42 protein-coding genes (1 of these 42 cut by a window edge) are annotated in these 47056 nt (G+C 60.3%); 24 read left to right on the plus strand and 18 right to left on the minus strand.

What is annotated here, in order from left to right; translation table 11 throughout:
* The 3 genes in view from pyrR to BMZ63_RS13695 are tightly spaced (at most 24 nt apart) and all read left to right on the plus strand, a layout consistent with a single transcriptional unit that may run on beyond the window.
* Positions 1-421: the 3' portion of a bifunctional pyr operon transcriptional regulator/uracil phosphoribosyltransferase PyrR gene (pyrR, locus tag BMZ63_RS13685; RefSeq protein WP_091706346.1), read on the plus strand. 92 nt of this gene lie to the left of the window's left edge; 421 of the gene's 513 nt are visible here — the last part of the coding sequence; the start codon falls outside the window, past its left edge; its stop codon occupies positions 419-421.
* A 24-nt stretch (positions 422-445) separates the two neighbouring features.
* Positions 446-1468 (plus strand): aspartate carbamoyltransferase catalytic subunit, encoded by a 1023-nt coding sequence (locus BMZ63_RS13690; protein ID WP_091706348.1) that lies wholly within the window; start codon positions 446-448, stop codon positions 1466-1468.
* Positions 1465-2754, plus strand: a complete 1290-nt coding sequence (locus tag BMZ63_RS13695; protein ID WP_091706349.1) for a dihydroorotase — start codon at positions 1465-1467, stop codon at positions 2752-2754. Before BMZ63_RS13690 ends, BMZ63_RS13695 begins: the two co-directional genes overlap by 4 nt.
* Before the next feature lie 54 nt (positions 2755-2808).
* Here the strand turns inward: BMZ63_RS13695 and BMZ63_RS13700 are convergent, their stop codons facing one another.
* From BMZ63_RS13700 to rsmD, 8 genes are all read right to left on the minus strand, one after another.
* Positions 2809-3081, minus strand: coding sequence for an HU family DNA-binding protein (locus tag BMZ63_RS13700; protein WP_091706351.1), 273 nt, complete (start codon positions 3079-3081; stop codon positions 2809-2811).
* A 165-nt stretch (positions 3082-3246) separates the two neighbouring features.
* A complete protein-coding gene (locus tag BMZ63_RS13705; RefSeq protein ID WP_091706353.1) occupies positions 3247-4782 on the minus strand; it encodes a phosphoenolpyruvate carboxykinase in 1536 nt (511 codons plus the stop codon).
* 72 nt (positions 4783-4854) lie between these two features.
* Complete coding sequence (gene hslO / locus BMZ63_RS13710) at positions 4855-5712, minus strand: Hsp33 family molecular chaperone HslO (RefSeq protein WP_091706355.1); 858 nt, start codon at positions 5710-5712, stop codon at positions 4855-4857.
* Between the two features lie 13 nt (positions 5713-5725).
* Positions 5726-6130, minus strand: coding sequence for a ribosome-associated heat shock protein Hsp15 (gene hslR / locus BMZ63_RS13715; RefSeq protein WP_177187091.1), 405 nt, complete (start codon positions 6128-6130; stop codon positions 5726-5728).
* 6 nt (positions 6131-6136) lie between these two features.
* On the minus strand, positions 6137-6832 hold the full coding sequence (yrfG, locus tag BMZ63_RS13720) for a GMP/IMP nucleotidase (protein ID WP_091706359.1): 696 nt from the start codon (positions 6830-6832) through the stop codon (positions 6137-6139).
* Positions 6833-6922: 90 nt separating this feature from the next.
* Positions 6923-7255, minus strand: a complete 333-nt coding sequence (locus BMZ63_RS13725) for a hypothetical protein (RefSeq protein WP_091706361.1) — start codon at positions 7253-7255, stop codon at positions 6923-6925.
* Between the two features lie 98 nt (positions 7256-7353).
* On the minus strand, positions 7354-8166 hold the full coding sequence (mutM, locus tag BMZ63_RS13730; protein ID WP_091706363.1) for a bifunctional DNA-formamidopyrimidine glycosylase/DNA-(apurinic or apyrimidinic site) lyase: 813 nt from the start codon (positions 8164-8166) through the stop codon (positions 7354-7356).
* 27 nt (positions 8167-8193) lie between these two features.
* Positions 8194-8841, minus strand: a complete 648-nt coding sequence (gene rsmD, locus BMZ63_RS13735) for a 16S rRNA (guanine(966)-N(2))-methyltransferase RsmD (protein WP_091706365.1) — start codon at positions 8839-8841, stop codon at positions 8194-8196.
* A gap of 167 nt (positions 8842-9008) precedes the next feature.
* Between rsmD and ftsY the strand changes: the two genes are divergently transcribed.
* The 8 genes from ftsY to BMZ63_RS13775 all read left to right on the plus strand — a co-directional run bounded on the left by ftsY (position 9009) and on the right by BMZ63_RS13775 (position 17185).
* Positions 9009-10244 (plus strand): signal recognition particle-docking protein FtsY, encoded by a 1236-nt coding sequence (gene ftsY, locus BMZ63_RS13740; protein WP_091706367.1) that lies wholly within the window; start codon positions 9009-9011, stop codon positions 10242-10244.
* A gap of 22 nt (positions 10245-10266) precedes the next feature.
* Positions 10267-10938, plus strand: a complete 672-nt coding sequence (gene ftsE / locus BMZ63_RS13745) for a cell division ATP-binding protein FtsE (protein ID WP_091706368.1) — start codon at positions 10267-10269, stop codon at positions 10936-10938.
* Positions 10928-11932 carry a permease-like cell division protein FtsX gene (gene ftsX / locus BMZ63_RS13750; protein ID WP_091706369.1) on the plus strand — a complete coding sequence of 335 codons (1005 nt, stop codon included), beginning with the start codon at positions 10928-10930 and terminating at the stop codon, positions 11930-11932. Before ftsE ends, ftsX begins: the two co-directional genes overlap by 11 nt.
* A gap of 195 nt (positions 11933-12127) precedes the next feature.
* Positions 12128-12988 carry an RNA polymerase sigma factor RpoH gene (gene rpoH, locus BMZ63_RS13755; protein ID WP_091706370.1) on the plus strand — a complete coding sequence of 287 codons (861 nt, stop codon included), beginning with the start codon at positions 12128-12130 and terminating at the stop codon, positions 12986-12988.
* Between the two features lie 246 nt (positions 12989-13234).
* Positions 13235-14152: an NAD(P)-dependent oxidoreductase gene (locus BMZ63_RS13760; RefSeq protein ID WP_091706372.1), complete on the plus strand. Its 918-nt coding sequence runs from the start codon at positions 13235-13237 to the stop codon at positions 14150-14152.
* A gap of 3 nt (positions 14153-14155) precedes the next feature.
* Positions 14156-14944, plus strand: a complete 789-nt coding sequence (gene hyi / locus BMZ63_RS13765; RefSeq protein WP_091706373.1) for a hydroxypyruvate isomerase — start codon at positions 14156-14158, stop codon at positions 14942-14944.
* A gap of 125 nt (positions 14945-15069) precedes the next feature.
* A complete protein-coding gene (locus BMZ63_RS13770; protein WP_091706375.1) occupies positions 15070-15750 on the plus strand; it encodes a winged helix-turn-helix domain-containing protein in 681 nt (226 codons plus the stop codon).
* On the plus strand, positions 15737-17185 hold the full coding sequence (locus tag BMZ63_RS13775; protein ID WP_091706376.1) for a HAMP domain-containing sensor histidine kinase: 1449 nt from the start codon (positions 15737-15739) through the stop codon (positions 17183-17185). Before BMZ63_RS13770 ends, BMZ63_RS13775 begins: the two co-directional genes overlap by 14 nt.
* 20 nt (positions 17186-17205) lie before the next feature.
* Here BMZ63_RS13775 and BMZ63_RS13780 read toward each other — a convergent pair whose 3' ends face one another.
* On the minus strand, positions 17206-17442 hold the full coding sequence (locus BMZ63_RS13780; RefSeq protein WP_091706378.1) for a hypothetical protein: 237 nt from the start codon (positions 17440-17442) through the stop codon (positions 17206-17208).
* 164 nt (positions 17443-17606) lie between these two features.
* Here BMZ63_RS13780 and greB point away from each other — a divergent pair, with 164 nt between their 5' ends.
* Positions 17607-18083 (plus strand): transcription elongation factor GreB, encoded by a 477-nt coding sequence (gene greB, locus BMZ63_RS13785; protein WP_091706380.1) that lies wholly within the window; start codon positions 17607-17609, stop codon positions 18081-18083.
* A 100-nt stretch (positions 18084-18183) separates the two neighbouring features.
* Here greB and BMZ63_RS13790 read toward each other — a convergent pair whose 3' ends face one another.
* Positions 18184-18495 (minus strand): site-specific integrase, encoded by a 312-nt coding sequence (locus BMZ63_RS13790; RefSeq protein ID WP_091706381.1) that lies wholly within the window; start codon positions 18493-18495, stop codon positions 18184-18186.
* A 202-nt stretch (positions 18496-18697) separates the two neighbouring features.
* Here BMZ63_RS13790 and BMZ63_RS13795 point away from each other — a divergent pair, with 202 nt between their 5' ends.
* Positions 18698-18955, plus strand: coding sequence for an HP1242/YdcH family protein (locus BMZ63_RS13795; protein ID WP_091706383.1), 258 nt, complete (start codon positions 18698-18700; stop codon positions 18953-18955).
* 81 nt (positions 18956-19036) lie between these two features.
* Positions 19037-19918: a DNA ligase gene (locus BMZ63_RS13800; protein WP_091706385.1), complete on the plus strand. Its 882-nt coding sequence runs from the start codon at positions 19037-19039 to the stop codon at positions 19916-19918.
* A 19-nt stretch (positions 19919-19937) separates the two neighbouring features.
* Here the strand turns inward: BMZ63_RS13800 and cysK are convergent, their stop codons facing one another.
* Positions 19938-20909, minus strand: a complete 972-nt coding sequence (gene cysK, locus BMZ63_RS13805) for a cysteine synthase A (protein ID WP_091706387.1) — start codon at positions 20907-20909, stop codon at positions 19938-19940.
* A gap of 11 nt (positions 20910-20920) precedes the next feature.
* On the minus strand, positions 20921-23875 hold the full coding sequence (locus tag BMZ63_RS13810; protein ID WP_227663608.1) for a transporter substrate-binding domain-containing diguanylate cyclase: 2955 nt from the start codon (positions 23873-23875) through the stop codon (positions 20921-20923).
* Positions 23876-23977: 102 nt separating this feature from the next.
* On the opposite strand from BMZ63_RS13810, the gene BMZ63_RS13815 reads away from it, so the two are divergent.
* Positions 23978-24796 carry an ATP-binding protein gene (locus BMZ63_RS13815; RefSeq protein WP_091706388.1) on the plus strand — a complete coding sequence of 273 codons (819 nt, stop codon included), beginning with the start codon at positions 23978-23980 and terminating at the stop codon, positions 24794-24796.
* 24 nt (positions 24797-24820) lie between these two features.
* Here BMZ63_RS13815 and BMZ63_RS13820 read toward each other — a convergent pair whose 3' ends face one another.
* The gene (locus tag BMZ63_RS13820) at positions 24821-26128 is read right to left on the minus strand and encodes a DUF3422 family protein (RefSeq protein WP_091706390.1); all 1308 of its coding nucleotides are present in this window, start codon (positions 26126-26128) and stop codon (positions 24821-24823) included.
* A 117-nt stretch (positions 26129-26245) separates the two neighbouring features.
* Between BMZ63_RS13820 and BMZ63_RS13825 the strand changes: the two genes are divergently transcribed.
* Genes BMZ63_RS13825 through BMZ63_RS13835 form a run of 3 tightly spaced genes read left to right on the plus strand, consistent with a single transcriptional unit; the run spans position 26246 to position 28855 of the window.
* A complete protein-coding gene (locus tag BMZ63_RS13825) occupies positions 26246-26947 on the plus strand; it encodes a lysophospholipid acyltransferase family protein (RefSeq protein WP_091706392.1) in 702 nt (233 codons plus the stop codon).
* A gap of 41 nt (positions 26948-26988) precedes the next feature.
* Complete coding sequence (locus BMZ63_RS13830) at positions 26989-27390, plus strand: MAPEG family protein (RefSeq protein ID WP_091706394.1); 402 nt, start codon at positions 26989-26991, stop codon at positions 27388-27390.
* A gap of 1 nt (position 27391) precedes the next feature.
* Positions 27392-28855, plus strand: a complete 1464-nt coding sequence (locus BMZ63_RS13835) for a rhomboid family intramembrane serine protease (RefSeq protein WP_091706396.1) — start codon at positions 27392-27394, stop codon at positions 28853-28855.
* Here BMZ63_RS13835 and BMZ63_RS13840 read toward each other — a convergent pair.
* Complete coding sequence (locus BMZ63_RS13840) at positions 28840-30297, minus strand: tetratricopeptide repeat protein (protein WP_091706397.1); 1458 nt, start codon at positions 30295-30297, stop codon at positions 28840-28842. The two genes, BMZ63_RS13835 and BMZ63_RS13840, sit on opposite strands and share 16 nt — an antisense overlap.
* 253 nt (positions 30298-30550) lie before the next feature.
* On the opposite strand from BMZ63_RS13840, the gene BMZ63_RS13845 reads away from it, so the two are divergent.
* Both BMZ63_RS13845 and BMZ63_RS13850 read left to right on the plus strand, forming a co-directional pair.
* Positions 30551-31120: an SCO family protein gene (locus tag BMZ63_RS13845; protein WP_091706399.1), complete on the plus strand. Its 570-nt coding sequence runs from the start codon at positions 30551-30553 to the stop codon at positions 31118-31120.
* Between the two features lie 9 nt (positions 31121-31129).
* Positions 31130-32659, plus strand: coding sequence for a methyl-accepting chemotaxis protein (locus tag BMZ63_RS13850; RefSeq protein ID WP_227663610.1), 1530 nt, complete (start codon positions 31130-31132; stop codon positions 32657-32659).
* Here BMZ63_RS13850 and BMZ63_RS13855 read toward each other — a convergent pair.
* Entirely contained in the window at positions 32656-34473 is a 1818-nt protein-coding gene (locus BMZ63_RS13855) for a sensor domain-containing phosphodiesterase (protein WP_091706401.1), read from the minus strand. The two genes, BMZ63_RS13850 and BMZ63_RS13855, sit on opposite strands and share 4 nt — an antisense overlap.
* Before the next feature lie 295 nt (positions 34474-34768).
* Between BMZ63_RS13855 and BMZ63_RS13860 the strand changes: the two genes are divergently transcribed.
* Positions 34769-36367, plus strand: coding sequence for a methyl-accepting chemotaxis protein (locus tag BMZ63_RS13860; protein WP_091706402.1), 1599 nt, complete (start codon positions 34769-34771; stop codon positions 36365-36367).
* Positions 36368-36498: 131 nt separating this feature from the next.
* Positions 36499-37857, plus strand: a complete 1359-nt coding sequence (locus BMZ63_RS13865; RefSeq protein WP_091706404.1) for a methyl-accepting chemotaxis protein — start codon at positions 36499-36501, stop codon at positions 37855-37857.
* On the opposite strand, the gene BMZ63_RS13870 is transcribed toward BMZ63_RS13865, so the two are convergent.
* From BMZ63_RS13870 to BMZ63_RS13880, 3 genes are read right to left on the minus strand one after another with little or no spacing between them, the layout of a single operon-like run.
* On the minus strand, positions 37854-38846 hold the full coding sequence (locus BMZ63_RS13870) for an HD-GYP domain-containing protein (protein ID WP_091706405.1): 993 nt from the start codon (positions 38844-38846) through the stop codon (positions 37854-37856). The genes BMZ63_RS13865 and BMZ63_RS13870 overlap by 4 nt on opposite strands.
* Positions 38840-41740, minus strand: a complete 2901-nt coding sequence (locus tag BMZ63_RS13875) for an MHYT domain-containing protein (RefSeq protein ID WP_091706407.1) — start codon at positions 41738-41740, stop codon at positions 38840-38842. The genes BMZ63_RS13870 and BMZ63_RS13875 overlap by 7 nt, the downstream gene beginning before the upstream one ends.
* Positions 41741-41751: 11 nt before the next feature.
* The gene (locus BMZ63_RS13880; RefSeq protein ID WP_091706408.1) at positions 41752-43023 is read right to left on the minus strand and encodes a sensor domain-containing diguanylate cyclase; all 1272 of its coding nucleotides are present in this window, start codon (positions 43021-43023) and stop codon (positions 41752-41754) included.
* Positions 43024-43226: 203 nt separating this feature from the next.
* Here BMZ63_RS13880 and acnA point away from each other — a divergent pair, with 203 nt between their 5' ends.
* Together acnA and BMZ63_RS13895 are read left to right on the plus strand one after the other, a co-directional pair.
* Positions 43227-45989 carry an aconitate hydratase AcnA gene (acnA, locus tag BMZ63_RS13885; RefSeq protein ID WP_091706410.1) on the plus strand — a complete coding sequence of 921 codons (2763 nt, stop codon included), beginning with the start codon at positions 43227-43229 and terminating at the stop codon, positions 45987-45989.
* 438 nt (positions 45990-46427) lie between these two features.
* Positions 46428-47056 (plus strand): reverse transcriptase domain-containing protein (locus BMZ63_RS13895; protein WP_244888405.1); only part of this gene is annotated, 629 nt, incomplete at its 3' end.

The raw sequence follows: 47056 nt of genomic DNA on the forward strand, positions 1-47056 counted from the left end.
CCTGATAGGTATCCGCACCGGCGGTGTCTGGCTGGCGGATGTGCTGGGCAAACGTCTGGGCATCGAGCAGCCGTTTGGTGAGCTGGATATTTCTTTCTACCGGGACGACTTCAGCCGCATAGGCCTGAACCCGAAGGTGAAACCCTCGAGCCTGCCGTTCGACACCGAAGGCCGGGACATACTGTTGATTGATGACGTGATCATGAGTGGGCGTACCATTCGCGCCGCCATGAACGAGATTTTCGATTACGGCCGGCCGGCGAGTATTACCCTGGCCACGCTGGTGGACCTGGGGGCCCGGGAATTGCCGGTTCAGCCGGATGTGGTCGGCCAGGTGCTGGAGCTCGGCGCCCACCAGCGTGTGAAGCTGCGGGGCCCGGAGCCCCTGCGTATTGAGCTTCAGGAATCCGGACAGCAATAACTCCAACACAGAAGCAGGCGTGACATGACCGCAACAGATCCCTCCCCGAATCACCTGCAGCTGACCCGGGATGGTCAGTTGCGCCACTTTTTGACCCTCGACGGCCTTAGCCGGGAACTGCTCACCGACATACTCGACACCGCCGATTCGTTTATCGAGGTGGGCACCCGCAGCATCAAAAAAGTGCCGCTGTTACGGGGCCGTACGGTGGTGAACCTGTTTTTCGAGCCCAGCACCCGCACCCGCAGCACCTTTGAGCTGGCCGCCAAGCGGCTATCGGCGGATGTGCTCAACCTGGACATTTCCACCTCCGCCACCTCGAAGGGTGAATCCCTTTCCGACACCCTGCTGAACCTGGAGGCCATGGCCAGCGATATGTTCGTGGTGCGTCATTCCCAAAGCGGGGCGCCACACTTCATTGCCAGCAGCGTGACCCCGGGCGTGGCCATCATCAACGCCGGCGACGGCCGCCACTCCCACCCGACCCAGGCGATGCTCGACATGCTGACCATCCGCCAGAACAAAGGTGGATTTGAAGGGCTGAAAGTGGCGATTGTCGGCGATGTGCTGCACTCACGGGTTGCCCGTTCACAAATTCGTGCACTGAACGAGCTGGGCGTGGACGAAGTGCGCATTATCGCCCCGGGCACCTTGCTGCCACGGGATGTGGAAGATCTGGGCTGCACCGTGGAATACGATATGAAGCGGGGTATGAAAGACCTGGATGTGGTGATCATGCTGCGCCTTCAGAACGAGCGCATGGAAGGCGCCCTGCTACCCAGCGAGCGGGAGTTCTTCCGCCTTTACGGTCTGACCGAGGACAAGCTCGCCCTGGCCAAGCCCGATTGCATTGTCATGCATCCGGGGCCGATCAACCGGGGCGTGGAAATCGAATCGTCGGTGGCCGATGGCCCGCAATCGGTGATTCTGAGCCAGGTCACCAACGGTATCGCCATTCGCATGGCGGTCATGTCCATGGCCATGGGGGGGCAAATGGCCGAACGTCAGTACAGGCAGACACACACCAACCAGGAGGCCCGGGCATGAGTGGCGTGAACAGCAACAGCCGGCTTGTGATTACCGGCGGTACCCTGTTTGATGGCGAAAAGGAACGGGACAATCCGGGGCTGCTGATTGCCGACGGCAAGGTGGCGGGGCTGGGTGCCCGGGTCCGGGAAAGTCATGCCGCACAGACCTTTGATGCCACCGGCTGTGTGATATCGGCCGGCTTTATTGATTTGTGCTGTAACCTGCGCGAGCCCGGGAATGGCCAGAAGGGCAACATCGCCAGCGAGACCCGTGCGGCCGCCCATGGCGGTTTCACCACGGTGTGTGCGTCACCGGAAACTTCGCCCATCAATGACTCCGGTGCCGTTACCCACCTGATTCAGGAGCGGGCTGCATCCAGTGGTGCCGTGCGCGTGGTGCCGGTGGGTGCGGTGACCCGTGGGCTGAAAGGAGAACTGCTCAGCGATATGGCCGGGCTGAAATCCGCTGGTTGCCGGTTACTGGGTAATGGCTCGCGCAGCGTGGGTAATGCCCGCATCCTTCGCCGTTGCATGGCCTACGCCGAAACCTTCGGCCTGACCCTGATGTTCAGCCCGGAAAACCAGGCCCTGGCTGCTGATGGTTATGCTCACGATGGCCAGGTGACCACCCGTCTGGGCCTGCTGGGAATTCCGGAAGTGGCGGAAACCGCCGCCGTTGCCGAGATGCTGCTGCTGGCTGAGGAAACGGGGGTGCGTTTGCACCTGAGCCAGCTGTCCTGCGCCCGCAGTGTCGATATGCTGGCCGAAGCCCGTCAGCGTGGCATTCCGGTGACTGCAGATGTGGCCATGCACCAACTGGCGTTCACGGAAGAATCGCTGGCCAGCTTTGACAGCCGGTTCCACGTGCGCCCGCCGCTGCGCTCGGAAGTGGACCGCCAGGCACTGATCAAAGGCGTGGAGTCCGGGGTGATTGACGCCATTGTCAGCCAGCACCTGCCCCACGATACCGCTGCCAAACAGGCACCGTTGCCGGCCACCGAGCCGGGACTGTCGAGTATCGAGAGTGTGCTGTCACTGGGCCTGGAGCTGGTTGAGCGGGGCGAGTTGTCCCGCAGCCGTCTGCTGCAGGCATTGACCACGGGTCCGGGAGCTATTGCCGGGCAATCGGCGCGGCTGGACGAAGGGGCCGAGGCGGATCTCTGTGTGTTTGACCCAGCGCAACACTGGCAGCCCTCTGTCAGCGCTTTGGTATCGGTTGGCAAGCACGCGCCGGTGCTGGACCGGTCCCTGCCCGGTCGGATGCGGCTAACGCTGGTGGCGGGTCAGGTGGCCTGGCGCGAATAAGCGGAACTGATCTGTCCGCAAAAAGAAGGCCCGCAAATGCGGGCCTTCTTGGTTTCAGCTGATGGCGTTTTTCAGGCCTTTGCCGGCCTTGAAGCCGACGGTTTTGCTGGCGGGAATCTGAATTTCCTGGCCGGTTTGCGGATTGCGGCCGGTACGGGCCTCTCGCTTGCGGATATTGAAGGTGCCGAAGCCAATCAGGGTGACGTCTTCGCCACGGGCCGCTGCGGCAGATACCTGGTCGGTGAAGGCGTTGATCACTTCGCCGGCCTTGTCTTTGGTCAGACCGGTTTGCTCGGCAATGGCGGCAGCCAGTTCGGGTTTGCGCATGGAACTCTCCTGTGTGCGTCCTGTTGTTATCGTTTTTGATGCATCGGTCGCTGACGTTGGTGGCCAGCAACGGAGCCTAGTTTTAGCGCCCGAGCGCCGGATATGCAAACAAAAAAAGCGCCGTGCGTTGCCGCAGGGCGCTTTTTGTTGACTGTGCACCGGTTCTCAGTCGAGCTTCGGGCCAGCCTCGACGATGGCATCGGCCACGTCGAACTTCTTGAAGTTTTCCACGAACTGACTGATCAGCTCTTCCGCCTTGGCGTCGTAGTATTCCGGGCTGGTCCAGGTGTTGCGCGGGTTCAGCAGCTCGGTGTCCACGCCCGGCACGTGCTTGGGTACGTCCAGGTTCAGGGCGTCCAGGTGCTCGGTTTCCACGTCGTCCAGATCACCGTTCTGAATGGCGGCAATGATGGCGCGGGTGGTCGGGATGCTGAAACGTTTGCCTTCGCCGTAAGGGCCGCCGGTCCAGCCGGTGTTGACCAGGAAAACCTTGCTGTTGAACTCGTCCACGCGCTTCATCAGCAGTTCGGCATAAACGCCGGCCGGGCGCGGGAAGAACGGTGCACCGAAGCAGGTGGAGAAGGTGGACTTCAGCTTGGAAGAAGAACCCATCTCGGTGGAGCCGACCAGCGCGGTGTAGCCGCTCAGGAAGTGGTAGGCGGCGGCTTCACGGCTCAGGACAGAGACCGGAGGCAGTACGCCGGTCATGTCGCAGGTCAGGAAGATGATGTGCGACGGCTCGCCGGCGCGGTTTTCCTCAACACGCTTCTCGACATGCTCCAGCGGGTAAGCGCAACGGGAGTTTTCAGTCAGTGAGGTGTCGGTGTAGTCCGGCACGCGGGTGTCCGGGTCGATCACCACGTTTTCCACGATGGCGCCGAAGCGGATGGCGTCCCAGATGATCGGCTCATTCTTGCGGCTCAGGTCGATGCACTTGGCGTAGCAGCCGCCTTCGATGTTGAACACGGTGCCCGGGCCCCAGCCGTGCTCGTCATCACCGATCAGGTAACGGTGAGGGTCGGCCGACAGGGTGGTCTTGCCGGTGCCGGACAGGCCGAAGAACAGGCAGGTCTCGCCGGTTTCGCTGACGTTGGCCGAGCAGTGCATCGGCAGTACGTCTTTTTCCGGCAGCAGGAAGTTCTGAACCGAGAACATCGCCTTTTTCATTTCGCCGGCGTAATGCATACCAGCCAGCAGAACCTTGCGCTTGGCAAAGTTGATCATCACCGTGCCGTTCGAGTTGGTGCCGTCCCGATCGGGTACGCACTCGAAGTTGGCGGCATTGAGAATCTGCCATTCCTGCTTGTCAGAGGGGTTGTAGGTTTCCGGGCGGATAAACAGGTTCTGGCCGAACAGGTTCTGCCAGGCGGTCTCGGTGGTCATTTTCACCGGCAGGTAGTGTTCGGGGTCGGAACCGACGTGGACGTGAGAAACAAAAGAATCCTGTTCAGCAATGTAGGCCTCAACCCGGTCCCAGAGTGCATCGAACTTGTCGGCGTCAAACGGGCGGTTGATCGGGCCCCAGTGAATATCGTCAACGGTGCTGGGTTCTTCAACGATATAGCGGTCCATGGGGGACCGGCCGGTGCGTTCGCCGGTAGTGACTACCAGGGAACCGTTGGAAGCCAGTTGGCCTTCATTTCGTGCCAGAGCCTGCTCGACCAGTTGTGCTGTACTCAGATCAGTATAAGTGTTGCTCACTTCGACCTCGCCCTCGGGATGTCTTGATTCAGGCGCGCTATTATGCCAGAAGCGCGGGTGAATAGTAAAAAGTCAGTGTAACGTATGTCCGGTGAAAAGATGATCAATGTCATTTCTATCGAACTGATAGTTTGCATGGCAGAACTGGCAGTCCATGGTGATGCTGCCCTGTTCATCGAGAATGCTGTAACACTCGTCCCGCCCGACGGATTCCAGTGCCGCAAGGGTCCGTTCCCGTGAACAGCTGCAATGGAAGGCCACCGGCTCCGGCTCGAACAGGCGCACGGTTTCTTCGTGGAACAGACGGTGCAGCAGGGTTTCACTGTCCAGCTGCAACAGCTCATCGGCCTGAACGGTGGACGCCAGGTGCTCTACCCGGTTCCACAGCTCGTCATCCTCTTCGGTGTGGCCCGGCAGGCGTTGCAACAGCAAACCGGCCGCGCCTTCGTCATTGGCGAACAGGAATAATCGCGTGGCGATTTGCTCCGAACGTTCGAAATATTCTTCAAGGCAGCCGGCCAGGGTGTCGGCCTCGCGGGGCACAACGCCCTGGTAGCGGTGGCCCTGCTCCGGCGTGATGGTAATGGCCATGCGGCTCTGACCCAGCAATTCGTGCAGGTTCTTGTCACCACTGATGGCCTGTTCCTCGAAACGGGCAATGCCGCGAATGTGGCGGTTGTGGGTGCATTCGGTCATCAGGGTGGTCAGTGGGCCCTCGCCGGCGGCCTGCAGTGATAGGGAGCCGTGAAATTTCAGGGTGCTGCTGAGTAACACGCTGGCGGCCAGGGATTCGCCCAGCAACTGGCGGACCGACTCCGGGTAGGGCGCCTGGCCAATGATGGTCTGGTAGCTCTCGCCCAGTTGCACCCAGGCACCCCGAACCTGGCTGTCTTCGAAGATAAAACGCTGGAACTGATCTCGGGATGCCATGGTATCTCCTGTTCTAAAGGCCATTCTGTTCACGGAACCGCCGGATATCCCGGCGGGCTTTCTTGGTGGGACGGCGGGCCGGCGGCAGTTGGGCGGCCTGCATGGTTTTGCGTTGCCAGGCCAGCTCTTCGCGGCGTTTTACGCTGTCTTCGGTTTCGTGATAAAGCGTCTGGGCTTCCGGGGCGCTCCGGCGTTTGTCGCTCAGAGCGTCCACGATCACAATTTTTTCCTGCCAACCCAGCCGCAAGGTGACTTTGGCACCAACCTCGACGATCTTGCCGGGTTTGCTGCGCTGGCCGTTGTAGTGCACCTTCCCGCCCTCAATGGCCTCTTTTGCCAGGGACCGGGTTTTATAGAAGCGCGCGGCCCACAGCCACTTGTCCAGGCGGATTTTTGTGTCGTCGCTGGTGCTTGCCATAATGCCTTAAACCCGTGTGCTGCCCTTTGCCGGTGCCAGGCACCGCAGGGCCGGCAGAATTTCGTCGAAATGGTGAATGCCCGGGATCTCTGCGTGGGGCTCCCGGGCGGGTTGCCGGCTGTCTGGAGCCAGAACCGCCAGGCACTGGCGGATGCCGGCATCCCGGGCGCTTTCAAGCACCGGAAAGCTGTCGTCCACCATCAGGGTGCGGTCGTGCCGGTAACGGGTGCGGGTCGCCAGGGCCTGCCAGAATTCGCGGTCTTCCTTGGGTTTGTCCAGGTCGTGGCTGGAAACAATGTCGTCCACGTGCCGGTCCAGCCCTGTGCGCTGGAGTTTCAGGGCCAGAGGGTCGGGGTGGCAGTTGGTGACGATGACCGATTTCAGGCCGCCCTTGCGCAGTGACTGCAGGAATTCGGGAACGTGAGGCCGGTAGCCAATCCGGTCACCCACCTCAGCCTTGAGGCGTGTAATGTCCAGCGATAGCCGATCACTCCAGTAGTCAGTGCAATACCAGTTGAGCGAGCCCCGTTCAGCCATGATCATCGGAATCAGGGTGTCTTTGGCCTGTTGCGGGTGCAGGTCGTGGTGTTCGGCGTAGCGTTTGGGCAGATGTTCGAGCCAGAAGTGGTTGTCGAAATGCAGATCCAGCAAGGTGCCGTCCATGTCGAGGAACACGGTATCCAGCGTTGACCAGTCAACCATAACGAAAAGCAGCCTGAAAGAATTTGCTTCAGGCTGCCTCAGATTGTCGCTACAGGCAAGACGGGATAATACGGACCCGCCAGTGCCGGTTCAGTCCTGACTCTGTTCCACCGGTGGCGCTTTACGGCCGGAACGGGTGCAACCAAGGCAGCGCACGAACGTGGCCTTGGCGGGCTCGCCGACCAGTACCCGGCCGGCCTCCTTGGCATTGCCGCCAAGTGCGGCGAACGGCACCGACACCACGTAAACCGCGCTACCAACAATGGTGGTAGCCAGCAGGACCGGGCGCAGCAACAGGGCGTCGGTGGTCATCGCCAGGGCCGATGGGCTTTCATCGACGGCCTGGGCGTGGCTGGCGGAGGAAAAGGCCAGCAGGCAGGCAGCAACGGTGGCGATCAGAATGTGGGAAATCTTGCGGGTCATGTTCAGTCTCTCCTTGTCCTGCATTAACTATGAATCATATTGTCTCAATTTCAAACGGTTTTTCGTCTGACCGGCGTCACGGTTCCGGCGAAAACCCGTCAGCGCTGGCAGCCCGGGCAATACACACTGCTGCGGTTGTTCATGCGAATTTCCATCAACGCCCTGCCACACTCCGGGCAGCCCTGTCCGCCGCGACCGTACACCAGCAGCGATTGGGCGAAATAGCCGGGCTTGCCATCGCTGTTGACGAAATCCCGGAGAGTGGTGCCCCCCATAAGAATGGCGGCGGAAAGGGTCTCCCGGATGGCTTCCGCCAGCTTGTGGTAGCGGTCCAGGCTGATGCGCCCGGCTTTTCGCTTGGGGTGGATGCCGGCTTTGAACAGCGCCTCGTTGGCGTAGATGTTGCCCACACCCACCACTACATGATTGTCCATGATGAAGTTTTTTACCGGCGTTTGCTTGCCCCGCGACAATCGGTACAGCCAGGCGCCATTAAATGCCTCTGAGAGCGGTTCCGGCCCCAGGTCCCTGAGCAGCGGATGGTCGGCGGGGTTGTCGGACCACAGCCAGCAGCCAAAGCGACGGGGATCGTTGAAGCGCAGCAACCGGCCATTGGCCAGGGTCAGTTCCACATGATCGTGTTTCAGTGCCGGGCTCTGGTCAGTGATGACTCGCATACTGCCGGACATGCCCAGATGCACGATGACGGTGCCGGCATCCAGGTTCAGCAGCAGGTATTTGGCGCGCCGGTCAACGGTGCGGATGACCTGGCCCTGCAACTGGCTGGCAAGGGTGTCCGGTACCGGCCAGCGCAGGCGTGAGTCGCGCACGGTGACGCCGGTCACAGTCTGGCCTTCGCAGTGAGGGGCTATGCCCTGGCGGGTGGTTTCGACTTCGGGAAGTTCGGGCACTGGGCCTCCGGGATTGTCTTTGCTCGGTTACTGGGCGGCAGCTTCGTCCGGAATCCTGCGGAACAGGTTGTAGGTGACCTGACCTGCCGATTTCTGCCGGTGTAGTTGCCAGCCCGGTGGCGCGGCCAGGCCCGCCAGTTCGCTTTCATGTTCGACATACACCCAGCCACCGGGTTTCAGCCACTGCTGTTGTTCGATCAGTGGCAGTAACGTTTCCAGCCAACCCTGCCGGAACGGCGGGTCCATGAAAATGATGTCAAACGGTTCCATCTGCCGGCTTGCCAGAAACCGGTGCACGTCCTGGCAAAGCACCTGGCCGTCGGTGCAGTCCAGCAGCCGAAGGTTTTCCTGCAGCGCCCGGGCCAGGGACTGGGTATGATCCACCAGGGTGGCGTGGGCGGCACCCCGGGACAGGGCCTCCAGGCCCAGGGCGCCGGAGCCGGCAAACAGGTCCAGGCAGCGGGCAGCGGGCAGGTGCATGGCCAGCCAGTTGAACAGGGTCTCCCGGGTTCGCGCCGGGCTTGGGCGCACGCCACCGGTCGCCGGAAAGCGCAGCTTCCGGCTGCGCCAGTCACCGCCAATAATACGCAACTCGCCAGAGGTTGGACTGTTGTTGTTCGATGACCGGGATTTTGCCGGGTGGGGCGCCCGCCCGGGTGGTTTGCGTCGAGCCATGGTGAGGTCCGTGTCTGGTTTGAAAAAACGGTGTAATAGTACCGGAAAGCATTTGTCCGGCGCCAAGTTAAGCGGTTGGTCCCTGTTTCATTGTCAGCAGCAAACGGATCAGTCTGCTAGAATACCGGGCTTATTTGCCCGCCCATTCTAAGACAAACGGTAAGACTATGACGGCAGAGTGGATCTTCATTGGCCTTTTGGCCCTTCTTGTTCTGACCTTTGTGGCCGATATTGTCGGCAATGCCAAACGGGTCCCACGCCCGAAACCGGTGCCCCAGCAAAAACCGGAGGTGGCCAGGGGGCCGGCGCCGGCTGAACGGGAAGCGGCGGCCGAACCGGAACAACCGGTGGCAGAGCCCGAGCCGGAAATGACTGAAACTGTTCCAGAGCCAGAGCCAGAGCCAGAGCCAGAGCCAGAGCCAGAGCCAGAGCCAGAGCCAGAGCCAGAGCCAGAGCCAGAGCCAGAGCCAGAGCCAGAAACGCAGCTCAGTGTGTTCGAGCGGATTAAAAAAGGCCTGGGGAAAACCCGTGCCAGCCTGACCGGTGGCATGGCCGACCTGTTCTCGGTCGGCAAGAAAATCGATGAAGACCTGCTGGAGGAAATCGAAACCACCCTGCTGATGGCAGACGTGGGTGTTACCGCCACCTCCGAAATCATCGATTCGCTCACCGACAAGCTGGAGCGCAACCAGCTCAAAGACGGCGACGCCTTGAAAAAAGCCCTGCGCGAAGAGCTTCAGGGGCTGCTCTCGGGTGTGACCACCCCGCTGGAAATCGACACTAAAAAGCAGCCCTACGTGATCCTCATGGTGGGCGTGAACGGCGTCGGCAAAACCACCACCATCGGCAAGCTCACCAAAAAATTCCAGAGTGAAGGCAAGTCAGTGATGCTGGCGGCCGGTGACACCTTCCGTGCTGCGGCGGTTGAGCAGTTGCAGGTGTGGGGCGAGCGCAACAATGTGCCCGTGGTGGCCCAGCACACCGGTGCCGACAGCGCGTCAGTGATTTTCGATGCCATTCAGTCTGCCCAGTCACGGGGCACCGACATCGTGATTGCCGACACAGCCGGCCGGCTGCAAAACAAGGACAATCTGATGAACGAGCTGGAGAAGGTTGTCCGGGTCATGAAAAAGCTGGACGACTCAGCTCCCCACGAAGTGATGCTGGTGCTGGATGCCGGCACCGGCCAGAACGCTCTGAGCCAGGCACAGGTGTTCCAGCAGGCGGTAGGCGTTTCCGGCATTACCCTGACCAAGCTCGATGGTACCGCCAAGGGCGGCATCGTCTTCGCCATCGCCCGCCAGTTGCAGCTGCCGATCCGTTATATCGGGGTGGGGGAGCAGGTGGACGATCTGCGCAGCTTTGACGCCGAAACCTTTGTCGATGCCCTGTTTGATGAATAAACCGGTTTAACGGAAGCCGTCCATGATCGAGTTTCGCCAGGTCACCAAGCGCTACGACAGCGATCACACCGCGCTGCGCCAGGTCAGCTTCCAGCTGGAACGGGGTGAGCTGGCTTTTCTCACCGGCCATTCGGGTGCTGGCAAAAGTACCCTGTTGAAGCTGCTGATGGTGATGGAGCGCCCCACGGCCGGTGATGTGGTGGTGGGTGGCCAGCATCTGAACCGGTTGCCAAAACGGCAAATCCCGTACATTCGGCGCCATATCGGCGTGGTCTTCCAGAATCACCAGTTGCTGTTTGATCGCACGGTGTTCGATAACGTGGCCATGCCCCTGGAGGTGATGGGCGTTTCTCCCACCGATATCGGCCGGCGCGTGCGTGCCGCCCTGGACAAGGTTGGCTTGCTGAAAAAAGAGAAAATGAACCCGATGCAGTTGTCCGGCGGGGAGCAGCAGCGGGTGGGCATTGCCCGGGCGGTGGTCAATAAACCGCCGGTGCTGCTTGCGGACGAGCCCACCGGTAACCTTGACCCGGATTTGTCAGCCGACATCATGCATCTGTTCACCCAGTTCAGCCAGGTGGGTGTGACGGTCTTGATCGCCAGTCACGATGTTGCCCTCATCAACGCCATGGATCGTCGCCAGCTTACCCTGGAACAGGGACGGCTGATTGCCGGAGGTCACAGTGGCCACTGATTCTCGCCAGAGCCCGGAAAATCGTCGCGGTGCCCGGCAGGGGCGCTCGCCCTCGGCTTCGCCGGTGAGGCGCTATCTGGATTACCAGCGCCGGGTGGCAGTGGATGCCGCCCGTCGTTTGTGGCGCACTCCGGTGGCTACCGCCATGACCTGGACGGTCATGGGTATCGCCCTGGCACTGCCGGTGGCCTTGCTGTTGCTGCTGGGTAGTGTGCAGGGTGTCAGTGCCGGCTGGGAGGACAGCGCACGGATTACTGCCTATCTGGAAATGCACGTGCCGGTTGAGCAGGCACAGTCACTGGCTGACGATATTGAGGCTGATGGTCGGGTCACGTCAGTGGTGGTGATCAACCGGGAGCAGGCACTGGCGGATTTCCGGGAGTCTTCCGGCCTTCAGGATGTCCTGGGTTTTCTGGAGGACAATCCATTGCCCCACACCTTCCTGATCACCCCGGAGGAGGGTGCCCGCTCGGCCGAGGGGGTGGCGTCGCTGGTGACGTTTGTGGAAGGCATGGAGGATATTGAGCGGGTGCAGGTGGACCTGGGCTGGCTCCAGCGGCTGAACGCGATCACCGATATTCTGACCCGCAGCGCGTGGGCGTTGGCGGTACTGCTGGCGGCTGCGGTGGTGCTTGTGATCGGCAATACGGTGCGGCTGGCCATTGAAAACCGCCGGGACGAGATTCTGGTGGCCAAGCTGGTGGGTGGGACCGATGCGTTCGTGCGCCGGCCGTTTTTGTACACCGGCACCTGGTTTGGTCTGGGTGGCGGGCTGGTGGCCTGGTTGCTGATCCAGCTGACATTCTGGTGGATCAGCGGGCCGATCGAACGTCTTGCCGGGCTTTATAACAGCGAGTTCTCTCTTAACGGTCCAGGTGTTGAGGGCGCATTGGTGTTGATTGTTGTGGCGATGGTGCTAGGCTGGTTGGGTGCCTGGCTGGCGGTAAAGCGTCATATGGATGACATAGAGTCGGGCGATATTGCCGGTGGGTGATCCTGGTTTTCGGAAATACCGTATTGAAAACACAGCTGCCCCCGAAGTAGTTTGCAAGACAGGGCAGTAACAGCGAAATCTTTTCAGGTTGTTGGTTTAGAACGTTTTACTGAAGGTTTCGGGAACTCTTTAAGCTCTTGGTGGTCTTAGTTTTTAGCGCTATATTTAATGGCTGTCAGGTTCGGAGGTTAATGAATGGGTACGAGTTTACAGTTGGCAGACAGGCTGGTCCCGGGTGCGAATCTTGAGGCGTACATCCAGGCAGCAAGCCGTATTCCGGTGCTCTCGGCAGAAGAAGAGCGTGAACTGGGCGAGCGGCTTTATTATCAGGGCGACGTAGAAGCCGCCCGTCAGCTGGTGCTCTCTCATCTGCGTTTTGTGGTTCATATTGCCCGCAGCTATGCCGGTTACGGCCTGGCTCAGGCGGATTTGATCCAGGAGGGAAACGTCGGCCTGATGAAGGCGGTGAAGCGTTTCAATCCGGAATATGGCGTGCGGCTGGTGTCGTTCGCGGTGCACTGGATCAAGGCCGAAATTCACGAGTTCATTCTGCGTAACTGGCGCATTGTGAAGGTGGCCACCACGAAGGCCCAGCGCAAGCTGTTCTTCAATCTGCGCAGCCAGAAGAAGCAGCTGAAGTGGCTGAATCACGACGAGCTTCAGGCGGTGGCCGATGATCTTGGCGTCGAGCCGAAGGTGGTGCGGGAGATGGAAGGCCGGCTGGCCTCTCAGGACACGGCGTTCGATGGCCCGCAGGATGATGACGACGACACGGCCTATCAGGCCCCGGCGCATTATCTGGAAGACCGCCGCAGCGATCCGGCGGTGCAGCTGGAGAACGCGGACTGGTCCGAGGACTCAAACGGCCGGTTGATGCAGGCTCTGGCGAAGCTGGATGAGCGTAGCCAGGATATTCTCCGGGCGCGCTGGTTGTCCGAGGGCAAGGCGACGCTGCATGAGCTGGCGGACAAGTATGGTGTGTCGGCTGAGCGGATTCGCCAGCTTGAGAAGAACGCCATGAAGAAGATCAAGTTGCAGATGGCCGAGGTTGCCTGATTTCGGGTTGAGCCTTTGGTACTGAAAAACGCCACCGCCGGGTTCCGGTTGGTGGCGTTTTTGTTTGTATAATCCCTGTAGTTACTTTTTTCATACCTCCGGGAGGAAGGGATTGGGATGGGCTTTCCAAAAACCGCTCCTGCGGCACATCCCTGTGGCGCTTATGCTCCGCCATCCATGGCTCCGCAAATTTTTGGAAAGCCCATCCCAATCCCTTCTTCGTACTTTTGAGTGGGATTCCAAAAAATGAGCAATCAACTTCCCCATATCGCATTCCTCGGCATCGGCCTGATGGGTGCGCCGATGACCCGTAACCTTCTGGACGCAGGCTTCCCCATGACCCTGTGGAACCGCACCGCCAGCAAGTGTGACTCTTTTGCGGATGAAGCCACCATCGCGGCATCACCCGCCGAGGCGGTGGCGGACGCAGATGTGGTGATCACCATGCTGGAGAACGGTGACGTGGTGGAGGATGTGTTGGTGGCCCAGGGGGTGATCGATGCGCTGAAGCCCGGGGCGTTGGTGGTGGATATGAGTTCGGTGCAGCCGTCGGTGGCGCGGCGGCATGCGGCATTGGCTGCCGAGCGTGGGGCCGGGTATGTGGATGCGCCGGTGTCGGGGGGCACCGTGGGTGCGGCCGAGGCTCGGTTGAGTATCATGGCTGGCGGTGCCGAGGCGGATGTGGCGCGGGCGTTGCCGGTGTTCGGGGCGTTGGGCAAGTGCACGCGCATTGGGCCGGTGGGGGCCGGGCAGTTGGCGAAGCTGGCGAATCAGGCGATTGTGGGGATTACCATTGGCGCGGTGTCGGAGGCGCTGCTGCTCGCGGCCGAGGGCGGCGCGGACCCGGCGGCGGTGCGTGAGGCGTTGATGGGTGGCTTTGCCGGTAGCCGGATTCTGGAGTTGCATGGCCAGCGGATGATTGACCGGGATTTTGCCCCGGGGGCACCGGCACGGATTCAGTTGAAGGATTTGCGGATGATTCTGGACGAGGCCCGGGCCGAGGGGCTGACGTTGCCTCTGGCCCAGCAGACCCACAATGCCTATCAGTCGCTGGTGGCGAACGGGCATAGTGAGGTGGACCACAGTGGGTTGTTGCTGGAACTGGAACACTTGAACGGAACGCTGCTGGGCTCGTCGCTGCCGGCCAAGGGAAAGAAGGAATAAGCCATGCCGCGTTTTGCCGCCAATCTGTCGATGCTGTTCACGGAAGTGCCGTTCCTGGAGCGCTTTGCCAAAGCCCGGGAGGCCGGTTTTACCGGGGTGGAATACCTGTTTCCCTATGACTGGCCGGCGGAACAACTGGCTGAGCAGCTGCGGGCCAATGGCCTGACCCAGGTGCTGTTTAACCTGCCGCCGGGCGACTGGGCAGGTGGTGAGCGGGGCATTGCGTGCCTGCCGGGGCGGGAGGCGGAATTCCGGGCCGGGGTGGAGCAGGCGCTAGACTACGCCCGTGCTCTGGGATGTCGGCAACTGAACTGTCTGGCCGGACTGCAGCCGGAGGGGCTGGACGGCCTGATCGCCCGGGAGACGCTGGTGGCGAACGTGCGTTATGCCGCCGGCCGACTGGCTGAGGAAGGCATTATGCTGTGCCTGGAGGCCATCAACTCCCGGGTGGATATGCCCGGGTTTCTGCTGGATACCTCGGAAAAGGTGATTGCGGTGATCGAGGAGGTGGGCGCCGACAATGTGCGCCTGCAGTACGATCTGTACCATATGCAGATCATGGAGGGCGATCTGTTGCGTACCGCCGAGCGGCTGCTGCCGTGGATCGGCCACATCCAGTTCGCCGACAACCCCGGCCGCCATCAGCCGGGTACTGGTGAAATCAATTTCTCCAGGGTTTTCGCAGAGCTCGACCGGCTGGGTTACCATGGCTGGATGAGTGCGGAGTACAGGCCATCGACCATCACGGAGGGGTCCCTGGGTTGGTTTGAGGCGGCCCGGCAAGCGTCGTAAACGACGACAGCCTCTTACAGGATCGTAACTGGCCGGTTTTTCAGGATCTCCGTACTCTTGTGGTCAGTAAAGGACGTTGTAACAAACGTTCCTGGCAGTAAACGACATTATCAGGAGGGTCACCGGTGAAAGCACTGGTAATCGAAGATGATCAGGATGTGGCAAGCTACCTGTTGAAAGGGCTTCGCGAATCCGACTTTGTGGTGGACCACGCCGCCGATGGCAAGGAAGGCATGATGATGGCCGCCAGCGAGGACTACGACATCATGATCGTGGACCGCATGCTGCCGGGTATGGACGGCCTGTCGATTATCAAGACCGTGCGCGCCACCGGTAACCAGACGCCGGTCATTATCCTGAGTGCCCTGGGCGATGTGGATGCCCGCGTGGAAGGCCTGCGCGGTGGCGGTGATGATTACCTGACCAAGCCGTTCTCCTTCCATGAGCTGCTGGCCCGGATCGAGTCGCTGATTCGTCGCAACAAGCAGACCCCGGAGACGGAAACGGTCCTGAAAGTGGCGGACCTGGAAATGGATCTTCTGGCCCGCACCGTCAAGCGCGCGGGCAAGAACATCGATGTGCAGCCCCGGGAATTCCGCCTGCTGGAATACCTGATGCGCAACGCCGGACAGGTGGTCACCCGCACCATGCTGCTGGAGAAAGTGTGGGATTATCACTTTGATCCCCAGACCAACGTGATCGACGTACACATCAGTCGTCTGCGGGCGAAGATCGACAAAGAATTCGACACCCCGCTGCTGCAGACGATCCGGGGCGCGGGATACATGCTGCGTGAAACTGCTTAGCCAGCTCAGGACGTCCTCATTCCAGCTTGCCCTGCTGTACATGGTGGTGTTCGCCACCTCGGTGTTTATTCTGCTGGCATTCATTTACTGGCGCACCGCCGGTTTCATGACCGCCCAGACCGACGAGACCATTGAAGCGGAAATCGCCGGTCTGGCGGAGCAGTACCGCAGTGGCGGGGTGAACGGACTGATCACCATCATCCGCGAACGGGTCGCCCGTGATCCAAACGCCAAGTCCCTCTATCTGCTCACCACCGACGATTCCCTGAAGCTGGCCGGCAACCTGGAAAACTGGCCGGAAGGCAGCCAGTCGTCGGAAACCGGCTGGATCAACTTTACGCTTGGTGAAGCCGTTGGCTGGAGTGGTCCGGAGCGGCTGGCCCGTGCCCGTATTTTCGAGGTACAGGGTGGGTTGCGTCTGCTGGTCGGACGAGACGTGGACGATCTCACCAACCTGAAACGCCTGATTGAAGGCGCCATCAACTGGGGCATGGGTATTACCCTGGCACTGGCGCTGCTGGGCGGTTTTCTGATGAGCCGGAGCACCACCCGTCGGATCGAGGTGATCAACAACACGTCCCGGCGGATCATGAACGGCCATCTGTCCCTGCGTATTCCCACCAGGGGTACCGATGATGATTTTGATCAGCTGGCGGAAAACCTGAACCAGATGCTCGATCGCATCGTGTACCTGATGGAGGGCATCCGCCATGTCTCTGACAACATCGCCCACGACTTACGGACACCGCTGACCCGCCTGCGTAACCAGCTGGAAAATACCCTGATCACCGTTGATAACGACGAGGCCCGTGACCACGTTGGCCAGGCGGTGGCCGAGGCCGACCAACTGCTGGCCACCTTCAACGCACTGCTGCGTATTGCCCGGCTGGAAACCCGGGGCAATACGGCGGACATGAAAGTGGTGGCGCTCGATGAGCTGGTGGCAGATGCCTGTGAGCTGTACGAAGCGCTGTCCGAAGACAAGGAACAGAGTTTTCACCAGTCCCTGGAGTCCGGTGTGATGATCGAGGGTGACCGGGATTTGCTGTTCCAGATGGTCAGTAACCTGATCGACAACGCCATCAAGTACACCCCGGAGCATGGCGCCATTGAAGTGCTGGTGCGCCGCGAGGGCGACAGCGCGGTGCTTGAGGTACAGGATTCGGGTATCGGTATTCCCGATGACGAGAAAGACCAGGTCTTTCAGCGCTTCTACCGGGTGGGCAAGAGCCGGTCACTGCCGGGCAATGGCCTGGGCCTGAGTCTGGTTAATGCGGTGGCTGAAATTCATCAAGGTCAGGTGCAGTTGAATGACACGCATCCGGACGGGGAAAAGCCCGGGCTTACGGTTGTGGTGAGACTGCCGGCGTTCACCGGCGTCAGCAAGCGTATCAAGGCGACCCGGCAGGATGCGGCTGACGAGGACGAGAACTGATCGTCTGTTTGTAGGTCGGGTTATGTCCGGCCGCCAATCCCCGGAAACTTCTTTAAAACCGGCTCGGCGCAGCGCTGCCAGCGCCGGGCCCGGATCGACAGACGGTCTTTTTCTCCCTGCCAGCGCCAGTGCCAGAGCATGATGGTCGCAGCGATCTGGTGGCGGTTGAAGCGGCTGGTTAGGCCCAGGTCATCCAGCGTGAAGCCCAGGGCATCGATGCCCCGCAACGCCAGGCTTTGCAGCTGCTTTTTGTTCATCTGCTTGCATCTCCGTTCTGTCAAAAAGGTAATTGCCGGGCCACCGCAATGTAATACCGGGTATGGATAATAGAGTCTGTAGATTCAGGGGCAAGTCGTCAATTAGCTTGCCTCACCCTCCAGCACAGCGCTAGCCTTGACCCCGTTACTCACGGGGTTTTTTTATGGATACAAACGTCATTACACCGGAAGGATATGCTCAGCTCCAGCAGGAGCTGGACGATCTCTGGCGAAAGGAACGACCGGAAGTCACGAAGAAGGTCCAGTGGGCAGCGAGCCTGGGCGACCGTTCTGAAAACGCAGATTATCAGTACAACAAGAAAAGGCTCCGGGAAATTGACCGGCGGGTGAGATACCTGCGCAACCGGCTGTCGAAACTTCGGGTGGTGGAGTACAGCCCGGCCCAGGAGGGAAAGGCTTTCTTTGGTGCCTGGGTTACCCTGGTGGACGAGAATGATGACCGGCTGATATTCAGGATCGTTGGTTCCGATGAGATATACGGTAAAAAGGACTATGTTTCCGTCCACGCTCCGGTAGTGAAAGCCTGCCTTGGAAAACAGGTGGGGGAGGAAGTTGTGGTGAGGACGCCAGATTCCTCAAAAGTGTGGGAAATTGACCGGATAGCCTACGAGGCCGGATGATGGCTCAGTAACCACTGCTAACCTCCGGCGGGAGGTCAGGAAACCGGTGTGACGGATGTTCACCGATTATGGCCGGAGGCGTGGAATGGTGCTGCTTTGCTCAGGCAGCGGCCGTATTGCCGATGGTGGGCTTGTGCAGCACATCTTCGAAGAAAAACGACAGTGCCTGGCTGGCCTGATTCAGGCGGGCCCGTGACAGGCTGATCTGGTTTTTCAGGTAATTGAGAAACTGTTGCTGGTCTTCGAGAGCCAGTTCATCCGGGTCTTTCAGGCCGTGAAACAGCACAAATCGGCTGATCCAGTGCAAGTAGGTTTGCTGGGTCCGCTGGTTGAGCTGGCGCTGGCTGATGGCGTTTTCGACATCACGAATCATGCCCGGGCGCGATTGCTCGAGGGCTTGGGTAATTTCCATGGGGTGGCTTCTTCCTGAAACATTGTTGTTGTAATAATGCGCGCATAGTATGACAAACGTTTTACCGCTGCAAACCGCCTGCAGCCAGACCTTTGGTGTATGCCTCAGGCGGATTGATCCTGGTCAAACGGGGGTGACACAGACCCATCTACAGTGAGAGGGTGTAGGTGTACAGCATTCAGGACCCAAGGAGAAAACAACCATGTCTCTGGAAAAACACGACCTGCTTCACGAATTGCCGAACTCAAAAGACACCATTCATGAGCTGAAAACCAAGGACAACCACTTCGCCAAGCTGTTTGATGAATACCATGAGGTGGACCACGAGGTGCATCGCATTGAAAGCGGCGCCGAGCACAGCTCCGATGAGTATCTGGAAGAGCGCAAGAAAGTGCGTCTGAATCTGAAAGACCAGCTTTATGCAATGGTGCGGGACTACGAGGCCGCCAAGGCCAGCTGATGTTCTGATGGTATGGCTCCGGCAACGGCACCGGGTTGTCGCTGCCGGTAAACACGGACGAAAAGACAAAGGCAACGGATCATGCCCCATTACCTGCCCTCCGGCCCCCGCTTGCGGGCGCTGGTTTTTACACTTCTTTTCTGTGCGATCGGCGGCCCTTTCCAGTCCCCGGCCCTGGCGCAGCCACCGGCCATTCCCCTGGCCAATCACTACCATCCGGATGTGGATCTGGCCGGTTACTGGCTCAGTGAAAAGCTGGATGGCGTGCGCGCCTACTGGGATGGCGAGCGGTTGATGTCCCGGGGTGGGCACCCCTACCAAGTGCCCGAGGGCTTTACCGATGGTTTCCCCGACCAGCCACTGGACGGGGAACTCTGGTCGGGCCGGCAGCGCTTCGCGCAATTATCCGGTGCCGTGCGCAAGGCTCATCCCGTTGCTGAAGAGTGGCGGGAAATCCGGTTCCATGTTTTTGATCTGCCGTTGGAAGATCTGCCTTTTTATCGTCGTTACCGGCAGTTACAGACGCTGGTGAAGGCGGCGGAAACAGACAACCTGGTGCTTGTGGAGCAACAGCCGGTGGCAAGCCACCGGGCCTTGATGGCTGAGCTGCAGGCGGTCGAGGCAAACGGTGGAGAGGGGCTGATGCTAAAGCGCAAAGACAGCCTGTACCGTGCCGGGCGTTCCGATGATCTGCTAAAGGTGAAAAGCCATCAGGATGCCGAGGCTGTGGTGATTGGCCATACCCGGGGCAAGGGGAAATATCGGGGCAGCCTGGGTGCACTGGTGGTGCGGCTTGATGACGGCCGCAAGATGCGGATAGGCACCGGCTTCAGTGACCGTGAGCGGGCCAGCCCGCCGCCTGTCGGCAGCGTGATCACTTTTCGGTACCGGGGGCTTACCGCCACCGGCTTGCCCAGGTTCGCCAGTTTTCTGCGGGTGAGAAACGACGAACCCGGGCATTGAACCCAGACAGGTGGGCGGGTTACTGAACCGTTTCCTGTTCGCCAAACTTGTCTGTAAACAGGGCGGAAGACAGGTAACGTTCAGCGGAATCCGGCAGCACCACGACAATATTCTTGCCCTGGTATTCCGGTTTCTGGCTGATGCGTACCGCTGCTTCCACCGCCGCACCGCAGGAAATGCCGCACAGAATGCCTTCTTCCTGCATCAGCCGGTGGGCCATGGCCATGGCATCTTCATTGGTAACGGCGACGACTTCGTCCAGCAGGTTCATGTCCAGATTGCCAGGCACAAAACCCGCGCCGATGCCCTGGATCTTGTGGGGCGCCGGTTTCGGGTCGTCGCCGTTCAATACCTGGCTGATGACCGGTGAATCGGTGGGTTCCACCGCCACCGTGGTTATTGCTTTACCACAGGTGTTTTTGATGTAGCGGGACACGCCGGTGAGGGTTCCGCCGGTACCGACGCCGGCTACGAACACATCAATCTCACCGTCGGTGTCGTTCCAGATTTCGGGACCGGTGGTGTCTTCATGAATGCGAGGGTTGGCCGGGTTTTCGAATTGCTGGGGCAGAAAGTAGTTGTCCGGATCGGCCGCCACCAGTTCCTCGGCTTTGGCAATGGCCCCGGCCATGCCTTTTGCCGGCTCGGTCAGCACCAGTTCCGCGCCCAGGGCTTTGAGAACCTTGCGTCGCTCCAGACTCATGGAGGAGGGCATGGTTAGCACCAGCTTGTAGTTTCGGGCGGCGGCGACAAAGGCCAGGGCGATACCGGTGTTTCCGCTGGTGGGTTCGACAATGGTCATGCCCGGTTTCAACACGCCACGCTTTTCGGCGTCCCAGATCATCGCCGCACCGATACGGCATTTGACCGAGTAGGCCGGGTTGCGCCCCTCGATTTTCGCCCAGATAGTGGCGCCGTTATTGACCTTGTTCAGCCGCACCAGCGGGGTGTTGCCAATCGACAGTGAGTTGTCATCGTAAATACGTGCCATGCCAGTCTCCTTCAAAGATGGGTGGGTGGCGGTTGCCGGTCGGTCACCGGCGCGCTTTCGAGCCGGTTGCGACCGTTGTGTTTGGCCCGGTACAACGCCTGGTCAGCCAGCCGCAGGTATTCGGCGGGTGCGCTGTCGGGGCCGGGTATACCATAGGCCAGGCCAATGCTGACCGTCAGGCTCAGTTCCGGCTTTTCCTGCCGGGCGTGGTAGGCCGCGACGGCTTCACGGAAGCCTTCCAGCCGGGCAATGATGTCAGCTATTTCACGGTAGCTGGTAAACAACACAAATTCTTCGCCGCCAAAGCGTGACAGGCGATCAGTGTCCCGGCGGAAGTGTTCACGCATGAGTGTAGCCAGTGTTTTCAGACACTGGTCACCCACATGGTGGCCGCGGGTGTCGTTGATCTGTTTGAACAGGTCGGCGTCCACCATGGCGACAGCGAAGCCCTGCTGGTGGCGTTGGCACCACTGGAAGCTTTTCTCGAATTCCCGGTCAAAGAAGGTGCGGTTACCCAGCCCTGTCAATGCGTCGGTCACGCTCAGGTAGGAAAGTGCAGCGTTGGCCGAGGCAAGTTCGCGGTTCAGTCGGCCGAGCTTTCGGTTCCAGTAGAACAACAGCAGGGTGATCACAATGCCGGCTGCCAGTATCTGCCAGAGCAGGGTGTAATCAACCTTTTGCTTGATCTCGAACTGGCGCCAGTTGCTTTCCAGTTTTCGCCGGTCTTCGGCCGTGAGGCTGGACACCAGTTTCTGCATGATGCCGTGCAGCACCGGTTCATCATTGCGTGTGGCCATGGACAATGTCCAGTCGGAGGGTACCCTGGTCAGTACTTTCAGGTCGGCCAGCCCCAGTGACTGCATGTAATAGCTGGCGGTGGCCAGGGTGGTGATATAGCCGGCCAGCTCGCCGTTCTGCAGCCGGCGCAGACCCTCCTCCTCGGAGCCGACGGTGACCAGGTTCAGCGACGGGTTTCGTTGTTTGAGCAGTTCCGCGTAGGCATAGCCTTCGACAATGCCCACCGGTTGGCTGTCCAGATCGGCCAGGCGCTGGATAAAGGGCGTGCCGATGCGGCCCAGAACCACGTTCGGCACTTCCAGGTAGGGGGTGGTGAAATCCATGTACTGGCGGCGTTCGGGGGTCTCCATGGCCAGCGGAAAGATATCGCAGCGGCGCTCTTTCGCAGCCTCCACCGAGGCTTGCCAGCTGTCGGTTTTCAGCAGCCGGAACCGGATGTCGCCACGTTCACTGAACAGGGCCAGGGCGTCGGCGGAGAGGCCGGTGTGCCGGCCCTCACGCACACCCTCCAGAGGCATCCAGTCCGGGTCGACACAGATGGTGATTTGCCGCTGGCGTTGCTCCAGCCATTGCCGCTGACCGGCGGTCCACTGAACGGTGCCGCTTTGCTCGCTGCCGGATGCCAGGCTGGCACCCAGCCAGCGGTTCTCAATCACCCGCTTTTCCGTCGGGGTCATGCTGGCCAGACTCTGGTTCAGTATGTCGGCCAGCGGTGAGAGTGACGGGCGCACACCAAAACGCAGATCTTCGCCGGCCATGCCCGGGATTTGCAGCTCGCCGGCAATGCGCGCACCGCTGATGCCCAGTTCCCGGATCCAGTAGTTGCCCGAGTGCAGGGCGGTCAGTACGGCATCCACCTTACCCTTGCTCAGTGCACGGAACATATCCTGTTGGGCGGTGTAGGCGATGACCTGGTCATCGTCCAGTTGGTCCCGCACGCTTGCCTCGTAATAAATGCCAGTGCCCAGGGCCACCCGTTGATCGGCCAGATCCTCCAGGCGTTCGTACGCCAGGGTTTCATCCAGGGTGAACACCACGTTGGGTATGTTGTGGTAGGGCTCGGTGAAACGGGCCAGGGACTCCCGCTCGGGGCGATAGGACATGTTGGCAAGCACATCGATGTCGCCGCGTTTGAGCATGGCGGTGAGTTCCTGCCACTGGGCCGGCACCGGAATCACCTGCAGGCCGGTGATATCGGCCAGACGGTCCATGATGTCGACACTCAGGCCGCGCAACTGGCCGCCGTCGGCGAAACTGAACGGGGCGTAGTCTTCCATGAAACCAACCCGGATGGGACCAAGGTTGGCCAGGTACTGCCGTTGGCGGGCGTCCAGCGGCAGATTGCCGTTTGTGTCGACGCTGTAGTTGCCGCCAAATTCCTGCCAGCGTTTGAGCAGGTTATCGATAGTGGTGTCCGGAATGGCATCCAGCGCCTGCTGAAGGTCCTGTGCCAGTGCGGCGTTGTCGATGCTGACGCCAATACGGAAATCCTCGCCGCTGAAGCGCTCCAGCGGTGCCGGGCCGTGCAGTTCCAGAAACCGGAAGCCATTCTTGTTGGACAGGTATTCCAGGGTCAGCCGGGGGCCGACGGCGGCGTCAATCCAGCCAAAAGCCAGGGCTCGCACCAGGCTGGGCAGGGAATCGTACTGGTTCACCGACAGCCCGGCATCCAGCAGCTCCTGACCGTAGAAAATATCTTCCACCATGCCTACCCTCAGACCTGCCAGGTCCTCCAGCTGGCGAATGCGGGGCAGGGGCCGTTCGCTGTCCTGCAGCAGGTAGATTTCCCGGGTGTGGTAAGGTTCGGTGAAACGAATGGTTTGCGCGCGATCCGGGCGCCAGGAAATACCGTCAATCGCGTCCAGGTCGCCGCGCAGGAAGGCCGCGTAGATATCCGGCCAGCTGCCGGCACGGATGTCGAAACGCAGATGGCTGCGCTGTTCGATCAGCCTCAGTACATCGATGGAAAAGCCCGTCGGTTTGCGCCCTTCGAAAAAGGTGTAGGGTTCGTTGTCAGCCACCACGCCGATGGTAACCGTCTGTGTGGGGTCGACTTGTGCCTGGGCAGGCAGAGCGGCCAGGAGATAAAATAGCAGGAACACCAGTGGGGCGCAGAACAGGCGGCTGGCAGACAGAGTGCTGCCGGTATCAGGCGGGCGGATAGACAAAATGGCGTTTCCGTGTTGTCGAGTTTTCCATTGTAGTTACAGATACTACCTACTGACAGTCAGATATGGCCAGAATTTGGACGCGTTTCGCTGAAGTGTCTGATGCTCCATGACGGTCCCCACAAAAAAGGAGCCTTGATAGTGACCGACCCCCGAATTGACTGGAACACATCGCCTGCGGCGCTCTGGCGCCGTCATCGCTCCGGTTTGCGGGCCATCCGCCGTCTGGACCCGGTGGATTGGCAGGACCTGACCGGTATCGACCGCCAGAAACAGGCCCTGGCCCGCAACACCGAGCGCTTCCTGGCGGGTCAGCCGTCCAACAATGCGCTGCTGTGGGGTTCCCGGGGCACGGGTAAGTCGTCACTGATCAAGGCCCTGTTGAACCGTTACCGGGAGCAGGGGTTGCGCATGATCGAGGTGGACAAGGACGATCTGGTCAACCTCCCGGAGATCGTGGACGACATCTGTGAGCTGCCGTTCCGGTTTGTTATCTACTGCGACGACCTGTCGTTTGATGTGGGCGAGTCCGGCTACAAGGCGCTGAAAAGCGTGCTGGAAGGCTCACTGGAGCTGCCACCGGAAAACGTGCGGGTGTACGCCACCTCCAACCGACGGCACCTGATGCCGGAGTTCATGGCCGACAACCTGGCCAGCGACGTACGGGGTGGCGAGCTGCATCCGGCCGAGGCCATTGAAGAACAGGTGTCGCTGGCGGACCGCTTCGGCCTGCAGCTGTCGTTCTATCCCTTCTCCAAAGACATTTACCTGCAGGCCATCGATGCCCTGTTTCCGAATGTGGCCGACCGCCAGCAACTGCACCTCGAGGCGGTTCGCTTTGCCACCGGCAAGGGCGTTCGCAATGGCCGAACGGCCCAGCAGTTTTATCGCCAGCATGCCGGTGATCCCCGCTTCACCTGAACACCTGCTATCGCTGCCCGGAGGCTACTGGTGCCTGGCCATGCGGATAAAGCGGTGGTGAATGCGCCGCACTCCGACAAACACCAGGGTCATCACCAGCGGAATGGTAATGCCCAGTACCAGCGGCTTGTTGAAGCCGATGCCGGATTCGTCCAGGGCATCCATGCCCAGCTTCAGCAGACTGATCAGGTAATAGGAAATGGCCACCACCGAGAAACCTTCGACCGTGTGCTGCATCATCAATTGAATTCGTGAGCGCCGGTCCATGGAACTGAGCAACTGCTGGTTCTGGCTCTGGATGGCCAGATCCGCCCGGGTACGGATCATCTCGGACGCGCGGTCGACACGCCGGGAAAGGTCTTCGAGCCGCTCGCCCACCGACTCGCAGGTTTTCACTGCGGGAGTGAGGCGCCGGGTCATGAACTCGCTGAACGTCAGGTGCCCGGATACCTCGTTTTCCCGCAGCTCGTCCAGCCGGGTCAGCACCAGCCGGTAGTAGGCCCGGGTGGCGGTAAACCGGAAGGTGGAGCGTGCCCGGAAGGCTTCGATCCGGGCCGCGATATTGGTCAGCTTGGCCAGCAGTTCCTGCTCGTTCAGGGATTCGTTGTCGGCCAGCGCCTGGGTCAGCTCGGACATGGTCTGGTCCATGTCGTTGAGCGCCGGGGTAAGCTCCCGCGCCAGGGGCAGGGCAAGCAGGGACATCAGCCGGTAGGTCTCGATCTCCATCAACCGCTGGACCAGCCGGCCCAGCTGGCTGTTGGACATCTTGTGATTGAGCACCATGAAACGCCCGAAATCATCGCTGTGCAGCTGGAATGAGCCGAGTATGCGGGCGGCCCCTTCCAGCGGGCTGCTGCCCACCAGGCGCATGCCTTCAAAGTGCCGGCGCATGAAGGCCAGCTCGCTGCGCACGTCTTCGGAAGACGGCCGGACCTCGATGTGAAAGGCGGCCACCACCGTGCCTTCCAGTTCCGACAGCCAGCCCTCCGGCAAAAGGCTCAGGCCGGTGTCGGCGAAGGGCGCGGTGTCGGACTTCGCCAGGTTGATGAAGGTGTAGGTGGTAAACTCCGTATGCACTTCCCGGCGGATCTGCAAATCACCCAGGCTGTGTTCGTAGCAGCTCACTTCCCGCTCGGGCCAGGGTTCACCCATCAGCCGGTGCAGTTTCTGCAGGTGCAGGAACTGCCGGGCCCTTTGTTCCGGGCTGGTCAGGACCGCGATGTGAGTGATGCGGGCCTCGGTGGGAATGACCTGGAACGGCCGGGAATGCAGCTCCCGGTACAGCTCCTGCCGCAGCGGGTGAACGTCCAGGGCGGCTAATTCGTTGCGCACAATGAAGTCCTTGCCATGTTGGAGTTTGCTGCATCATATCGTGTTCACACCGGTATTGCTGCCCGGGCGGTTTAGCGTACACTTGTACGCCAAATTTTAAGGTATGAGAAAAGCAGTATGGCAGTGTTGAGAAAAGTGCTGGCCTGGGCCAGTGTGCCGTTGATTTGCATGGTGGCACTGGTGCCGTACCTGGCACGGCCGTTCAATCCCGATAACAACCGCCTGCTCGGGTTGGTAGTGGCAAAAACCGGGCGCTTCTTGCTGGGCATGCGCCGCCCCCTGGAAGGTGCCGAAAACATGCCGACAGATCGTCCCACGGTGGTGATCGCCAATCACCAGCAGAACGACGACCTGTTCATCATGGCGGATCTGCTGCCACCACGCACGGTCACCGTGGGTAAGGTTTCGCTGGTCTGGACGCCGTTTTTCGGCCAGGTGTTCTGGCTGGGCGGCAATATCATTCTCGATCGCGGGCGCTCGCAAAAAGCGGTCGCGGCCATGCGTGCCACCACCGATGCCATTGTGCGCGAACGCAAGAGTATCTGGGTATTCCCAGAAGGCACCCGAAGCCGGGGTCGCGGTCTGGGCAAGTTCAAGAAAGGGGCCTTTCACACGGCGATTGCCGCCGGCGCACCGATTACCCTGGTGTGCGCGGCGCCCTATAAGGGAGAATCACAGGGCCTGAGTGGTCGTCGGAAACCGGTGCCGGTGCGTATATTGCCGCCGGTGGAAACCGCCGACCTCGGCCCGGAAGATGTCTCCGAGTTGATGGCCCGCTGCCACAAACTCATGACGGATGCCCTGGCCGATCTGGCTTGATCCTGGCCTTTTGAAATCACCCGACAAATCAGGATAGTTACATGGTTGCTCCGATTACCGCTGTTTTCGCGGCCGTTACCGGCCTGTTGCTGCTGGTGCTTTCTGCCCACGTGGTCAAATACCGGCTCAAATACCGCCAGGGCCTGGGGGTGAACAACGACCCGGATTTCGAAGCCTCCGTGCGTGCCCACGCCAACCTGATCGAGCACGCACCACTGGGCCTGTTGATGCTCGGGCTGGCAGAAATCAATGGCGTGTCGGCCACCCTGGTGTACTGGAGCGGCATGGCGCTGGTGGTGGGGCGCATTCTGCACGCCTGGGGCATGATCAATGGCAGGGGTGGCCCACATAAGGCCCGTATGATCGGCATACTGCTGACCTGGCTGTCGATCCTTGTGGTGGCTATCCTGTTGCTATGGAACGTCTGGCAGGTACACGGATAGCATGCTGATCATCCCCGCGGAGAATTCGGTTAACTGGCGCAAGCCGCCCTGGGTCACACTGGGGCTGATGATGGCTTGCCTGCTGATTTTCCTGTTCTACCAGGGCGATGACGACCGCAAGATGCGGGTAGCGCTGGAGCAGTATCTGGACACCGACCTGCTGGCACTGGAAGCCCCCGCCTACGAAGACTACCTGGAACGGCAGATCCGGTTTGAGGATAACACCGGCCGGGTGCGGGACCTTGAGCGGTTTGAATCCCTGCGCCGTGATAACGAGCGGCTCTGGCAGGCGGTCACCCTGCTGACCGATCGGGAGTTTTACCGCTACCTGCAAGACAATGCCGGCCTGATCTGGGCGCCGGCCGACCGGCGCTACTGGCAGGAATACCGCAGTACCATCGAGCAGCAGTGGCTCAGCCGAATCAGCGCCTATCAATTGGGGCTGGTGCCCGCCGAGCTGTCGCTTTCCACACTGGTGACCTATCAGTTTCTGCACGGTGGCTGGGGCCACATTATCGGCAACCTGGTGTTCCTGTTTCTGCTTGGCTTTACCGTGGAAAAAGCCCTGGGGCCGGGTCGCTTCCTGCTGGCCTACCTGCTATGTGGCGCCCTGTCCGGGCTGGTCTTTACCGGTTTCTCCATGGGAAGCACTACGCCGCTGGTGGGTGCTTCCGGTTCCATTTCCGGTCTGATGGGCATGTACGTGGCCATTTACGGGCTGCAGAAGATTCGTTTCTTCGTGTTTCTGGGTGTCTATTTCAATTACTTTCGTGCGCCGGCGCTGGCCATTCTGCCGGTCTGGCTGGGCAAGGAAATCTACGACTACTGGTTTGCCGGTGCCACCGGCATTGCCTACATGGCCCATGCCGGTGGCTTGCTGGCGGGTGCGGCGCTGGTGTGGCTGTTTGGCAAAACATGGCTGCAGGTGAAGCAGGAATTCTTCGAGCCTGAGCCTGAAGAACAGGACGCCCAATTCACGGCGGAGTATGCCCGGGCCATGAACAGTCTGGCCCAGCTGGAATTTGACCAGGCGCGGCGCCAGTTTGAAGCCCTCCGGGAGCAGTATCCGGAGCGCCCGGTACTGCTGGAGCACCTCTATCAGTTGGCCAAACTCCGGCCAGACCAGCCGGCCTACCACCAGCGGGCCCGGGAATACATGGAACAGCTGCTCGCCGGCCGGCAGCCGGAGAAAATGATCGCCATCTGGCAGGAGTATCTGGGCAAGGGTGAGAGCTACCGGCCGCTGGCGGCGGATGACCACAACCGGGTTCTGTTTGCCAGCCTCAGGCACCAGGACATGAAAACCGCCGAGAAAGCCTTCGAGCGACTGCGCAAGAGTGCCTCACCGGAGGTGGTGGAAGAAGCCTGTCGGCTGATGATCGCCGAATTTGAAAAGCAGCAAATGGCGACAAAGGCCCGCCACTACCGTCAGTTTCTGCACGGCGATAATCACTCCCCGGCCTGAAAATTTGCCCTCGGGCCCTTCAGTGGCTGTTGTTGTTCGACCTGTTGCAGCCAGGTGTCAATCTGCCCGTGAATCGGATGCCCGGCGCAGCGCTTTTTGATGAACAGCAAAAACGCTCTGGCCTTGTCCCACTGCTGCAGACCGTTGGCCAGTATCCGGGCCGCCAGCAGGTAGGCGGGGGCCAACTGGTCGCTGTCCGGGAAGCGCTTGTGGAAGTCCCTGAGCAATCGCAGAGCTGAACGGTAGTGGCCGGCGTGGTAGAGCGTTTCGGCCGCCCGGACAGACAGTGCCGGGTCGTCCAGCTGGAAATTCTCCTGCACCTTCACTAAGCGACCCAGTAATGTTTGCATTTCCGCGCCATCGTGCTGATCGCAGAGCCAGGCGAAAAGCCTCGGGTGGTATCGGCAGAGTGTGGCTGTGTCGTTACGGGCGGTCAGCAATTTGTAGAGCTGGCTCAACCGTTTCGGGTTGTTGTGGTCGTTTTTCAGGGCACTTTCCAGTAATGCCTGCGCCCGTTCGTAATGGCCGTCTTTCAGGTTCATGTCCAGGTCGGCATCGAAGCGGGTACTTCGGTCGCGCTGGCGGTTGTCGGAGTTGTTTTCGTCGTCATCCTGGATATCCGAGGCAAAACCCAGCTCTTCCTGGTACTGGAATAACAGGTATCCCAGCATGTGGAACAGTATGAGGGTGAAGGTACTATTCAGGAAACCGCTCAGCGGTTGTGCGGCCCAGCGAGGGAAATGAGTCATCGCAAAGTCCTGGGCGGCACCCGAGGCGACCGTTAACAGGATCAGGTAGCCGTACAGCAGAAAGTACGGGCTGCCGATGCGGGCCATCAACACCGCCAGGTTCACCGGATTGACCGCCGCCCCCACCGAGCGCTCCATGGCCAGTACCATGATGCTGGCCGGCAGGGCCAGCACCGCAAAAGCCAGCACCAGTAGCATCAGTATCGGGCCGCCGAGCATGGCGGCCGTCACCACCAGGGCGCCCATCAGAACAAATACCAGCAATTGCAGGATGACAATGTTGAAACCGCTGCCGGTGAAGGCGGTGGCCAGGGGCGGTGGTTTCAGATGCCCCTCGGCGGTGTGGTTGATCACCGCATAGGTATATTTGAACAGCGCCAGCGCCAGCACCAGCCAGACCAAGGCGCCCAGCAGATTGGCTGGCGCCAGCACCGGCACCAGGGTGCAGATGGCAATGACCACCAGCGGATCGGTGTGAAAGGGATAACGGAAAAACGCGCCGATCCGGTGCCAGAACGGCACCACCTCCGTGGCCGCGCCCAGGTAACGCATGGCCTGGCTGCAATGGGGACACAGTGCCTGGCGGCTGCGGGTGTCGGCATCGGGCATGCAGCGGGCACAGTAATAATACTGGCACTGGCCGCAGTGCCATTTGGCGGGTTCACCGGGGTGGTAATGGCAATCGTGTTTCACGGTGATTCGGCTTCGTTCCCTGACAAGTGTCAGCTGAATGATGGCAGAAGCCGGCGTGGTGAACCACCCGGTGCTTCAGTTTTGCGTGAGCCGGCAGGAATCAATGATGTTTAGAGCGTGACTGATCTGCCCACGCAAATTGACGTATATCAACGGTGTGGGCTCGGAAAGAACCTATCGTGAGCCAGCGTTTCTGGCCGTCAATATATCTATTAAGTCCGTTTGCTGCCTAACTCAGGTGGATTATTAGCGCATGAAACAATCTCACGCACGGGCCGGGCTTTTTGTCCTCCTGTTCGGCTTGCTGCTTTCCCTGCCCCTGCTGGGGCACATCACCAAAGACAGCGGTTACTACGGCTTCAAGACCGATTTGCCGGTGCCCGGGTTGCCTGGCTACCAGGCCGGAGACGAGCAGCTTCGGCTGGTGTTTTTTGGTTACCAGAACTGCGGCACCGTGTGCCCGCTGCAGCTGACCAATCTGCTGGACTTGCACCAGCGCCTGGAAAGTGACGCGGTGCGTTTTGTGTTTGTCACCCTCGACCCGGAGCGGGACAGCCAGCAGTCACTGGATGCCACCATGGCGGCCCTGGGCGAAAACTTCCGCGCCGTGCGGCCTGCCACGCAAGCACAAGCCCAGCGCCTGGCTATGGGCTTTTCCGAATACGCCGGCAAGACCGGTGCGGGCGAGAATTACGACTTTGACCACAGCGCCCGCATCTATGCGGTCACTCCCGACAACCGCCGTCACCTGCTGTACGCCTCGCCGGAGCTGGACCTTGACCGGGTGCAGGCGGATATACAGAAACTTCTTGGCCAATCCTGAGGGTAGCCCGTGACCACCACTGTTAACACCGATGATCTGACCCGCGAACAGGCGCTGATCACCGACAAACAAATGCTGATCATCCTGCTGGCCCACGTGCCGGTGGTAGGCCTGCTGGTGCCCTGGGGCTACGGCACCCATACCTTTGCCATCGTGGCCTCGTTGCTGGTGGGCGTTTTAATGGTGGCTGGTTATTTCACCCTGCGGGGGACCCGTGCCTGCTCGGCGCTGTTTGCCGCCGGGCTGATGCTGTTCTCTGCCATCATGATCCAGGCCCAGATGGGCCGGATTGAAATGCACTTCCATATTTTCTCTGCCCTGGCGTTGGTGATTATCTACCGGGACTGGCTGCCGGTGGTGGTGGCCGCTGGCGTGATCGCCGTGCACCATCTGCTGCTGACTGGCCTGCAGCTGGCGGAAGCGCAGGTGGGCGGCATGCCGGTGATGATCTACAACTATGGCTGTAGCTGGGGCATCGCCTTCTTGCACGCGGCGTTCGTGGTGTTCGAGGCCAGCATTCTGGTGTACTTCGCCAGGCAAATGGCCGAGGAGCGCCAGCGGGCGTTTGATATGGTCGCCGTGGTGTCCGCCTTTGAGTCTGACAAGGATCTGACCGGCCGGCTGCCGGCGGATGACCGGAGCGTGAATGCCAGGTCATTCAACCAGATGATGGAGCAATCCTGCGCACTGATCGAACAATTCCGGGAGCTGTCGGATGATTTGCGCCGAAATGCCGATCAACTGGCCGAGGCCAGCCAAACCACCCGCCGGCACGTAACCGACCAGCAACAGCAGGCCGACCAGGTGGCCACCGCCAGTAACCAGATGTCGGCCAGCATTCAGGAAGTGGCGCAGAACGCCCAGCAGGCTTCCGAGGCCGCGACGGATGCGGCCAGCGCCTCCAATGCCGGCAATCGGGCCATGGACAACGCCCGAACCATGACCGACGCGACCAACCAGGCACTGGAGGACAGCGCCCGGATGGTCAGCCAGCTGGCAGAAAAAGTGGAATCCATTGCCGCAGTGACCGGCTCGATCAGCGATATCTCCGACCAGACCAACCTGCTGGCCCTGAACGCCGCCATTGAAGCCGCGCGCGCCGGTGAGCATGGCCGGGGCTTTGCGGTGGTAGCGGATGAAGTGCGCTCTCTTTCCGGTCGTACCCAGGCGTTCACCGACGACATCCGCAGCACGGTGGAGGAATTGAAAAACCTGTCAGAAGCGACGACGGCCGCCATGGAAATGGGCCGCAGCCGCTCGGGCGAGTCCAACCGTGCGATTCAGAGCGCATCGGAGGCGATTGACAGGATTGAGCAGGCCATTGAAGCCGTCAGCAGCATGAACAGCCAGATTGCCGCGGCCTGCGAGCAACAGGCAGCGACGTCACTGCAGATCAACGAGAACATTCATGCCGTGGCGACCCGCAACACTGAAGTTTCGGATGAAGCCAGCCGGGTGAGCGGCCTGGCCGACGAGCTGGAAGGTAGCGTCAAACGGGTCGATGAGTTGGTGGGGCAGTATCGGTTGCCGAGGCCTTAAAGCCGCTGGCCCAACAAGGAAGCAACCAGGCCGGCTTCCAGCGGCCTGGACAACAAAAAGCCCTGCACGCTGTCGCAGCCCAGCTTGCGCAGCTCCGCCAACTGATCTTCGGTTTCAATACCCTCCGCGACCACAGACAACCGCAGGCTCTTGGCCAGGCTGATGATAGCGGTGGTCACCATCTCGCCGGTACTGCGGGTACCGATTTCATGCACGAAGCTGCGGTCCACTTTCAGAGCATCCAGTGGCAGGCGGTGCAGCTGGCTGAGCGAGGAATAGCCGGTGCCGAAGTCATCAATGTGCACCGACAGTCCCAGCGCCTTGGCCTCCCGAATGTGTTCGGCAGCCAGTTCCACATTGTCGATCAGGCTGCCTTCGGTAATCTCCAGGATCAATGCGCTGGCCGGCATGCCGGTGTGGTCGAGTAACGCCCGCAGCCATTGCAGGAAATTGGGGCGAAGCAGGTCATCGGCGCTCAGGTTCACCGCCACGGTCACGCCTTCGGCCACCCCCTGCTGCCTCCATTCGCTGTATTGATGACAAACCGCCGCCAGAACCCAGTCAGTCAGATCCCGGATGATGTCGGTGTTTTCGGCAATCGGAATGAACTCCGCCGGGGAGATTTCCCCCAGCTCGGCATCGTGCCAGCGTACAAGAGCTTCCAGCCCGGATACCTGGCCACTGGCCAGATCGAACTTGGGCTGATAGTTCATCCGCAATCGATTATTGGCGATGGCCTCGCGCAGGCGGTTTTCCACCATGACCGAGCGTTGCAGCTGAGCTTCTTCCTTTGAGTCATAAAAGCTGACGGCACGGGTGGAGCGGGCCATTTTACCGGGCCGGGCCAGTTCAGCCTTGATCAGTAGCTGATCCACTGCCTGCCCGTTGTCCGGGTACATGCTCACGCCTACCGTCGGATACAGGCGCCGGTTGTCCAGTGCCAGTGGTTCCGCGAATGCTTTTTGCAAGGCTCTGGCACCCACGTATCGCATATGTTTTCTGCTGGCGGTGCGGGTAGCCGGTTGGTTGTCCAGCACGTACAACGCGGCGTAACGGCCGTGCCCCAAAGTCGCGACATGGTCAGCGGTTTCAAACAGCAGGGCCACCCGGTGGGCCAGCTCCTTGTCCAGTAGCAATTGCTGATCGGAAGGCAATTCCAGCATCGATAAGTCGTATTCGTTAATGCCCATTACCACCATGGCGGCGGACGATACATGGGCAAGCGTGCGCTCGCAGCGCTCGGCAAACAGCCGTTCGCCGGGCAAACCGTCGTGCTGGTACAGAATCTGTTCAAACAGGGACTGCCGCCAGACCTGCAACCGATAGCCCTCGTTCAGTTCCCGCTCCACCATGGCGGCAATCTGCTGCAACACGGCCACCTGCTGGTTGCTGAACTGCCGGGGCACATAGTCAAGAATGCACAGGGTGCCAAGTGGATGGCCGTTCAGGCTACGCAGCACCGCACCAGCGTAAAACTTCAGTTTCGGGTCTTCGGTGACCAGAGGATTGTCCCGAAACCGCTCATCCTCGCTGAGGTTCGGGATAACCAGATGAGACGCCTCCCGCACCGTGTGTTCACAAATGGCGATGCTGCGCGGTGTTTCATTGACCGCCAGCCCCTGGTTGGATTTGAACCACTGACGCTCGCGATCCAGCAGGCTGACCAGCGCCACCGGGGTGCCAAAAATGGATTTGGCCAGCCGGGTTATGCGGTCGAACCGTTCCTCGGGCGGTGTGTCCAGAACATCCAGCGCATAGAGATCTTCCAGGCGACGGGTTTCCTGTTCGTTCAGCAATAGATCGCGGTGTGGCACGAGCTTATTCCTTAGAAAAATAGTGCCTTTGTTTACGACAGATACGGCCAGAAGGATTATCAGAGGGGGTTAAAAAAGAGCGTTCCCGGGGCAGGTTTGGTCAATCAGGCCTTGTTTTGCACTGTTTTGGTGCGCGTTATGTGTACAAAAACAATACAAAGTTGTTTTTTGACCTGGGTCAATCGCCAGTGCGCGCGCCTGTCGTTAATGTGTCCATCCATGCCGATGTCTGTCTTGAAACAATATTGTCATATCAACCAATAAAATATCCGGGATACCTGTTCAGGAGCACGGAGTGCGCATAAACGAACCCGTTACACAACGCGAAGTGCCGGTTGAACCTGGCGCTAATATTCTTTCGACCACCAATCCAAAGGGGCAGATCACTCATGTTAATGACGAGTTTCTGGAGATCTGCGGTTACACCCGCGAAGAGTTGATTGGCCAACCCCACAACATCATCCGCCACCCGGACATGCCCCGGGCCGCCTATGAACAGATGTGGCAACAGTTAAAAGCCGGTGAGCCCTGGCTGGGTGCGGTGAAGAACCGCTGCAAAAACGGTGATCACTACTGGGTACGTGCCTACGCCATTCCCATCACCAACTCACAGGGTGAGTTGATAGAACTGCAGTCCATCCGTACCCGTCTGGAGCCGAAAGCCAAAGACAGGGCGGAGAAGCTGTACGCCAAATTGCGGGAGAGTCAGCCGAAAAAAGGCCCGGTGGAACCGGCCCGCCTGCCCCGGACCCTGCCACTGACGGCCCGCTTGATGATTGCCCTGGCACTGGTGTTTACCGCCAGTTCCATTGCCCACGGCGCCACGGAATCCGTGGGAGCGTCGGTGGCCATCTGGTTGCTGTCGCTGGCTGCCGGCGGTGGCGCCATCTACAAACTGCTGGCGCCTTTCCGCAAATGCGTGCGTCGGGCACGGGCGATTGTCGATGACACCGTGGCCGAGCGCATTCTGGTGAACGGCAACGGCGATGTCGCCAGTCTGGACCTGGTGATCACCGAGCAGGCGGCGGAGCTGGATTCGGTGGTCAAGCGCATGGACGATCTGATCAATGAATTGAAACTGGATGTGACCAAAACCACCCGGCGCAGTAGCGATGCCAGCGAGGCCGTGAAAGAGCAATCCTCCGCCACCGATACCATTGCCTCGGCCAGCGAAGAGATGTCCGTGACCTCCAGTGAAGTGGCCAGCAATGCCACGGACATGCTGGAGCAGGTGCGCATGGCTCATGACGGCGTGTCCCGGGGCCAGTCGATCACCCATGAAACCCGCAGCAGCATGGACTCGCTGTCGACCGAGCTGGCCGAAGCCTCAAAACGGGTGGGTGAATTGACCGAAGCCAGCAAGGGCGTGACCGACGCGCTGAACACCATCGGCGAAATTACTGAACAGACCAACCTGCTGGCGCTCAATGCCTCGATTGAAGCGGCCCGGGCCGGCGAAGCCGGGCGAGGGTTTGCCGTGGTGGCGGATGAGGTGCGCAGCCTGGCCTTGCGTACCCAGAGCACCACCGAGCAGATCACCAGCACCCTGAGCCGGTTCCGGCAAGTGGTGGATAACGCCACCGCCTCCATGGACCGGTGCGATAGCTACGCCCGCAAAACCGTGGAAGACGCAGCGGCCTCAGAAGAAACCCTGGAAGAGCTGGTCGGTTACATTGACCAGATTTCCTCGGCCTGCGACAGCGTGTCGTCCGCCGCCGAGCAGCAACACCAGGCCTCCTCGGAAATCTCCAATCGCATCGTCAGCATTAACGACCTGGGCGACAGCGCCACCAATCTGATGACCGAAGCCCAGGACTCCATTCACCACCTCGAAGAACAAATCGTGGAAGTCGCCGCTCTGGTGGATCGTCTTAAAGGCCGGAAGGAAATCTGAATGGCTTAATGCCTGGTAAATTGATGCAGATCTTCAAGAATCCGGCCGGTCTGCCGTTACAATTGATAGTTATCAACCAAGAACTTTTTTGACGAACCGATCCAGCGCGGCGCGCTGTAACGAGCGGCACTATGTTCCTGACCGAAAATAAAGCCAAACAGATGATTCAGGCGGTCCTAGAGGGCCATAACCGGAAAAACACGCCGGACTGGCTCAAGCCCCTGGCCGAGTACCTGGATGAATGGGCAGACGAAGAGCTGGCGGTGGCCAATGGCGCGGTGGATGTGTCCCGCCATATTTCCGACCTGGGCCAGAACGCCCTGGAATTTGACGAGCGTATTCACAGCCTGGTGGCCAACATCCAGACGCTGTCGGCCGCCATCGAAGAAATGTCCGCCAGTGCCTCGGAAGTGGGCAGCCTGGGCCAGGACGTGTTGCACCAGGCCTCCAACGTGAATGATTACACCCAGGAATCCAGTACCGCGCTGGATGAAATGGAAGCCCGGCTGGCGGAGGTGGACATTGCGCTGACCCAGGCCAACGAGGAAATGCGTGCGCTGGCCGAGCAGACCAAGCGTATCGAGACGCTGACCAACACCGTGAACGAGATTTCCGATCAGACCAACCTGCTGGCGCTGAACGCCGCCATCGAGGCGGCCCGGGCCGGGGAGGCCGGGCGCGGCTTTGCGGTGGTGGCGGATGAGGTGCGTCAGCTGGCTGCCCGCAGTGCCGGCGCGGCGCAGGAAATCAACGGCATCGTCACCGAGATCATCAACGGCTCGGAGAGCGTGCAGGAGCGGCTGGGCAAATCGGTGACGGCGGTTCAGGCCTCCGGCGAAAGCCGTGAGCGGGTGGCGGATGTGATCCACAAGTCCCGGGACTCGGCCAATCAGAACTTTGACCAGGCCACCTCTATTGCCTCGGCAGCGGAAGAGCAGAGCCAGGTGGCCCACGACATGGCCGAGCAGGTCAGCTCCAACTCGGAAGACTCGGATGCCCTGGCAAGCATCTTCAAGGGGCTGATGGGGGCACTGGCGCCATTGCGGGAAGACACCAACAATATCTTTTCCAACGTGCGGCTGATCACTCCCTGCCTGGTGCTGGCCAGCGCCAAGCGTGATCACGTGGTGTGGGTGGACAAGCTGATTCGCTTCGCGATCTTTAACGAAGATGCGATTACCGAAGACGAAGTGAAGGATCACACCCAGTGCCGCCTGGGGCAGTTCCTGGCCAGTGAAAAGGCGAAGGGCCTGCACCAGCTGAAAAATTCAGACCGGCTGATCAACGAGGTGCACCCGAAGGTACACAAAGTTGGCCGGGAGTTGTTCAAACTGGCCCAGGATTTCCATAACAAGCGCATTGATCCAGAGCGTTACACCGCCCAGTCCCATGAGCTGGTGGATACCCTGAAAGCCTCGTCTTCAGAGGTGATTGATCTTCTGGATGCTCTGATGCGGGAGGTGGAAGATCACCCCGACATGGCCTGTTAGGCAGACGTTTCCGGCCAGCGGTTTTTGACCTCCAGAATCGCCGGCAGGCAGGCAAAGAATGCCTCCACCAGATCCGGGTCAAAGTGCTGGCCACTTTGTTCCCGAATCAGATCGCAGGCCTGGTCCACGGACCAGGCTTTTTTGTAGGGGCGTTCGCTGGTCAGTGCATCAAACACATCCGCCAGCGCCACAATGCGCGCTGATACCGGAATGTCCTCGCCTTTCAGGCCTCGCGGGTAACCGCTGCCGTCCCACTTTTCGTGGTGGTTTTGTGCCACTTCCCGGGCCATGGCCAACAGCTCAGAACCGTCTTCACCGATAATCTGCGCGCCAATTTCTGCATGTTGCTGCATGATCGCCCATTCGTCCGGATCAAGCTTGCCGGGCTTGCGTAACACCGAGTCAGGGATGCCGATTTTCCCCACGTCGTGCATGGGTGCGGCGTGCAACAGGGTTTCGGCCCAGGCTTCTCCCATTCCTGCCTCGAGGGCGATAAGCTGCGAGTAGTGGCTCATGCGGATTACGTGCAGGCCGGTTTCGTTATCCTTGTATTCCGCCGCCCGGCCCAGGCGCTGCACCACCGCCAGGCGGGTGGCGGTAAGCTCTTCCACCCGCACCAGCGACAGGTGGTTACGCACCCGGGCCCGGACAATGGCCGCGTTTACCGGTTTGGTCAGGTAATCCACCGCACCCAGCTCCAGCCCGTGGGCTTCGTCGTCGGCATCCGACAGGGCGGTGACGAAAATTACCGGAATACCGCGGGTGGCCTCTTGTTGCTGCAAGGCCTCGCACACTTCATAGCCGGATTTGCCCGGCATCATGACATCGAGCAGGATCAGGTCGGGTTTTTCGTTGTGGGCCAGTTCCAGGGCCCGGTCGCCGTCCTTGGCGAACAGCAGGCGGTAGTCGTCCGCCAGAATGTTGCGCAGCACCTGAAGATTGGCGGGCTCGTCGTCGACCAGCAGCAGGGTTTTGGTGTCGGTCAGCATCGGGTCTCCTTCAGGTTGTCCCGGCAGGCGGCCAGTATACGGGCCGCCTGTTCGGGCTCGAAATTGTCTAGTGCCTCGCCGGCGTCACGGGCGCATGCCGGGGGCAGGGCAGGTTTGAGGTTGGCAAAAGCCTGTTCGGGCATCTCGCCCTGGCGCAGTTGGTCAATCAGTGCGTTGAGGGCGTCGATGTCCAGTTCGGTCGCCTCGTATGGCTGCGGTGTTTCGTCCGGGTACTGACTGGCAAGCCATTGGCGGGCCGCGTCGAACTGGTCCTCAAGTTGTTGCCACAGGTCTCCGGCCGATTGCCGGCGTTTGAAGGCCTGCTCCATGTCCGCCAGGGTTTGTGTCAATTGGCCGAAGCCGAGGTTGCCGGCCAGGCCTCGCAAACGGTGTATTGAAGCGCCCGGGTTTGCCTGCTCGCGCAAGTCGCTGGGCTGGTTTTCAGGGGCCTGCAAGAAACGGCTGGCGGCTTTGTGGTGGGCGCGGGCATCCGGCCAGAGTTGCGCCACCAATTTGCGGTTCAGGACGTCGTCCGCCGCCTTGGCCGATGTGTGAGCGGCTGGTCTGGGGGAGCGTGGCTGCAGATCCAAACCAAGCAGCCGGGCCATTTCGGCGGACAGGTCGACGATATTGATCGGTTTGATGGCAAAGCCGTCCATGCCGGCATTCAGTGCATCGCGATGATCGGCTTCAAGTACGCTGGCGGTCAGGGCGATCACGGGAGTGCGGAGTTGCTGGTGTTCAGCCTCCCATTTGCGCAGCGCCCGGGTGGCTTCGTGGCCATTCAGCTCCGGCATCTGAACGTCCATCAGCACCATATCAAACGGTTGTTGAGTGGCTTTATCCAGAGCTTCCCGGCCATTGCTGGCGGTGATCACGGTATGGCCCCGCTGGCCGAGCAGGGCTCTAAGCAATTCCAGATTCTGTTCTACGTCGTCGGCCACCAGCAGGGTCAGTGGTGGCAGCTCGATTTCCTGCTCCGTTTGCCGGTCATGGTCGACCGGCTGGCCAGCAGCCAGGGGCAGGCTGACGCGAAAGGTGGAGCCTTCGCCGGGCTCACTGGTGGCGCTGATCTGCCCGCCCATCAGTTCGGTCAGCTGGCGGGCAATGGTGGTGCCCAGCCCGGTGCCGCCAAAGCGGCGGGTCATGCTGGCATCGGCCTGGGTAAAGGGTTCGAAAATTCGGTTCAGCCGGTCCGGCGCAATGCCGATGCCGGTGTCTTCCACCAGAATCACCACTTCACCGGTGCGGGGCTGAAGTACCCGCAAGGTCACCCCGCCGGTTTCGGTGAATTTCACCGCATTGCTGACCAGATTGAGAATGACCTGCTGGATGCGCAGCGGGTCACCCCGGAAATAGTCATCGGCCTGGTAATCCAGGGTCAGCGACAGGCCTTTGCCGCCGGCCGTGAGTGACTGGCTGGCAACGATCTGGTCACACACCGCTCGCAATGAGAAATCCCGCTGTTCCAGTTCGGTGTGGCCGCCATCGAGTTTGGCGGTGTCCAGAATGTCGTTCAGCAGGGTCAGTAGCGAGCGGGCGGAGTCTTTGACAATGCCCAGGTGCCGGGCCTGATCGGTATTCAGTGAGGTATCCATCACCAGGTCGGTAAAGCCGATGATGGCATTCATGGGGGTGCGGATTTCATGGCTCATGTTGGCCAGGAAGGCGCTTTTGGCCTCGGCGGCTTGCTCCGCCTGATCCTTGGCCTGGCGCAGTTCGGTTTCCATCCGGTGGCGCTGGGAAATGTCGGTGATAAAGCCGACAAAGGTGCTGACGCCACCCAGGCGCGATTCACCAATGGCCAGGCGGATGGGGAACTCGTGGCCATCCTTGTGCAGTGCCCAGACCTCCCGGCCCTTGCCGATGATTTTGCGCTCGCCGGTATCCAGATAGTGTTTCAGGTAGCCGTCATGGGCATCCCGGTGCGGATTGGGCATCAGCATTTTCACGTTTTTGCCCAGTACTTCGTCGGCGGGGTAGCCAAAAATGCGTTCGGCGGAGTCGTTGAACGACAGGATGTCACCCTTTTCGGAAATCTTCACAATGCCATCAACGGCGGCGTCGACCGTGGCCTGCAGTTCACTGGCGGTTTTCTGGCTGTGGCGCATCAGCACGCGATAACGGGCCACGGCGTTGACGCCGGCGGCCAGCAAGCTCAGGGAAACGGTTACAAATGCAATGGCCAGCGCCAGGATGGTGTGGCGATTGCTGCCGGGCAGGAAATCCGGGTCGGGTTCGCCGATAAAGCGCGCCGCTTCCATGCCGGTGTAATGCATGGCGGCAATGGCCAGGCCCATGATGGTGCCCGCCAATAGGCGGCGCTTGTAACCGTGCAGAAGCCGGTGCCGGCGCAGCCCGAAGCTGATCCACAAGGCCAGGGTGCCTAGCACCACGGCCACCAGGATAGACAACACGAACAAAGCCGGGCCATAGCGCAACGCCGGGCCAATTTGCATGGCCGCCATGCCCAGGTAATGCATGGCACCAATACCGGCGCCGACGGTAATGCCACCGCCCACCAGGCGGCCGGTATTCAGCTCGTTGCGCGCGAGCAGGCTCAAGGTGACCCAGGACGCCAGCAGACTGGGCACGACAGACAGCGCGGTGATGCCGGGGTGGTAATGGACATGGGTGGGCATGGCAAAGGCCAGCATGCCGATAAAGTGCATGGACCAGATGCCAAACCCAAGAGAAGCCGAACCGCTGAGCAGGTGCAGGCGTTGCATGTAGCGGGAGGTGCTGCGCCGGGCGGCCGCTGCCAGCACCAGCGCCATATAAGAAGCGCCGATGGCGATGGCCAGCGACAGGGCCACCAGGCCCCAATCGTAGTGGCCGGTGACCAGTTTGCCCGGTGGCGTGCCGACAACGAAAAAATCAGCCAGTGAAAGCAAAAGGCAGGCCCTTAATCGTTGGTGACCCGGTTTTTACCGGCGTCCTTGGCAGCGTAAAGGCGCTGGTCCACCCGCTCAAGAATGCTGGCCGGGGTGTCCTCGGGCAGGGATTCGGTCACACCAATAGACAGGGTGACATGGCCAATTTCCTCAAACTCAATGCCCGCCATTGCCGCGCGAATGCTTTCGGCTATCTCCCGGGCCTTGTCGTCGTCGCAGAACGGCAGGATTACGATGAATTCCTCGCCGCCCCAGCGTACGACCTTGTCGGTTTTGCGGGTCTGCTCCATGAGAATATCCGCCACTTCCTTGATCACCTCGTCACCTTTGGGATGGCCGTGGGTATCGTTGACCACTTTGAAGTCGTCGATATCCAGCATCAGCAGACTGAATGGGGCGTCCTTCTCCTGGGCCTGAATCAATACCACGTCCAGCTCGATTTCCCCGGCCCGGCGGTTCAAAAGCCCGGTCAGTGAATCGTGGGAGGCCTGCTCGCGCAGTTTCAGCTCGGCAAAGACGCGATCACTCAAGTCCTTGATGATGCTGATGAAGTGGGTGATTTCGCCACTGGCGTTCTTGACCGGCGTGATGGTCTGCTGGCAGTGAATTTCGTGGCCGCTTTTATGGCGGTTCACCACCATGGCTCGGAATGGCAGGCCCTCTTTCAGATGGCGCCAAAGGCCTTTATAGAAGGTTTTGTCGTGGCGACCGGATTTGAGTACCGACGGATCACGGCCAATCACCTCGGTCGGGCTGTAACCTGTGATGATTTCAAACCCCTGATTGGCAAACTCGATGATACCCTCGGCGGTGGTGATAAAAATACCGTCGTAGGCCGCATCAATGGCCTTGGCGAACAGGTTGCCGGTGGATTCGGCCGCATGCAGCTGGGTAATGTCTTTCTGGATGGAAATGTAGAAACGCGGCTCGCCGGAATTTCCCTTGATTTCGGTAATGTTCCATTCCACCAGATAAGGCCGGCCGTTTTTCCGGTAATTGATGGTGGAGCCGGAGAAAAAGCCATTTTTTTTCAGATCCCGCCGCAGTTTCTCGATCACCGCCGGTTCTGTCATCGGGCCCTGCAGGATTTTCGGGTTCTCCCCGGCCAGTTCCTCAGCCGAATAGCCGGTCATGTTGCAGAAGGCAGGGTTGGCATAAACGATCTCATGCCTGGCGTTGGTCATCACGATCGAGTTGAACGAGAGTTCCGCGCTGGTGCGAAATAATGCCAGCGAGTCATCGGCAGAGAGGCTCTGCAGCGCTTCGGAGAATTCCTGGGTCAATTTTCAGCCTGCATTGATGTGCGTGTAAATAAAGGGTAGACCAGCATTGTGCAAGCAGCCCGGGGTGTCAACGCGGAATACTGCTTATCCAGGCGACACACTGGCCAATAAATACAAACAATGACGAACATTCAGCCGGTTTTGGTTGAAGTCTGGTTATTCGGTGCAATAGTAGTTTTAGATTTCCAAAGAGGAGGCATTGCATGTCGAGTAACGGATTGAGTAAAGACAGCCTGAATACCCTCTCTACTCTCGAGGCGGGTGGTAAAACCTTTCACTATTACAGCTTGCCCAAAGCAGCGGAAACCCTGGGCGACCTCAACCAGCTGCCGTTTTCCCTGAAAGTGCTGATGGAAAACCTGCTGCGTAACGAAGACGGCACCACCGTCGACAAGCCTCACATCGACGCCATGGTGAACTGGCTGAAAGACCGCCACTCCGATACCGAAATCCAGTTCCGCCCGGCGCGGGTGCTGATGCAGGATTTCACCGGCGTGCCCGGCGTGGTGGATCTGGCCGCCATGCGTGAAGCGGTGCAGGCCGCGGGCAAGGACCCGGCCATGATCAATCCGCTGTCGCCGGTGGATCTGGTGATTGACCACTCGGTGATGGTGGACGAATACGGCACGCCCAAGTCCTTCAAGGACAACGTGGACATTGAAATGGAACGTAACCAGGAACGTTACGAGTTCCTGCGCTGGGGCCAGCAGGCCTTTGATAACTTCCGCGTGGTGCCGCCGGGCACCGGCATCTGCCACCAGGTGAACCTGGAGTATCTGGGCAAGACCGTCTGGCAAAAAGACATTGACGGCAAAACCGTCGCCTACCCGGACACCCTGGTGGGCACCGACTCCCACACCACCATGATCAACGGCCTGGGCATCCTCGGCTGGGGCGTGGGCGGCATTGAAGCGGAAGCCGCCATGCTCGGCCAGCCGGTGTCCATGCTGATTCCGGAAGTGGTCGGCTTCAAGATCACCGGCAAACTTCGTGAAGGCATCACCGCCACCGACCTGGTACTCACCGTGGTGGAGATGCTGCGCAAGAAAGGCGTGGTCGGTAAATTCGTGGAGTTTTATGGCGATGGCCTGAAAGACATGCCGGTGGCTGACCGGGCTACCATTGCCAACATGGCACCGGAATACGGCGCCACCTGTGGCTTCTTCCCGGTGGATGAGCAAACCATCGACTACATGCGCCTGACTGGCCGTGAAGAAGACCAGCTGGAGCTGGTGGAAGCCTATGCCAAAGCGCAAGGCCTGTGGCGCGAGCCTGGCCATGAGCCGGCCTACACCGACACCCTCGAGCTGGACATGGGTGACGTGGAGGCCAGCCTGGCGGGCCCGAAACGCCCGCAGGACCGGGTGGCCTTGTCCAACATGAAGGCCTCCTTCGAGCTGTTGATGGAAACAGCAGAAGGCGCGCCGGAAAACGGTAAAGAGAAGCTTGAGTCTGAAGGCGGCGGCACCGCCGTGGGTGCCGAGAGCGCGTATTTCGAGCATCCCTCCAGCCAGCCGCTGGAAATGAAAGGCGAGAAATGCCGGCTGGACCCGGGTGCGGTGGTGATTGCCGCGATTACTTCCTGTACCAACACCTCCAACCCGAGCGTGATGATGGCTGCAGGTCTGATCGCCAAGAAAGCCGTGGAAAAGGGCCTGAGTACCAAGCCCTGGGTGAAAACCTCCCTGGCGCCGGGCTCCAAGGTGGTGACCGACTACCTGAAAGTGGCCGGCCTGCAGGACGACCTGGACCAGCTTGGCTTCAACCTGGTGGGTTACGGCTGCACCACCTGTATCGGTAACTCCGGCCCGCTGCCTGAGGCGGTGGAAAAGGCCATTACCGATGGCGATATGACCGTGGCCTCGGTGCTGTCCGGTAACCGTAACTTCGAGGGCCGGGTGCACCCACTGGTTAAAACCAACTGGCTGGCCTCGCCGCCGCTGGTGGTGGCCTACGCACTGGCCGGCAACGTGCGGGTGGATCTGACTAAAGACCCGCTGGGTACCGATAAAGACGGCAACCCGGTGTATCTGGGCGACCTCTGGCCGAGTCAGGCGGAAATCGCCGAAGCGGTCGAGAAAGTGAAAACCGATATGTTCCGCAAGGAATACGGCGAGGTGTTCGAGGGCGACGACACCTGGAAGTCCATCAAAGTGCCGGAAAGCAAGGTGTACGAGTGGAGCGACAAATCCACCTACATCCAGCATCCGCCGTTCTTCGAGGGCCTGAAGGAAGAGCCGGACGCCATCGAAGACATACAGGATGCCAACATCCTGGCCATGTTGGGTGATTCGGTAACCACCGACCACATCTCTCCGGCCGGTTCCTTCAAGCCGGGCACGCCGGCGGGTAAATACCTGCAGGAACAGGGTGTGGAGCCGAAAGACTTCAACTCCTATGGCTCGCGCCGGGGCAACCACGAAGTAATGATGCGCGGCACCTTCGCTAACGTGCGTATCAAAAACGAAATGCTCGATGGCGTTGAAGGCGGTTTCACCAAATTCGTGCCCACCGGCGAGCAGATGGCGATCTACGACGCCGCCATGAAGTATCAGGAGCAGGGCACGCCGCTGGTGGTCATTGCCGGCAAGGAATACGGCACCGGCTCCAGCCGGGACTGGGCTGCCAAGGGTACCCGCCTGCTGGGCGTGAAAGCCGTGGTGGCCGAGTCTTACGAGCGCATCCACCGCTCCAACCTGATCGGCATGGGCGTGATGCCCCTGCAGTTCCCGGAGGGCGTGGACCGCAAGAGCCTGAAGCTGACTGGCGAGGAAACCATTAGCATCGAAGGGCTGTCGGGTGAAATCACCCCGGGCCAGACCCTGACCATGACCGTGAAGTACAAGGACGGTTCAACCGAAACCTGTGAGCTGAAATCGCGCATCGACACCGCGAATGAAGCCACGTACTTCAAGCACGGCGGTATTCTGCACTATGTGGTGCGGGAGATGCTGAAGAATGCCTGATGGTTGAGAGGGTTTCAGCCTGAAGGAAGCGAAGCCGGCGCACTGCGCCGGCTTTTTTGGTGCGCCCGGCATGGGCGCACTCCTGGAGGTGCAAGTCCTCCCGTGAGCTGGCCACAGCGAACGAAGTGAAGCGCAACTGCGGAAGGGCGACCGACCGTGGGGAGGAAGCGTGGAGCGTAAACCGTGAGCCGATGAACAAGAATCGGATACGAGGCACTGCCGAGCAGGGCGAGCGGGCCAAAAGTCGCGAAGCTCTTGTGGCCAAGGCGAGGTGGTGTAAATCCGGCGGTTGTGCGGTGAAGGAGTGTGTTCTTACCCGGGGAGATCTCGCCTCATGCCTGAAAGGGCGACGTGGCAACACGGAGCGAGAAGTCAGCAGAGGCCATAGTAGCCGCTAACACAGGGCGAAGGGCCGAACGAGAAGGAGCGTCAAACGCCTTGTCGATGAAAACTGTAAGGCATCAGATGCCCGCGCCAGCGGGGCGGGTCGCAACACGGGAAGGTGAAGCCTTGCCGGGCGTGACCAGTGATGAAACAGGACTCCCGCGACGAGAACCGGAGGGCGCAGGGCGAAGCCTGCTTGAGCAGGCGTTCGCACGAGAGAATATGCAACGGGCATGGAAGCGCGTGAAGGCCAACAAAGGATCGGCAGGTGTGGACGGGCTGGATATTGCCCAAACCGCGGAACACCTGCGATGGGTGTGGCCGGAGCTTCGCCAGCAACTGCTGAGCGGCTCCTACCAACCACAACCCGTTCGTCGGGTAGGCATCCCGAAACCGGACGGCAGTGAGCGGGAACCGGGAATCCCCACCGTCACCGACCGTCTGATTCAACAGGCATTGTTGCAAGTGCTGCAACCTCTGATTGATCCCACCTTCAGCGAGCACAGCTACGGCTTCCGCCCGGGCCGCCGGGCCCACGATGCGGTGCTGGCTGCGCAACGCTACGCCCAACAGGGTCGCCACATCGTGGTGGACGTTGACCTGTCGAAGTTCTTCGACCGGGTTAACCACGACATCCTGATCGACCGCCTGAAGAAACGCATAAACGACCCCGGAATCATCCG

The organism is Marinobacter persicus, assembly GCF_900114155.1.
Lineage (GTDB): Bacteria > Pseudomonadota > Gammaproteobacteria > Pseudomonadales > Oleiphilaceae > Marinobacter > Marinobacter persicus.

Coding starts and splice junctions, on each gene's coding strand:
- BMZ63_RS13690 (WP_091706348.1), top strand. CDS start 446: ATGACCGCAACAGATCCCTCCCCGAATCACCTGCAGCTGACCCGGGAT.
- BMZ63_RS13695 (WP_091706349.1), top strand. CDS start 1,465: ATGAGTGGCGTGAACAGCAACAGCCGGCTTGTGATTACCGGCGGTACC.
- BMZ63_RS13700 (WP_091706351.1), bottom strand. CDS start 3,081: ATGCGCAAACCCGAACTGGCTGCCGCCATTGCCGAGCAAACCGGTCTG.
- hslO (WP_091706355.1), bottom strand. CDS start 5,712: ATGGCATCCCGAGATCAGTTCCAGCGTTTTATCTTCGAAGACAGCCAG.
- hslR (WP_177187091.1), bottom strand. CDS start 6,130: ATGGCAAGCACCAGCGACGACACAAAAATCCGCCTGGACAAGTGGCTG.
- yrfG (WP_091706359.1), bottom strand. CDS start 6,832: ATGGTTGACTGGTCAACGCTGGATACCGTGTTCCTCGACATGGACGGC.
- BMZ63_RS13725 (WP_091706361.1), bottom strand. CDS start 7,255: ATGACCCGCAAGATTTCCCACATTCTGATCGCCACCGTTGCTGCCTGC.
- rsmD (WP_091706365.1), bottom strand. CDS start 8,841: ATGGCTCGACGCAAACCACCCGGGCGGGCGCCCCACCCGGCAAAATCC.
- ftsY (WP_091706367.1), top strand. CDS start 9,009: ATGACGGCAGAGTGGATCTTCATTGGCCTTTTGGCCCTTCTTGTTCTG.
- ftsE (WP_091706368.1), top strand. CDS start 10,267: ATGATCGAGTTTCGCCAGGTCACCAAGCGCTACGACAGCGATCACACC.
- rpoH (WP_091706370.1), top strand. CDS start 12,128: ATGGGTACGAGTTTACAGTTGGCAGACAGGCTGGTCCCGGGTGCGAAT.
- BMZ63_RS13760 (WP_091706372.1), top strand. CDS start 13,235: ATGAGCAATCAACTTCCCCATATCGCATTCCTCGGCATCGGCCTGATG.
- hyi (WP_091706373.1), top strand. CDS start 14,156: ATGCCGCGTTTTGCCGCCAATCTGTCGATGCTGTTCACGGAAGTGCCG.
- BMZ63_RS13780 (WP_091706378.1), bottom strand. CDS start 17,442: ATGAACAAAAAGCAGCTGCAAAGCCTGGCGTTGCGGGGCATCGATGCC.
- greB (WP_091706380.1), top strand. CDS start 17,607: ATGGATACAAACGTCATTACACCGGAAGGATATGCTCAGCTCCAGCAG.
- BMZ63_RS13790 (WP_091706381.1), bottom strand. CDS start 18,495: ATGGAAATTACCCAAGCCCTCGAGCAATCGCGCCCGGGCATGATTCGT.
- BMZ63_RS13795 (WP_091706383.1), top strand. CDS start 18,698: ATGTCTCTGGAAAAACACGACCTGCTTCACGAATTGCCGAACTCAAAA.
- BMZ63_RS13800 (WP_091706385.1), top strand. CDS start 19,037: ATGCCCCATTACCTGCCCTCCGGCCCCCGCTTGCGGGCGCTGGTTTTT.
- cysK (WP_091706387.1), bottom strand. CDS start 20,909: ATGGCACGTATTTACGATGACAACTCACTGTCGATTGGCAACACCCCG.
- BMZ63_RS13815 (WP_091706388.1), top strand. CDS start 23,978: ATGCTCCATGACGGTCCCCACAAAAAAGGAGCCTTGATAGTGACCGAC.
- BMZ63_RS13825 (WP_091706392.1), top strand. CDS start 26,246: ATGGCAGTGTTGAGAAAAGTGCTGGCCTGGGCCAGTGTGCCGTTGATT.
- BMZ63_RS13830 (WP_091706394.1), top strand. CDS start 26,989: ATGGTTGCTCCGATTACCGCTGTTTTCGCGGCCGTTACCGGCCTGTTG.
- BMZ63_RS13835 (WP_091706396.1), top strand. CDS start 27,392: ATGCTGATCATCCCCGCGGAGAATTCGGTTAACTGGCGCAAGCCGCCC.
- BMZ63_RS13845 (WP_091706399.1), top strand. CDS start 30,551: ATGAAACAATCTCACGCACGGGCCGGGCTTTTTGTCCTCCTGTTCGGC.
- BMZ63_RS13865 (WP_091706404.1), top strand. CDS start 36,499: ATGTTCCTGACCGAAAATAAAGCCAAACAGATGATTCAGGCGGTCCTA.
- BMZ63_RS13870 (WP_091706405.1), bottom strand. CDS start 38,846: ATGCTGACCGACACCAAAACCCTGCTGCTGGTCGACGACGAGCCCGCC.
- acnA (WP_091706410.1), top strand. CDS start 43,227: ATGTCGAGTAACGGATTGAGTAAAGACAGCCTGAATACCCTCTCTACT.